The 57,671-nt window shown below is 49.7% G+C and carries 54 protein-coding genes (1 of these 54 running past the window's edge); 44 read left to right on the top strand and 10 right to left on the bottom strand.

Features of this window, described 5'->3' with window-relative positions; translation table 11 throughout:
• From bcsZ to C0068_RS12440, 13 genes are all read left to right on the top strand, one after another.
• On the top strand, positions 1-845 hold the 3' portion of the coding sequence (bcsZ, locus tag C0068_RS12500) for a cellulose synthase complex periplasmic endoglucanase BcsZ (protein ID WP_103684811.1). Its footprint begins 298 nt before the window's first position; the window shows 845 of its 1,143 coding nt (coding positions 299-1,143); its start codon lies beyond the left edge, outside the window; it ends in the stop codon at positions 843-845.
• Positions 836-4,573 carry a cellulose synthase subunit BcsC-related outer membrane protein gene (locus C0068_RS12495; RefSeq protein ID WP_146047892.1) on the top strand — a complete coding sequence of 1,246 codons (3,738 nt, stop codon included), beginning with the start codon at positions 836-838 and terminating at the stop codon, positions 4,571-4,573. Before bcsZ ends, C0068_RS12495 begins: the two co-directional genes overlap by 10 nt.
• A 113-nt stretch (positions 4,574-4,686) precedes the next feature.
• Complete coding sequence (locus C0068_RS12490; RefSeq protein ID WP_103684809.1) at positions 4,687-5,961, top strand: glycosyltransferase family 4 protein; 1,275 nt, start codon at positions 4,687-4,689, stop codon at positions 5,959-5,961.
• Positions 5,962-6,082: 121 nt separating this feature from the next.
• Positions 6,083-6,838 carry an amidohydrolase family protein gene (locus tag C0068_RS12485; RefSeq protein ID WP_103684808.1) on the top strand — a complete coding sequence of 252 codons (756 nt, stop codon included), beginning with the start codon at positions 6,083-6,085 and terminating at the stop codon, positions 6,836-6,838.
• 240 nt (positions 6,839-7,078) lie between these two features.
• Positions 7,079-8,017 (top strand): adenosylcobinamide-phosphate synthase CbiB, encoded by a 939-nt coding sequence (cbiB, locus tag C0068_RS12480; protein ID WP_199176167.1) that lies wholly within the window; start codon positions 7,079-7,081, stop codon positions 8,015-8,017.
• Positions 8,014-9,057 (top strand): aminotransferase class I/II-fold pyridoxal phosphate-dependent enzyme, encoded by a 1,044-nt coding sequence (locus tag C0068_RS12475; RefSeq protein ID WP_103684806.1) that lies wholly within the window; start codon positions 8,014-8,016, stop codon positions 9,055-9,057. Before cbiB ends, C0068_RS12475 begins: the two co-directional genes overlap by 4 nt.
• A gap of 11 nt (positions 9,058-9,068) precedes the next feature.
• On the top strand, positions 9,069-9,431 hold the full coding sequence (locus C0068_RS12470; RefSeq protein ID WP_103684805.1) for a TfoX/Sxy family protein: 363 nt from the start codon (positions 9,069-9,071) through the stop codon (positions 9,429-9,431).
• Between the two features lie 33 nt (positions 9,432-9,464).
• A complete protein-coding gene (locus C0068_RS12465) occupies positions 9,465-9,791 on the top strand; it encodes a BolA family protein (RefSeq protein WP_103684804.1) in 327 nt (108 codons plus the stop codon).
• A gap of 5 nt (positions 9,792-9,796) precedes the next feature.
• Positions 9,797-10,750 carry an oxygen-dependent tRNA uridine(34) hydroxylase TrhO gene (trhO, locus tag C0068_RS12460; RefSeq protein ID WP_103684803.1) on the top strand — a complete coding sequence of 318 codons (954 nt, stop codon included), beginning with the start codon at positions 9,797-9,799 and terminating at the stop codon, positions 10,748-10,750.
• A 185-nt stretch (positions 10,751-10,935) separates the two neighbouring features.
• Positions 10,936-12,624 (top strand): WS/DGAT/MGAT family O-acyltransferase, encoded by a 1,689-nt coding sequence (locus C0068_RS12455; RefSeq protein ID WP_103684802.1) that lies wholly within the window; start codon positions 10,936-10,938, stop codon positions 12,622-12,624.
• Between the two features lie 501 nt (positions 12,625-13,125).
• A complete protein-coding gene (locus C0068_RS12450) occupies positions 13,126-13,404 on the top strand; it encodes a type II toxin-antitoxin system RelE/ParE family toxin (RefSeq protein ID WP_103684801.1) in 279 nt (92 codons plus the stop codon).
• The gene (locus tag C0068_RS12445) at positions 13,404-13,703 is read left to right on the top strand and encodes a HigA family addiction module antitoxin (RefSeq protein WP_103684800.1); all 300 of its coding nucleotides are present in this window, start codon (positions 13,404-13,406) and stop codon (positions 13,701-13,703) included. Before C0068_RS12450 ends, C0068_RS12445 begins: the two co-directional genes overlap by 1 nt.
• A gap of 74 nt (positions 13,704-13,777) precedes the next feature.
• On the top strand, positions 13,778-14,242 hold the full coding sequence (locus tag C0068_RS12440) for a GNAT family N-acetyltransferase (protein WP_103684799.1): 465 nt from the start codon (positions 13,778-13,780) through the stop codon (positions 14,240-14,242).
• Between the two features lie 322 nt (positions 14,243-14,564).
• Here the strand turns inward: C0068_RS12440 and C0068_RS12435 are convergent, their stop codons facing one another.
• From C0068_RS12435 to C0068_RS12415, 5 genes are read right to left on the bottom strand one after another with little or no spacing between them, the layout of a single operon-like run.
• On the bottom strand, positions 14,565-15,953 hold the full coding sequence (locus C0068_RS12435; protein ID WP_103684798.1) for a multicopper oxidase family protein: 1,389 nt from the start codon (positions 15,951-15,953) through the stop codon (positions 14,565-14,567).
• Positions 15,954-15,979: 26 nt separating this feature from the next.
• The gene (locus C0068_RS12430; protein ID WP_103684797.1) at positions 15,980-17,089 is read right to left on the bottom strand and encodes a DUF1513 domain-containing protein; all 1,110 of its coding nucleotides are present in this window, start codon (positions 17,087-17,089) and stop codon (positions 15,980-15,982) included.
• A 19-nt stretch (positions 17,090-17,108) separates the two neighbouring features.
• Positions 17,109-18,254 carry an imelysin family protein gene (locus tag C0068_RS12425; RefSeq protein ID WP_158249990.1) on the bottom strand — a complete coding sequence of 382 codons (1,146 nt, stop codon included), beginning with the start codon at positions 18,252-18,254 and terminating at the stop codon, positions 17,109-17,111.
• A gap of 14 nt (positions 18,255-18,268) precedes the next feature.
• On the bottom strand, positions 18,269-19,675 hold the full coding sequence (locus C0068_RS12420) for a di-heme oxidoreductase family protein (RefSeq protein ID WP_103684795.1): 1,407 nt from the start codon (positions 19,673-19,675) through the stop codon (positions 18,269-18,271).
• A 12-nt stretch (positions 19,676-19,687) separates the two neighbouring features.
• Positions 19,688-20,953 carry an imelysin family protein gene (locus C0068_RS12415; protein ID WP_103684794.1) on the bottom strand — a complete coding sequence of 422 codons (1,266 nt, stop codon included), beginning with the start codon at positions 20,951-20,953 and terminating at the stop codon, positions 19,688-19,690.
• Between the two features lie 180 nt (positions 20,954-21,133).
• Here C0068_RS12415 and C0068_RS12410 point away from each other — a divergent pair, with 180 nt between their 5' ends.
• On the top strand, positions 21,134-22,006 hold the full coding sequence (locus C0068_RS12410; protein WP_103684793.1) for an HpcH/HpaI aldolase/citrate lyase family protein: 873 nt from the start codon (positions 21,134-21,136) through the stop codon (positions 22,004-22,006).
• A 123-nt stretch (positions 22,007-22,129) separates the two neighbouring features.
• Here C0068_RS12410 and C0068_RS12405 read toward each other — a convergent pair whose 3' ends face one another.
• A complete protein-coding gene (locus C0068_RS12405) occupies positions 22,130-23,143 on the bottom strand; it encodes a YheT family hydrolase (RefSeq protein ID WP_103684792.1) in 1,014 nt (337 codons plus the stop codon).
• A 220-nt stretch (positions 23,144-23,363) separates the two neighbouring features.
• On the opposite strand from C0068_RS12405, the gene C0068_RS12400 reads away from it, so the two are divergent.
• The 4 genes from C0068_RS12400 (at position 23,364) to C0068_RS12385 (ending at position 29,355) form a co-directional block, all read left to right on the top strand.
• Positions 23,364-25,514, top strand: coding sequence for a TonB-dependent receptor (locus C0068_RS12400; protein WP_158249989.1), 2,151 nt, complete (start codon positions 23,364-23,366; stop codon positions 25,512-25,514).
• Positions 25,515-25,892: 378 nt separating this feature from the next.
• Entirely contained in the window at positions 25,893-26,297 is a 405-nt protein-coding gene (locus tag C0068_RS12395) for a nuclear transport factor 2 family protein (protein WP_103684790.1), read from the top strand.
• Positions 26,298-26,624: 327 nt separating this feature from the next.
• The gene (locus C0068_RS12390) at positions 26,625-27,599 is read left to right on the top strand and encodes an OmpA family protein (protein WP_103684789.1); all 975 of its coding nucleotides are present in this window, start codon (positions 26,625-26,627) and stop codon (positions 27,597-27,599) included.
• A gap of 34 nt (positions 27,600-27,633) precedes the next feature.
• Complete coding sequence (locus C0068_RS12385) at positions 27,634-29,355, top strand: ShlB/FhaC/HecB family protein (protein ID WP_103684788.1); 1,722 nt, start codon at positions 27,634-27,636, stop codon at positions 29,353-29,355.
• A gap of 64 nt (positions 29,356-29,419) precedes the next feature.
• On the opposite strand, the gene C0068_RS12380 is transcribed toward C0068_RS12385, so the two are convergent.
• Positions 29,420-30,568, bottom strand: a complete 1,149-nt coding sequence (locus C0068_RS12380) for an acyl-CoA dehydrogenase family protein (protein ID WP_103684787.1) — start codon at positions 30,566-30,568, stop codon at positions 29,420-29,422.
• A 155-nt stretch (positions 30,569-30,723) separates the two neighbouring features.
• Between C0068_RS12380 and C0068_RS12375 the strand changes: the two genes are divergently transcribed.
• The 5 genes from C0068_RS12375 to C0068_RS12355 all read left to right on the top strand — a co-directional run bounded on the left by C0068_RS12375 (position 30,724) and on the right by C0068_RS12355 (position 35,390).
• Complete coding sequence (locus tag C0068_RS12375; protein ID WP_103684786.1) at positions 30,724-31,146, top strand: hotdog fold thioesterase; 423 nt, start codon at positions 30,724-30,726, stop codon at positions 31,144-31,146.
• Positions 31,147-31,220: 74 nt separating this feature from the next.
• Positions 31,221-31,922, top strand: coding sequence for a tRNA (guanosine(18)-2'-O)-methyltransferase TrmH (trmH, locus tag C0068_RS12370; protein ID WP_103684843.1), 702 nt, complete (start codon positions 31,221-31,223; stop codon positions 31,920-31,922).
• A 97-nt stretch (positions 31,923-32,019) separates the two neighbouring features.
• Positions 32,020-33,141 carry a DUF1214 domain-containing protein gene (locus C0068_RS12365; RefSeq protein WP_103684785.1) on the top strand — a complete coding sequence of 374 codons (1,122 nt, stop codon included), beginning with the start codon at positions 32,020-32,022 and terminating at the stop codon, positions 33,139-33,141.
• Positions 33,142-33,159: 18 nt separating this feature from the next.
• Complete coding sequence (locus C0068_RS12360; RefSeq protein ID WP_233208808.1) at positions 33,160-34,350, top strand: sulfotransferase family protein; 1,191 nt, start codon at positions 33,160-33,162, stop codon at positions 34,348-34,350.
• 59 nt (positions 34,351-34,409) lie between these two features.
• A complete protein-coding gene (locus tag C0068_RS12355) occupies positions 34,410-35,390 on the top strand; it encodes a DNA-3-methyladenine glycosylase family protein (RefSeq protein WP_103684784.1) in 981 nt (326 codons plus the stop codon).
• A 106-nt stretch (positions 35,391-35,496) separates the two neighbouring features.
• Here the strand turns inward: C0068_RS12355 and C0068_RS12350 are convergent, their stop codons facing one another.
• Both C0068_RS12350 and C0068_RS12345 read right to left on the bottom strand, forming a co-directional pair.
• Positions 35,497-36,858 carry a cytochrome P450 gene (locus tag C0068_RS12350; protein WP_103684783.1) on the bottom strand — a complete coding sequence of 454 codons (1,362 nt, stop codon included), beginning with the start codon at positions 36,856-36,858 and terminating at the stop codon, positions 35,497-35,499.
• Between the two features lie 15 nt (positions 36,859-36,873).
• On the bottom strand, positions 36,874-37,527 hold the full coding sequence (locus C0068_RS12345) for a TetR/AcrR family transcriptional regulator (RefSeq protein WP_103684782.1): 654 nt from the start codon (positions 37,525-37,527) through the stop codon (positions 36,874-36,876).
• Positions 37,528-37,799: 272 nt separating this feature from the next.
• Here C0068_RS12345 and C0068_RS12340 point away from each other — a divergent pair, with 272 nt between their 5' ends.
• From C0068_RS12340 to C0068_RS12320, 5 genes are all read left to right on the top strand, one after another.
• Positions 37,800-39,095 carry a serine hydrolase domain-containing protein gene (locus C0068_RS12340; RefSeq protein WP_158249988.1) on the top strand — a complete coding sequence of 432 codons (1,296 nt, stop codon included), beginning with the start codon at positions 37,800-37,802 and terminating at the stop codon, positions 39,093-39,095.
• A gap of 143 nt (positions 39,096-39,238) precedes the next feature.
• Positions 39,239-40,729, top strand: coding sequence for a DUF3336 domain-containing protein (locus C0068_RS12335; protein WP_103684780.1), 1,491 nt, complete (start codon positions 39,239-39,241; stop codon positions 40,727-40,729).
• 242 nt (positions 40,730-40,971) lie between these two features.
• Complete coding sequence (locus C0068_RS12330; RefSeq protein ID WP_103684779.1) at positions 40,972-41,412, top strand: YeeE/YedE family protein; 441 nt, start codon at positions 40,972-40,974, stop codon at positions 41,410-41,412.
• Positions 41,409-41,819 (top strand): DUF6691 family protein, encoded by a 411-nt coding sequence (locus C0068_RS12325; RefSeq protein ID WP_103684778.1) that lies wholly within the window; start codon positions 41,409-41,411, stop codon positions 41,817-41,819. Before C0068_RS12330 ends, C0068_RS12325 begins: the two co-directional genes overlap by 4 nt.
• A 105-nt stretch (positions 41,820-41,924) precedes the next feature.
• Entirely contained in the window at positions 41,925-42,398 is a 474-nt protein-coding gene (locus tag C0068_RS12320) for a DUF2505 domain-containing protein (RefSeq protein ID WP_103684777.1), read from the top strand.
• 22 nt (positions 42,399-42,420) lie between these two features.
• Here C0068_RS12320 and C0068_RS12315 read toward each other — a convergent pair whose 3' ends face one another.
• Positions 42,421-43,392, bottom strand: coding sequence for a tRNA-dihydrouridine synthase (locus C0068_RS12315; RefSeq protein ID WP_103684776.1), 972 nt, complete (start codon positions 43,390-43,392; stop codon positions 42,421-42,423).
• 113 nt (positions 43,393-43,505) lie between these two features.
• Between C0068_RS12315 and C0068_RS12310 the strand changes: the two genes are divergently transcribed.
• The 16 genes from C0068_RS12310 to C0068_RS12235 all read left to right on the top strand — a co-directional run bounded on the left by C0068_RS12310 (position 43,506) and on the right by C0068_RS12235 (position 57,501).
• Positions 43,506-44,297, top strand: coding sequence for a hypothetical protein (locus tag C0068_RS12310; protein ID WP_103684775.1), 792 nt, complete (start codon positions 43,506-43,508; stop codon positions 44,295-44,297).
• 128 nt (positions 44,298-44,425) lie between these two features.
• Positions 44,426-44,599, top strand: a complete 174-nt coding sequence (locus C0068_RS12305; RefSeq protein WP_103684774.1) for a rubredoxin — start codon at positions 44,426-44,428, stop codon at positions 44,597-44,599.
• Positions 44,600-44,723: 124 nt separating this feature from the next.
• On the top strand, positions 44,724-44,894 hold the full coding sequence (locus C0068_RS12300; protein WP_233208807.1) for a DUF3012 domain-containing protein: 171 nt from the start codon (positions 44,724-44,726) through the stop codon (positions 44,892-44,894).
• Between the two features lie 223 nt (positions 44,895-45,117).
• Positions 45,118-45,954: a type II secretion system protein N gene (locus C0068_RS12295; protein WP_158249987.1), complete on the top strand. Its 837-nt coding sequence runs from the start codon at positions 45,118-45,120 to the stop codon at positions 45,952-45,954.
• Positions 45,951-47,996: a type II secretion system secretin GspD gene (gene gspD, locus C0068_RS12290; protein WP_103684772.1), complete on the top strand. Its 2,046-nt coding sequence runs from the start codon at positions 45,951-45,953 to the stop codon at positions 47,994-47,996. Before C0068_RS12295 ends, gspD begins: the two co-directional genes overlap by 4 nt.
• 1 nt (position 47,997) lies before the next feature.
• Entirely contained in the window at positions 47,998-49,482 is a 1,485-nt protein-coding gene (gene gspE / locus C0068_RS12285; RefSeq protein ID WP_103684771.1) for a type II secretion system ATPase GspE, read from the top strand.
• Positions 49,469-50,689, top strand: coding sequence for a type II secretion system inner membrane protein GspF (gene gspF / locus C0068_RS12280; protein WP_103684770.1), 1,221 nt, complete (start codon positions 49,469-49,471; stop codon positions 50,687-50,689). The genes gspE and gspF overlap by 14 nt, the downstream gene beginning before the upstream one ends.
• A gap of 14 nt (positions 50,690-50,703) precedes the next feature.
• Complete coding sequence (gene gspG / locus C0068_RS12275; RefSeq protein ID WP_103684769.1) at positions 50,704-51,183, top strand: type II secretion system major pseudopilin GspG; 480 nt, start codon at positions 50,704-50,706, stop codon at positions 51,181-51,183.
• Positions 51,143-51,676 (top strand): type II secretion system minor pseudopilin GspH, encoded by a 534-nt coding sequence (gspH, locus tag C0068_RS12270; RefSeq protein WP_146047890.1) that lies wholly within the window; start codon positions 51,143-51,145, stop codon positions 51,674-51,676. Before gspG ends, gspH begins: the two co-directional genes overlap by 41 nt.
• Complete coding sequence (gene gspI / locus C0068_RS12265) at positions 51,676-52,062, top strand: type II secretion system minor pseudopilin GspI (protein WP_103684767.1); 387 nt, start codon at positions 51,676-51,678, stop codon at positions 52,060-52,062. Before gspH ends, gspI begins: the two co-directional genes overlap by 1 nt.
• The gene (gene gspJ, locus C0068_RS12260; RefSeq protein WP_103684766.1) at positions 52,059-52,685 is read left to right on the top strand and encodes a type II secretion system minor pseudopilin GspJ; all 627 of its coding nucleotides are present in this window, start codon (positions 52,059-52,061) and stop codon (positions 52,683-52,685) included. Before gspI ends, gspJ begins: the two co-directional genes overlap by 4 nt.
• The gene (gene gspK, locus C0068_RS12255; protein ID WP_158249986.1) at positions 52,682-53,665 is read left to right on the top strand and encodes a type II secretion system minor pseudopilin GspK; all 984 of its coding nucleotides are present in this window, start codon (positions 52,682-52,684) and stop codon (positions 53,663-53,665) included. Before gspJ ends, gspK begins: the two co-directional genes overlap by 4 nt.
• Positions 53,662-54,858 carry a type II secretion system protein GspL gene (gene gspL / locus C0068_RS12250; RefSeq protein ID WP_103684764.1) on the top strand — a complete coding sequence of 399 codons (1,197 nt, stop codon included), beginning with the start codon at positions 53,662-53,664 and terminating at the stop codon, positions 54,856-54,858. The genes gspK and gspL overlap by 4 nt, the downstream gene beginning before the upstream one ends.
• Complete coding sequence (locus C0068_RS12245) at positions 54,855-55,337, top strand: type II secretion system protein M (protein ID WP_103684763.1); 483 nt, start codon at positions 54,855-54,857, stop codon at positions 55,335-55,337. Before gspL ends, C0068_RS12245 begins: the two co-directional genes overlap by 4 nt.
• On the top strand, positions 55,334-56,056 hold the full coding sequence (gene gspN, locus C0068_RS12240) for a type II secretion system protein N (RefSeq protein WP_103684762.1): 723 nt from the start codon (positions 55,334-55,336) through the stop codon (positions 56,054-56,056). The genes C0068_RS12245 and gspN overlap by 4 nt, the downstream gene beginning before the upstream one ends.
• A gap of 101 nt (positions 56,057-56,157) precedes the next feature.
• Entirely contained in the window at positions 56,158-57,501 is a 1,344-nt protein-coding gene (locus C0068_RS12235; protein ID WP_103682823.1) for an IS1182 family transposase, read from the top strand.
• Positions 57,502-57,671 lie beyond the last annotated feature (170 nt).

Here is a 57,671-nt window from a genome sequence, read left to right as displayed (position 1 = left end):
TGAACGAGAATGGCAAGAGCGGGGTGTTAGATAGCAATGCGGCCTCCGACGCCGATTTGTGGATAGCCTACACCTTGAGTGAAGCTGGAAGACTGTGGAACTCCCATTATTACGCCAGTCTCAGTTATTTGTTGGCGCGTCAAATCATACAAAAAGAGACGGCGATAATACCGACTATAGGCCGCGTGTTATTGCCAGCACCGCATGGCTTTGTATCGGTCGGAACAAGCAAAAGCGAAAAAGTATATCGTTTAAATCCTAGCTATAGTCCCCTGCAGTTGCTTGATCGGCTCGCGACGGTGTTTCCTAGTCAACATTGGGATGAGCTGTCAAAGAGTAGCGCGCTAATTATTGAAAAGGCTTCTCCAAAAGGCTTTGTGCCCGACTGGGTGCTGGTTTCAGAATCCGGGGTGCGAGCAGATGCAAAAACTTCAGGTAAGGGTAGTTACGATGCGATCCGCAATTATTTGTGGCTAGGGATGTTGGCCGATAAACATCCACACAAGGCGCCATTGTTAAATACTGTGAAGCCCATGTTAGAGAAAACCGCCGAACAGAATACACCACCAGAAACCGCAGATAGCCGCAGCGGTCAAACTTTTGGCAGTGGGCCAGTTGGGTTTTTAGCAGCGGTATTACCCGCGCTTCAATCATCCGTCGAGCAGCAAAGCAAGACCCCAGAATTACTGAGCCAAGTTGCGAATGCGAAAGCTAAAATCGCGCCGGGGCAGCGTTATTACGATAGCGTACTTAGCTTGTTTGGCAGTGGCTGGATGGAAAAGCGGTATCGCTTTGCCCTAAACGGACAACTTCTACCCGTGTGGGAGGCAGACACTTGCAAATAAGTTGGATGTCTCTGCTACGGGCTCTGCCATTTCTGCTGGTTGCCTTCCTTGTGTGGTTTTTCTTTGTCCGTAATGATGCGGTGGACACGGCACCTGACTATGACAATGTAGGGGTAGTATTACAGCCGGTTAAAGGCACGCAGACTTCGCCCGCAAGCGGTGAAGACATAGAGGCTGCATCTACCTTAATTAAGCAATTACAGCTTGCTGAGGCAATGAATCGGCGAGACTTAATTGATAATGCCCTAGCGCGTTTAAGGGCGATCACGCCGAATTCTCCCATTGTTCAATTTTATTCTGCCTACCAATTTATTGCCGACGAGAATATCGACGAGGCCCGTGCAATATTGCAGGGGATGCAAAAAAATTACTCGGGCCACAAGCAAACGCTATACCTCCAACAGTATTTACAGGCGATGACTGAGGGTAAGGATCAGTTGTCCCGCGCCCAGTTATTGGCTACGGCGGGCCGGCATCAAGATGCCTTAGATATGTTTAAGGAGTTGTTTCCGGATGGTATGCCTACGCTAGGTTTGCAGCTGCGCAAATTGGAGATCAGAGGGCGTATCAGTGAGAATTGGACTGAGGTTAGAGATAGTCTGGAAGCGCTTAATCATCAGTACGAGCGTTTTCCCTTAATTGAAGTCATGCTGGCTGAGCACCTTACTCGGCGTAATTCACAAGACCCGCGGGCTGCTGAAATTTTTGAACGATTAGCAAATGGTGCAGGCATCGGACGGCGAGCTGCGGCGTCGTGGTTGTTGATGTTAGGAGCCCGGCCTATTAATAATACGGTCGTTGCGGATTACGCAGAACTTGCATCGCGCTATCCCTCAGATATTAGTATTCAAGATAGCTATCGTCACGCCATTGAGCGTTTAGACATTGAGCAAGAGCAGCTAAAAAATCCTTATTATCGAGCTCGTAAGCAGGGCTTGGCAGCACTGGATGCTAATCGCAATAGCGAAGCCAAATCACGGTTACTTTTCGCTGTTAAAGGTCGGCCAGATGACGAGCAGGTGTTGGGTGGCCTAGGTGTAGCATATTTACGCACAGGCAATGCAGCTGCGGCGGAACGCTATTTCAAACAGGCCTTACAGTACAATGAGAATCCTGATTTGAGAGGTAAGTGGACACGTCTAATTGACACTGCACATTACTGGAGTTTGCTGCAAAAAAGTGATCAGTTTTTGTCCCAAGGAAAATACGACGGCGCCGAGGGCGCGCTTGCTGAGGCGCAGGCGCTGCGCCCTGATTCTATTCATGTGTACATTGCAATTGCCGAATTGGCCGAAGTTCAAAAGCAATATGCGCGGGCTGAAACTGCATATCAACGTGCTTTAAGATTGACTCCGCAAAATGGACAGGCTCTGCGCGGTCTATTTTCACTGCGCGAACAGCGCCATGGTCGTCGTGCTGCGCTGCAATTTGCAGGGCAACTTAGTGCGGCTCAGCAGCAGGTGCTTCGCCAGCAGATAAATACCCTCAAGCAGGAGATAGGCGCCGCTCAAGTTGAATTGGCGATGCAAAGTGGCGATCCAGATCGGGCGTTGGCTGCAGTTGAGCAGGCGCTGCTCCTGCAACCCACTTCCCCTTGGCAGCGCAGTGATTTGGCAAAAATGCTCGTTAAATTGGGTCAGGCGCAGCGGGCTGATCAGCTAATGGCCGATTGGCGGCGTACCTCGCCGACGGCGGAGATGATTTTTGCCTATGCTCTGTATTTGTCTTCGCGTGAGCAGGAGCGCGCCGCATTGTCGCAGCTGCAAAGTATTCCCGCCTCGCAACGCAGCGATGCAATGCGGCAAAACTTATTGCGCTTGGAGCTGAATCAGGCCTTTGTGGGACTAGATATAGATAGCCCAAACGCACAGGCAAATTTGAATGCGCTCAGCCGTCGTTATCAGGGCGACCTTGACGCGCAGATTCGACTGGCAAAGGCCTGGATAGAGCTAGAGCAGATGCCTCGCGCGATTAAAATTGCGCAGGATTTAAAACCGACGCGAGATTGGCCGGTAAATCGCCAGCTTGGCTACGGTAATTTATTGTTGAGCCTGGATCAGATTAGGGATTTTTCTAGCTGGTATGCCGGTTTAAACCTGTCTGATTTAGCGGCTGCCGAGCAGAGAGAGTTCGCCGAATTAAACACCCGTTTTCAGCTAAAAAAGGCGGCGCAAGCCGAGGAAGAGGGTAAGCATATATTGGCTTATTCTCTGTATCACCGCGCTGCGCAGTCATGGGGGCCTTATCAAAACGAGGCAAGCCTAGGCATTTTACGAAGCAGCGCGGCAATTAACGAAGATGATGTTTATCAGCAGCAAGCCGCTAGTTTACTTAGCAACTCTGCCATGTTGTCGCCCAAGGAATTGATGCAGCTATTATCGGTGTTTAGCGACAATCAAGACCGCAAGGCTGAGCGACAGTTAATTGCAAAAATACGCCAGCGCGATGACATTAGTGCCATGCAGATGCGTGAGATCATGCTGTTAAGTGCAGAGCAGGGCCAGTCTGCATTAACCGAGGAACTGGCCTACGACGTTTTATTGCGCGCCAATGGCAAGCCGACAAATACGCCATTGCGAAAGCAGTGGCAGAAAAGAAAATTGTATCAATCTGGCGTTGATAACTGGTTGACCCGCAGCGCGCGGCAGCAAATTGATAAACTTCGCGCGCGCAATGACGGTCACGTCATCGTCGGCGTGGATTTTAAAAAGCGCGACGGCCGCGATCAAACCAGCCAAGTGCCTATTGAGGTGAAATGGCCGGTACCAAGCCTTGATGGCCATATCATTGCGCGGGCTGATTTTGTCAGTGTCGATTCAGGGAATATCAATTACCTTGATCCAGTTGCTGGTGGAATTAATCGAATTCCCTTTAAGGGCAGCGCGGAGGGCGTGGCTTTAGGCATAGGCTGGCTAAGCGAACGCTGGTGGGCAGATATTGGCACTACCCCGATGGGGTTTCAGAATTCTAGCGTGGTTGGCGGTATTGGTATGAACGGCAAGCTGTCCCAGGTGGGATGGAGCTTGGCGCTGTCACGTCGGCCAGAAATTGGAACAACATTGTCCTATGCCGGTTTAAAGGTTCCGGCGGGCGCTAGCAATGCGGGTACAGAGTGGGGCGGTGTTATTCGCAGCGGCGCTAAGTTGGGTTTAAGTTATGACCGCGGTGGAGCTAACGGCTATTGGGCTAGTATTCAATACCACGGTATGACCGGCGAACACGTTGCCGATAACACCCGATTTGGTCTACTTGGTGGGGTATATCACCGCCTGCTTGATCAGGACGACCGACAGTTTCGAATTGGCTTGAATGTTTTACATTTTCAATATGATAAAAACTTGAGTGAATTTACCCTGCAGCACGGTGCTTATTTTAGCCCTCAGAATTATCTGTCGCTCTCTATTCCGGTAAGGTATTACGGCCGTAGCGAGAGCGAGTGGTCTTATCTTATCGGTGCCTCAATTTCTAATTCTTGGTCTAGCGAAGATGCGCCTTACCAATTGGGCGGACGTAGCTCGTCTGGTGGTGGATTTGGGTATGCACTTGAAGCGGCGGTGGAAAAACGAGTGAGCGATCGCTGGTATTTAGGTGTTGCGGCAGACGTTCAACGCGCTGACTTCTATGAACCGAACCACATCATTATGTACGCAAAATATACGTTTAGTGATCGTTGGCAGCCGATTTGGACGCCGCCGGAGCCACCGATTCCCTACAGTAGTTTTGATTAGGCGACTTATTCTTTGTTGCCTTCGGTTTCTTTACTGCGAGCAATGTTCGCTAGACCTAGTTTGATGTCTTTATACTGGCAGCTTTTTCCTGAACGCTATTTCAGAGTAAGACTATGCAGGTTCTAATTATTGGCTATGTCTGGCCGGAACCAAATTCATCCGCTGCAGGGCGGCGCATGATGGATTTGATTGAAGTTTTTCAACGTCGCGGTGCTGCGGTGACATTTGCTAGCGCTGCGCAACGTGGCGAACACAGTGTAGATCTGGAGGCGCAGGGCGTCGCTAGCAAAGATATAGCATTAAACTGTTCCAGCTTTGATCGTTTTGTCAGTGATTTAAATCCGAGTGTTGTTGTTTTTGATCGTTTTTTTACCGAGGAGCAGTTTGCTTGGCGGGTAGAGCGCAGTTGTGAATCGGCGTTGCGTATTCTCGATACCGAAGACCTGCACTGCTTGCGTCACGCTCGTCATCAGGCTTTAAAACAAGGTCGAGAAGTGCAGCGCAGCGATTTATTTAGTGACATCGCGCAGCGGGAGATCGCGGCTATTTGGCGCTGCGATATTAGCCTGATTATTTCTGAGTACGAAATAAATCTTTTGCAAGAGTGCTATGGCGTGGCGCCCGATGTATTGCATTATCTGCCGCTACTTTCGACTCTGCGAGACGAAGATTCGCAGCAATGGTCTAGTTTTGCAGAGCGCGAACACTGCGTGGTTATTGGTAATTTTCGCCATGCGCCAAACTGGGATGCCGTACAGTATTTGCGAGCTTATATTTGGCCAAAAATTCGCAAAACACTTCCGAATGTTGAATGCCATGTCTACGGTGCCTATCCTCCGCCAAAGGCTCTGCAGCTTCACAATGAAAAACTGGGTTTTTTAATTAAAGGTTGGGCAAAAAGCGCTGTTGATGTGGTGAGTTCGGCGCGTCTGTGTTTGGCGCCGCTGCGGTTTGGCGCTGGACAAAAAGGCAAATTATTAGAAGCTATGGAATGTGGCACGCCGTCTGTGACTAGCGATATTGGCGCTGAGGCAATGAGCGGCAACATGCCGTGGAGTGGCGCGGTGATAAATGGCGCTCCCTTGTTTTCTACGCAGTTTGCGGAGGAGTTTGCTTCGGCGGCACTGCGACTTTATCAAAATGAAAATGACTGGCAGTTAGCGCAGGCCAAGGGTAAAAATTTAATTTCTTCACGTTATGTTCGCGATGTGTATTTGCCTAGGTTTATGTCTCGCGTAGACACCTTGCTTGAGGATTTAAGTGCCCATCGGCAAAGCCATTTTAATAGTATTATGCTGCGTCAGCAGACGCTAAAAAGTCATCAATATATGTCACAGTGGATCGAGGCCAAGGCTCGCCTGTCGGCGCTCGATGGCGATGTTTCTTGAGCATTGCTTTTCCTGTTTAAATCTGCGAATGTTGATGAGCTTCACAGAGTATCGACATAATTAATAATAAACCTTGCTGATACGCAGGCGGTAAAACAAAGCTGGCGGAGGTGAGAGCGGTATGCAGCACATGATTTTTGATGCCCATTTACACATCATTGACCCCGTCTTTCCCTTGGTGAGCAATGACGGTTTTTTGCCAGATGCCTTTACAGTAGATGACTATGTTGGCCAAACCGCGTCTTTGGGTGTGGGTGGCGGCGCTGTTGTCTCAGGCTCGTTTCAGAGCTTTGATCAAAGTTATTTAATTACCGCCTTAGCGGCCTTGGGGCCTACTTTTGTGGGTGTAACCCAATTGCCATTTTCTGTAAGCGATGAAGATTTATTGATGCTAGGTAGTCACGGTGTGCGTGCGGTGCGATTTAATTTGCGTCGTGGCGGCTCAGAAACCAGCGAGTATCTTTGTGAATTTGCCCATCGAGTTTACGATTTGCTTGGCTGGCATATTGAAATTTATGCCGATTGTAAATCGCTAAGCGAACTAGCCGATAAACTGTGCCGCCTTCCTGCGATTAGTATTGATCATCTCGGCTTATCTAAAGAGGGCTTACCGCTGCTGTATCAATTGGCAGAAAGCGGTGCCAGAGTGAAGGCAACAGGGTTTGGGCGAGTGGATTTTGCGGTTAGTCAGGCGATAAAGCGCTTGTTTGAAATTAACCCCGATGCCCTAATGTTTGGTACCGATCTACCTTCAACTCGCTCGCCGCGGGCCTTTAATCCGGTAGATATAGAAATTATCGGCAATGCCCTCGGCGATGCCGCCGCTAAAAAAGTGCTGTGGGACAATGCCGCCGCATTTTATCGGCTAGGGGTGTAATAGTGGCTCGCTAAGCGAGTTGACCGCACTTCACGAGTTCTTTACAGTCCACAACACCCATTTTTCTGACGTAAGCAAAGCCACTGTTCGCGAGTTTTTTGTGTATTCGCCCTGCGGTTTAAGCCTTGTTATTGCCGAGTTAGCCATGTGTTTCCCTGCTATAGATGTCATCAATTTCCGTTTGCTTTGGAACACATCGACGCCTGAATGCCTAAGAGCTTTTATTATGGGGGCTAAGTAATGCTTGGAACGGCGATGTATATCGCCCTAGTTTGGGTCTGCGCCGTGCTGCTGGATCGGGTATTTGGTGAAGCGACTCGCTGGCATCCCTTGGTAGGCTTTGGGAATATCGCTAAGCGCATTGAGAACACGCTTAATACCGGCGATGCTAAATTGCTGCGCCTGCGTGGCGTCATTGCTTGGAGTGTGGCGGTCTTGCCTTGGATCATTTTAGTCTGGGTGCTTGGTCATTATTTATCCTCGTATGCTGAGTTTGTGCGCTTTGTCTTCGATTGCGGGGTGCTTTACTGGGCAATCGGTTGGCGCAGCTTATGTGAACATATTCGGCCTATTGGATCAGCGTTGGCTGAGGGAAATATAGAACAGGCACGCTTGAAAATTAGTTATATCGTGAGTCGCGATACCACCGAGCTAGACGCAGACCAGGTACTCGCCGCCGGGCTGGAAACCACATTGGAAAACAGCAGCGACGCCTTATTTGCTTCGCTGATTTGGTTTGCCCTAGCTGGTCCTACGGGGGTGGTGTTGCACCGTTTAGCAAATACCTTGGACGCTATGTGGGGATATAAAAACCACCGTTATCGCTATTTTGGTTGGTGGGCCGCCCGCAGTGACGATGTGCTCAATTTTATTCCCGCTCAGCTCACAGCCTTGGGTTTTAGCGTGTTTGGCCTATCTGCACGGGGTTTTCGCTGCTGGTTTGGGCAGGGCTGGCGCTGGAAAAGCATCAATGCCGGCTCAGTTATGGCCAGCGGTGCGGGGGCTTTAAATATTACCTTGGGAGGAGCGGCAAGTTATCATGGCGAAACGGTATTGCGCGCGCCATTGGGTGGCGGCGCAAAACCTAGGGCTGAGGATTTGGAACGGAGTATTACCTTGATTAACCGTCTATTGGTGGTGTGGATTGTCATCGCTGTAATTATTGGGGGCCTACTTTGAGTGATAGCCACTATCGGCCGCCAATGCACGGCGGTGATCCCCGTCAGTTACCAGCAGAGAACTCAACGCTACCGATGCTGGACTTGGCCACAGGGATAAATCCCTGGCCGTGGCCGCTAGTAAACCCGCCAAACGACTGCTATACCACGCTGCCGTATTTTAATGCCGAGTTACAATCCGCAGCAGCGTCGTATTACGGCGTGGCACCGGAGTTGATTTTAGCGACGGCGGGAAGCCAGCCAGTGATTCAGCAACTGCCCTATATAGCACCGAAAGGGCGGGTATTACTGCCGGCGGTGGGCTATGAGGAGCATCGCTATCGCTGGCAGCGCGCGGGTCACGACATCGTGCTGTTTGAACGCTATGACCGCGAGGAAATCGCGCGCCAAATTGCCACCGAAAATATTCTGCACATGGTGCTGATTAGCCCCAATAATCCAAGTGCTGATCAATTGGCGATTGAGGATCTTCGTTACTGGCGAAGCGTGTTACCGGCACAGGGGCTCTTAGTGGTTGATCAGGCCTTTGCCGATGCAAACCCTGAAAGTGATGTGTCGGCCTTGGCGGGGGAGCCGGGGATTGTCTTGTTGCGCTCGGTGGGTAAGTTTTTTGGTCTGCCAGGTCTGCGCTTGGGCTTTGTTTTGGCGGAACCATCGCTATTGGCTGAACTAGATTGTTGCCTTGGGCCGTGGACGGTAAGTGGTGCTGCCCAGTGGATTGGCCAGCAGGCCTTGTTGGACAGAGCTTGGCAGCGGCAGACCCGTGAAAAATTGTTTGCCGCGTCAAGTGCTCAGGCGGCTTTGCTCGCCAAGGTGTTTGCTGGCGAGGACATCCGCTGCGTGAATTCCGCCTTGTTTGTTACGCTAATTATGCCCTTGGCGCAGGCCGAGGCCTTGCAGTCAGCCAGCTATCAGGTCGGTTTGTCGGTACGGGTCTATCATTGTGGTGAGAGCGGCTATATGCGTTGGGGTTTGGCCGGAGATCTCACCGTTCTGGCTGAACGACTTAGCCAGCTAGATATACGCGCCTTGGCAGCGTAGCGGAGCGCTAAATGGCATCAGATTCGGCATTTATCGATTATTTAATGGATCAGCTGCAATGGCTTGGTCCGGTGACGGGCCGAAGAATGTTTGGCGGTTACGGCGTATTTTTAGAGGGCTTAGTGTTTGGCGTGGTTTTTGGAAATACCTTGTACTTAAAGGTAGATAAAGACAGCCAAGCAGATTTTGAAGCCTTAGGTTTGCCACCATTTACCTACCCGCGGGGCAATAAAGAGATCGCCCTGTCTTATTACCAAACCCCAGACGAAGCCTTGGATGATACTGATATGCTGGTAACGTGGGCAAATCGCGCCTATGCAGCGGCAATACGCTGTGCGGCGGAAAAGTCAAAGAAGCCCGCGAGGCGTGTATAATGTACGCCGATTTGCGGTAGCGGAGTTCATATTATGTCAGTCATACAAGAGAGTATTACCAGCAAGCTGGCGGCGGCTTTAAACCCCCTGCATCTTGAAGTGCTTAACGAAAGCCACATGCACAGCGTGCCGGCGAATTCTGAAACCCATTTTAAACTTGTTATAGTTGCTGAAGCCTTTAATGCCAAACGCAAGGTTGCACGTCAGCAAAGTGTGTATCAGCTCTTGGCAGAGGAATTGGCCGGCCCAGTTCACGCGCTTGCCATGCATACCTACACCCCAGAAGAATGGCAAAACAGAGCTGCCCCCGCACCGGCGTCGCCAAACTGCTTAGGCGGTAGCAAAAAGGAGCAGGGTTAAAGAAAATGGATCAGTTTGTCGTTGCGGCCTTGTATAAATTTGTCAGCCTTCCTGATTATCATGAATTGCGCGAGCCCTTATTAGAGGTTTGTCTCGCTGCCAGCGTAAAAGGCACCTTGCTACTGGCGGCTGAAGGGGTGAATGGCACTATTGCGGGTTCTCGCGAAGGCGTTAATACCGTGCTGAATTATTTGCGGGCAGACAAGCGCCTAGCGGATTTGAGCCACAAAGAATCCTTTGATAAAGAACAGCCGTTTTACCGCATGAAGGTAAAACTCAAAAAAGAAATAGTCACAATGGGTGTCGACGGTATTGATCCCAATGAGGTGGTTGGCAGCTATGTAAAACCGGCAGATTGGAATGCGTTAATTTCTGATCCGGAGGTCTTGCTGATAGATACCCGCAATGACTACGAAGTTGAAATTGGCAGTTTTCGCGGTGCAATCGATCCCAAAACTACTAGTTTTAGAGAATTTCCAGAATACGTTCGCGAGCATTACGATCCCCAAAAACATAAAAAAGTAGCGATGTTTTGCACCGGAGGTATTCGCTGCGAAAAAGCCTCTGCGTTTATGAAGCACGAAGGCTTCGACGAGGTTTATCACCTAGAAGGCGGCATCTTAAAGTATTTAGAGGAAGTCCCTGAGCAAGAGAGTTTGTGGCAGGGCGAGTGCTTTGTGTTTGATAACCGCGTATCGGTAACGCACGGCTTGGCGACGGGGCAACACGATTTGTGCCACGGCTGTCGTCGGCCCATCAATGCCCTAGATAAACAGAGCGAATTCTACGAGGAGGGGGTGACCTGTCCGGCCTGCTTTGATGTAGTGACTGATGATCAAAAGAAGCGCTTTCGCGATCGCCAAAAACAGGTTGAACTTGCGCGCCTGCGCAATGAAGAACATGTTGGCGCGCCGCCGCCAGCTCGCCAGCGTAAATCCCGCACAGAAAATCCCCAATAGTCAGTATTGCGTCACAAGAGGTTCTAGGGCGTATTAACCCTAATACCCAGAATCTCTTTGCCGCGCCTATTACATTTGAATTACTTTGATCCGTCGCGAATTGATGTACTATGCTTAATGTGCCCGTCCGCTGGGCCGTTCGGCCTGAACGGCGCAGGGGTGATGATAATAAGAGGAATTATTGCATGAAGCAGCTAGGCGTTCTGGATACCGCATTTATTAACCTAGAGCATCCGAATACTCCCCAACATGTTGGCGGTTTAGGTATTTATGATCCGTCGACAGCACCCGGAGGCTTTGTCCGCTTCAAGGGTGTTATCGCCAATTTTGAGCGTCGCCTGCTAAAGCACACTATTTTTCGCTCCAGATTGCTTAAAGTTCCAGGCAATGTAGATCGACCCTATTGGGTAGAAGACGCCAATTTCGACGTTGAATTTCATATTCGGCATATTGCACTGCCGCAGCCAGGTGACTGGCGTCAGCTTTGTATATTGGTTGCTCGTCTTCACGCGCGACCTTTAGATATGAATCGCCCTTTGTGGGAGGCCTATATCATTGAGGGCTTAGACAATATCCCCGGCGTGCCCAAAGGCGGTTTTGCGATCTACACCAAAATGCATCATTCCCTTGTGGATGGGGCCGGCGGCTCTTCGATTATGTCGGTTATCCACGATTTAGAGCCAGACCCAGCCGCAGTGCCGCAGGCGCCAGAAGTGGTAACCGTGGATGTAGCCCCGGGGACGATGTATTTAGCCGGTTCTGCGGCGGTAAATAATATTAAAAACAGCGTTAAAATGTTGACCGGCGGTGTTAGCGTGTTGCGTGATTTAGGCAAAATGGCGGTGGGAATGGCGCAGAAGAAAATCCCCATTCCGTCTATTAAATCGCCTCGAACCCGTTTTAACACCCCAGTCGGCCCTTACCGCGTTTTTGAAGCTGCTGAATTTGAACTGGCCGATGTTAAGTTTTTAAAAGATGCCTCCAAGGTTAAAATTAATGACGTGGTGCTAAGTGTGATAGCCGGTGGTTTGCGGCGCTACTTGGAACATCACAATGAACTGCCCGACGAAAGCCTGTCGGTTTCTATTCCGCTGGATATGCGCACCCGCCGTGGTTTGACCGACGAAAACAATCAGGTGGGCTCCGTTTTTGTCGAATTGCACACCAATATTGCCGATCCTTTAGAGCGCCTTGCCGCCGTGTATAAAAGCTCTCAAGAAGCCAAAATATACGGCGAGAACTCGCCGCTAGTGGACGTGCTGCGTTTGGCGGGGGTGATGTCGCCAGCCATTACTACCTCATTAGTTAGTAGCTATGTGAACAATGGTTTAACTCGTCATTTGCCGCTGGGAATCAGTTCTGTTGTATCAAATGTCGCGGGGCCAAACTTCCCGCTGTATTCCGCTGGCGCGCAAATGGTGCGTTACTACGGTTTGGGCTTGCTTACGCCAGGCGTGGGTTTATTCCACCTGATATTCAGTTCCAACGGTATTATGACCATGTCGATTCTTGGTGATCGCAACGCCATGCCTGATCCCGCGTTTTACCGAGAGTGCATAGAACAGTCTTTTGATGAATTACTTGCGGCGGCAAAAAATATCGCTAATACAGGCAGCGCTGCCAAGTCGAATTCGACTCCTGCTCCTGCTCCTGCAAAACGCAGTGCGGCTAAATCTAGCGTTGCAAAAAAAGCCGCCTCGTCATCGGCTAGCTCGGCAAGCGCAAAAAAGCCGGCGGTGACCCAAGCCGTTAAGAAGCCTGTTGCAAGAAAGGCCAAAAGCGCCTCATCGGCAAAGGCCTCAGCAAGCGCTAGCGTAAATGGTGCGGTAGCGGACGACACCAAGGTTGTACCGATAAAAAATACCGTTTCGTAAAGCGATATGTTTGCGCGCTAATCGACATTGAGTAATGCACACAGCCTCGCCATCGCGGGGCTTTTTTATGGGCAAGATGTTTTTTTCAGCGGTATAGATTAGATTATCCCAGCGCATAACATGGCCACAAGTTCACTTATATCATGGCTGAAGCGCCATAATTGCTCAGTCACTGTTTCTGCGTCGTCAAGACAAGTGACCGAGAGTAGCTCCCATTAACACATTGGCAAAACACTTAACTCGTTGTAATTTCAAAGTAGCGCGATATGATCAAGAGAAAGGAATGCTTGGCAGAAATAAAGGGAATTAGTCTTCGTTTGATCAGCGCTCGTCAATAACGAGATCGCTACCTCATTGAACTCCCTAGAAATTTCTAATCAAGGTAAAAACCCGTTCCGTGATAAGGGGGCTAAAGTGATGTGTGGCCTGAGTAGTTTGATTAAATTGATAAGCTTCAAAATCAATATTTGATTCTGTAACCACAAAGGTTACAATACCTGCATGATTATTAGCTTCATACACAAAGGGCTTGAACGGTTCTACCGTTCCGGTAAAGCATCGGGAATTCAGGCAAAGCACGCCAAACGTTTGAAGCTAATTCTTACCAACCTTGATCAAGCGGAAAGCCCAGATGATATGGATTTGCCAGGTCTTGGTTTGCACGAGCTGAAAGGAAACCGGAAAGGTATTTGGTCTGTATCAGTCAGTGGAAACTGGAGGGTTACTTTTCGCTTTACCGGCAAAGATGCCGAAATTGTTAATTATGAGGATTATCACTAATGAGTATGCATAATCCGGCTCATCCGGGTGAAATTCTTAAAGAATTAGTAATTGAGCCAACTGGTGTAACAATTACTGATGTCTCTGAGCACCTAAATATAAGCCGTAAAACACTATCCAAAGTTTTAAATGGACGCGGCTCTATTACTCCCGAGATGGCCTTACGACTAGAGTTGGCTTTTAAAAAGCCATCCGCTGATCACTGGCTTAGGCTGCAAAGTGCCTACGACCTTTGGGTAGTTCGTCAACACCAGTCCATGTTGCACGTTCGTCCTTACGAATTTGTATCGCAAGCTTAACAAGCGCATGTTGTCGGACTGGTATTCCGCTGTGTTCCAAACCAACCGTTAATGCGGACGTTCGATATTGAGATATGAGTGAAATAGAATTTTTGTGTTTTAATCAAGTGAATCCAGAAGACTTTCTAGGCGTCGTCAATGAGGATTCTCTGAGAACACATTTAATCGATCATCCATATTTTGATGTCGCCAGCCTTCAAGCGTGGATGGAAGACAAAATTAAAATGGATGCGGTACAGGGCTGTCGTATTCGAGCAGTTTATATAGGTGGGGTATTGGCCGGTTGGTGTGGCATTCAGCCAGATGATAATGGCTTTGAATTAGCTATTGTTATATCACAAAAATTCTGGGGTTTTGGCATACCCATTTTCAAAGTTCTCATGTGCTGGGCTAACGAGATGGGGCATAAAGAAATACTATTTCATTTGCTCGAAAGTAGGCCTGAGTACAAGGCGCTAAATAGAATATCCACTAAAGTTCATAAAACTGAGCAATTAGGTCGGTGTTTTACAAGCTACCATGTTCCAGTAGGTAATTAGTGCGCGCAAAAACTTCTACAAGCCGCTCCAGCGAATTGTGTAGTTCCCACTTTGGTGGATACCTGATATTTCAGAAGGTAAAGAAGTGCCTCTTTCGTCAAGACGCTGAGCTGGGCGTTTGAGGCTGTAGCGAAACCTAGCTATTTTTGCCTGATTTTCGATTTCTGAGCGTGCGGTTTTTACCAAAAGCGAATTAAGTTGAGCTGCGGTAAAAGCGGCTTTGTAGCATAAACTGGTATAGCAGCTGTGTTTTAGATGACAGCTTGCAGCAGCAAATTTCTAGCAAAAATAGGCGCCAATACCGGCGCCGTGCCATGAAGATTTAGGCGATGGTGATATAGCCCATTAGGCCGGTTTTCATATGTTCGATGACGTGGCAGTGAAACATCCACTTGCCAGGGTTGTCGGCGACGAAGGCAATTTTTGCGCGCTCATTTTTTTCCAGCAAAATTGTGTCGGTGTGGAAGGGAGTAATGGTCTTTTTGTCTGACTCCAATACGGTGAAGATCAGCCCGTGCAGGTGGATGGGGTGGTGATGCGGTGTGGCGTTGTGGAGTTCGAAAATATACGTCTTGCCAAGGCTTAAGACCGCCAGTGGTTCAGGTAAATGTTGGTGGCTGTGGTCGCTCCATGCGCGGCGGTTTATCAACCAGAAGTTGTGGTCGACTTGGCCTTGGGCATCGCTGGGTGACAATGCACCGGCCCACTCAAAAACAAAGCTTAGCGATTCCGCCGAGGCTAATTGAGGGGCGGGGATAGGGTTGATTGGCAGGGCGGGAATGCCGGGCTTTTTACTGATTTTTTTCGCCGGCGCGACGGTTTTTAGTCGGCAAATTTCAACGCCAAAGCGTCCCTTCATATCGTAAATCGGAATTTCTTTTGCGATTTCGCTTGGGCATATAAAGCCTACATCAAGACGCATACCTGCCCCAGTGGGGTGAACATCCAGTGGTACAGGTTTATCAATCGGGCTGCCGTCTATGGCAATAATTTGGGCAGCGCTATCTCGCATGCTCAGGTTAAATACCCGAGTGTTGTCCATATTTAAAAAACGCAGACGCAGGCGCTCGCCAGCGGGTACTTCTATGGTGGGCTTTTGTAGGCCGTTGACGGTGGCGATGGTGCCGAGGGTTCCATCGCGAAAGGCTTCGCGGGGAATGGATAGGGGTAGATAGCTGCCATCATTTTTTAGCCGCCAATCTTTTAAACCGATTACAACGTCGTGATAGTCCTGCGGTGTTTCTTCTTCAACAATCAGTGCGCCGACCAGCCCTTTGCCGAGTTGCTCCACGCTATTCATGTGGGGGTGATACCAGAAGGTCCCCGCGTCGGGGCAGGTAAATTCATAGAGGAAGCTTTCGCCCGCTTCTACAGGCGGCTGAGTTAGGTGGGGTACGCCGTCCATGCTGTTTTCGATACGGATGCCATGCCAGTGAACGGTGGTGGCTTCATCCAATTTATTAATGAATAAAACACGCAGTAGTTTGCCCTGTTTGGCGCGAATAACCGGTGCCGGAAACTGGCCGTTAAAACCGAGAATGTCGCTGTCGCCGCCCTTGGCGATACGCGCTTTTGCCGGTTCTGCGGTAAGAATGTAGTCGTACTCTGCCTTGCTTACTTTGTCTGCCGAGCCCATCGCCAAGCTCAGGGTGGGAAAGCAGGCGCCGGCAAAACCTGCGGCACCCGTTTTTAACAGTGTTCTGCGTTTCATATATTCTCCAGCTATCTTGTCGGGGCTTAAACGAGCAGGCTAAGATGGTTGTCCCATTGGGTGCCGGCACTATAGGCAAGTAGCTTTAATTTGCTACTGCCGGGTTTTAGCGCAAGCAGTTGACCGTCGCCATTACTTAAAATGAACTGCTGATAGGCGGCATCATAAATGGCGCCGGCGCAGTCACGGAGCGACCATACCTGTGACAGTGATTGGTTTTGCATATTCCATAGGCAGACTAAATTGTCGCGGGGGCAGCTTGTTACCGCCCATTTACTGTGGTCATCAATACAGACGCTGGCAATATAGTCGTGTTTAAAGCGCAAAGGCAGTTCATCGGTGTTCATTGCCTTTAATGTTTCGCCGCGGCGGTGGAAATAGACCAGCGCTTGTTCGGAAGGTAGGCGGCCTTGAAACTGGGCGCCAATCAAAACACTGCCGTCGCTACCCACGTCTAAATGGCGCAGGCTGAGTTGGAAGTGGGGCGCAGCTACTTTTTCTACAATCCGCTGCGATTCTAAGTCGAGGTAGTGCAGGCCCGGCGCCAAGGTGTCGGGATTTAATGTTTTACGTCCGCTGGCTGGCAGCGTTTTTATACCGCCGATGGCGATGGCCAGAGTTTTGCCGTCGGGCATTAAGGCCAGTTCGTGGGGGCCGATTCCCTCGCAATCCATATGTCCAAGGCAGCGGTAATTGTCTTCGCAGTCGTAGATTCCAATGCAGCCCGCGCCATCATTATCAGCATGATTTTCCGTGGTATAAAGATAGCGGCCGTCTGCGCTTAGGCAGCCGTGACCGTAATAGTGGTAGCCGTTTTCACTGATTATTGTTTGTAGTATTTCGCCGGTTTCGGTGCTGACAATATAGAGTTCGCGACCGGGGCGTCGGGAGAAAAAGAGTAATTCTTTCCGCCGGCGATGATAGAGGCTGTCGTGGCCGCGATGGGGAATCGGCTGGGAATATTGCCATCCGGAATCTTGCCAAACACCAATACGGTTGCCGCTTGGTTCGGTGGCCGCAGACAGCACGGGGCTAAACTCGGCACTTGCTTGCTCATTCGCTGGGGAGCTTGCAAATAGAGAACTCGGCGCGCAGAGCAGGGCGCCGGAGCTTATTAAAAATTGACGTCTTTGCATACCAATACCGCCGTTGCTGCTAGTCGCCGTCTTTGGAATTAAAGCCTAAGCTGACACCTAGCGCAGTGGGTAAATCATTTCTTAATAGGGCGAGTAGCTGGCTGAGTTCGCGGTGAAAATCGAGAATTACTTGGCGATGCTCGGGCTTGTTTGCAATATCAAACAAGCTGCCATCAATGGCCGATGCCGCCACGATGCAGCGTTTAAATCCCTCATTAATTTTGTCACTGAGGGCGTCTTGCTGTTTGTCTTCCCGCAAATAATCGTCCAGACCGTAGCCTGTATTGGCATTAAATATATCTTCGAGGGCACTCAAGTTTGCGATGATCGCCTCTTTAGAATATTGGCTACGCCACCATTCAAGTTGGTATACCTGCGTTTGTGGCGCGCTGCCTTGGGCCTCGTTATTTGCGCTACTGCTTATTGCGAGGGGCCGTTCTAATTTGTCCCGTTTGATTAATTCAATACCGGAGACAAGCGTGTCTAGTAGATAGCCGATGGCGAGATTATCGTCTGAAAACTCGGGGTTGTTTTCGCCGGTCTCGCTAAATGTTGCAAGATAGTTGCCGCCATCTTTACGCCAGCTGTTATACAAACCCTCAGCGACGTTTTGCAAATGAGTGCTAACGGCAGTTAATAACTCGCAGCGACGTACGCCCGCTTCGCCGGTGTAGCGCTGTTGAGATCCCGCTTTGCTGTCAAATAATTGGTACTCCAGCGACGACAATCCCTGTACTACGACGCTGGCCTCGTCTACACGTTGCAAGGTGATGGGCTTGCCGTCTTTAAGTAAGGTTTCGACTTTGCGGGCAATGAGGTTTTTCTTGTCTGGCCAGAATTGAATTTTCCACGCTTGGTTGTCGACCATTAGCGGGCCAAACTGAATGTTTTGAATGGCGGCCCAATCAATGGTGGCCTGTTTCCATTTGGTGCGCAGGGTATCAAATTTCGCCGCTTGATCTGGTGTTTGGCAAAAGTCTGCACTGGCGTCTGCGAGTTGTTGGCTACTCACGCTGAAGTCTTGATAGTTGCTGATAAAACTTAGCTCGCCGGTTTCTTTAAGTAGTTTGGCACTGGGTGGCGGTGGGCTGCATGCGGTGATAGCCGCGAAGCTGCAGACCATTATTAATGTGCGGCTAGTGTGACCGCGGCGGATTAAATTCATCACTGCAGAAATCATTAAAGTGCCTTTAAAAAATATAGGAGCGTAGTGCGCTCTTGATGTGAAAGTTGAGTAAAGCGGATTTTGCTGTGTTCGGCTTCGCCACCGTGCCAAAGGATTGCTTCGGTGATCGACCGTGCCCGACCGTCGTGAAGTAGCCGAGTATTGTCGGGATTTCTAGCGCGAATGCCAAGCCCCCAAAGTGGCGCGGTACGCCATTCATTGGCGGGGGTTTCATCTGTCGGGTTTTGGTCTGCCAAGGCCGCACCCATATCGTGTAAAAGTAGATCGCTAAAGGGGAAAATGGTTTCGGTATGCCGTGTTGCCGTATTCGATTTTTTTGCGCTGTCAGTGCTAACTAATTGAATAGACGGCAGCCTTGTTTGAAACCTTGGGGTATGGCAAGCCGCGCAAGCGAGTTGTTCAAAAATCTTAAATCCCTGCTGGCTTTGTGCATCGTGTGCTGCGGCAGGCACGGCTAAATTGGCAATATAATCTGTTACTGCGTTAAGTAATTTGTCGCTAATTTCTAAATCAGTATTTGCCGTGGAATAAGCTTGGCAATTGTCGCCAATGCAGTTTTCTGGCAAGTGAAGGCTGGAGCTTATGCCCATGTCTTGATGAAAGGCGAGGGCAATTTGTTCGTGCAAGCTGCTCTGACTCGCCTTCCAGCCAAAGCGGCCAATGCGCATTGTGCCGTCTTGCGTCGAGCTGCGGATATTGGCGCGACCAGAGATGCCGTCGCGATTTTTATCGTCGGGGTCACTGTTCGCAAGAATGTCTTCGTCACTGATATTGTCTAGCAAGCCCATGCCGATCAAGGCGGGCGCCAGCCTTGCCGAGGTCGAGACGGCGGTATTGTCGACGCTAAATTGGCGGCGCTGCAGTTGGTATTCGTTTCCCTGTGCATCTGTGTGGCTGCTGTTAATTGTCTGCCACGTAATTTGTCCCTCGGGTCTAAAACCTGGAACGGCCATGTCTTGCAGTTGCTCGCCATAAAGTGGGGAGGGGGCTGGGAACCGCAATATGGTGCCGAGGCCTTTTTCAGGTAGTTCACCTTGCCGGTTGCGAACATGGCAGCCCGTGCAGCTATTCGCATTGAACAAGGGGCCGAGGCCGTCTCGGGCGGTGGTGCTGGAAGGCGACGTTACCCAAGCCTGTGTGGCAAAGCTTTTTCCTACCGCCCAGGCTAATTGCTGTTCGCCGCTAAGTTTTGGCTGGGGCGCTTGCAAGCTCCCTTGGTTGCGATTTGAAATAGTGAACGCGCCGCCGGATTGATTGCTAAGAATTAGCGGCGGTGAATCACTTGCCTTATGAAGGCTGGCGCTGTCGATTGGTTTAGCTTCACACGCGCTGAGCAACACCATCAGCGCGGCGAGTAGTGGGCTCAGCAAACGCAGAGGTTTGCCATGCTGAGTGCCCACTAAATACAAGGTTTATAGGCCAGTTGCGGTTGGGTCGATATTGAGCGCGGCGGCGGCCTGTTCAATACTGCGGGTTTGCACAACCAGTGCACTCAAGATGTTACTCAGAATCGCTTCGCCACGCTTATTGCCTTCGGCAATCATCATGTCGAATTTCATGGGCTTGTCTTTTGCTTCAGCGGTTTTGGTTAATACCGTTAGCGCAGTCATGGTTTTGTCTAGTGACTGACGGGTTTGTTTGTCTGTGTCGGCATTGGCTTTGGCGACGAGGGCGCTAAGCGATGGGCCGGAGAGCACGCTACCGTCAAGGCGGCGATATTTGCCTAAGTAAATATTTTGGATACCGAGGCCATTGTAGTAATGAGACCAGTGGGTGTTGTCGCTAAAGCAGTCGTGTTCGTCTTCTGTTGAATTCGCTTCAAGCGCGACCTTGATGCGCTCGCCGCCGAGTTCCCCCAATGAAAGAGAACCAATGCCGTAGAACATGCGGGCTAAAATGACATCGTCGTTTAATGCGAGTAGTTCGGCACGGTAGTTGTTGTCGACGTTAGGCGCCCACTGCTTCGTCATATATTGCAGGTCTTGGACTAAGACCTCGGTGGCGGCGCGCAGATAGTCGGCCCGTCGATCGCAGTTTTCATGGGTGCATTTATCGTTTGTTAAATAATCTGTGTAGGGGCGTTCGCCTGCGCCAAGCTGCTGGCCGTTTAGGTCTTGTCCCCATAGCAAAAATTCAATGGCGTGGTAGCCGGTAGTGACGTTGGCGGCGGAGCCACCAAGCTCGTGTAAGCTGCGAAGTAGTTCGGCGTTAATCGTACTGGTGTCGACCACTTCGGTGCCGAGGTTGATACTGGGATTGGCAATAATATTAATATCGCCGCCAATATTACCGAGGGCGAAGAAGTAATCGTCGGAGACGTAGTCGATCAAACCTTCGTCTAGGGGCCAGTTGTTAAGCTGTCCTTCCCAGTCGTCCACAATGGAATTACCAAAGCGGAAAACTTCACTTTGCTGGTAGGCTTTGCGTGCAGTTTTCCATGCTTCTTGTGCCGCGATGAGTCCTTCTGCACTTGGAGCATTTAAAAAATCATTTATCTTTGCCTGCAAGGCGAGTGCGCTTTTTTCTGCGTCACTGAAAATAGCGTGAGCCATGTCGGTATAGTGAACGGCTACTGCGTGTTTGTCGCTGCTACTAGACGTTTGCGGTGCGGCAAAACTAGTAAATGCCAAAGCGAGCAGGCTCAAAGCGAGTAGGAACTGACGTGACAGAACTGACATGAAAAATCTCCGCAGATCGATAGCGTTGCGGGCATAAAGCCGGGGTCGGTATTCTACCCGTTATTGATAATGATTCGCAATTAATCGCGGGCGAAAAACGCAATATAAGATGTTCCAGTGGGCCCCACTCGCCACGACCCGCTGTGTTAGACTTTCGCTTTTATCTAGGAGAAGCCATAGATGGCCGCAAATCCTCGCCGCTCAGTACTGTATATGCCTGGTTCCAATGCCCGTGCTTTGGAAAAAGCGCGGAGTTTAGACGCCGACGTGCTGATTCTTGATTTGGAAGACGCCGTATCCCCAGCCCAAAAGCAACTTGCCCGTGAGCAGGTGTTGGCGGCAGTGAATGCCGGTGGCTATGGACGCCGCGAATTAGTGGTGCGGGTAAATGGCTTTGATACCGAATGGGGTCGAAAAGATATCGAGGCCTTTGCCAATGCGCCAATATCAGCACTGTGTTTGCCAAAGGTGGAGTCGGCAGCGGAAATTCATGCGGTTGTGCAGGTGTTACAGCAGGCCGGTGCAAGTGCCGATTTAAAACTTTGGGCAATGGCGGAAACACCGCGCGGTATTTTAGCCGTGAATGAGATTGCCGGTGCGCATCCGCGAATGGATGGCATTGTGTTGGGTACATCAGATTTGGCCAAGGATCTGCGAGTACCGCATACGCCGCAGCGTTTGGGTATGCTGACCTCGCTGGGTATGTGTGTATTGGCGGCACGGGCCCACGGTATAGATGTGTTTGACGGTGTCCATTTAGATTTAGATGACGAGGCGGGCTTATTGTTGGCCTGTGAGCAGGGCGTTGAACTCGGTTTTGACGGCAAAACCCTTATCCATCCCAAGCAAATTGCAGCAACCAATACCGCTTTTTCACCCTCTAGCGAAGCCTTGGCCCGCGCCGAGAAAATTCAAGCGGCATGGCAGGAAGCCGAGGCCGAAGGGAAGGGCGTGGTGTTGGTCGATGGCCGTTTAGTAGAAGCGCTGCACGTAGAAGAAGCAGTAAGACTATTGGCTATTGCACAGCAAATCGCTGCTAAAGATGCTGGGTAGCCGCCCTTGGTGTAAGAAGTCTGAAAGTAGCGGGAAGCACTTCGCAATGTAGGGGTGCGGCGTTAGCGTTCCTGGTTGCGTTAAAAGCGGGTGCCTTATCGGTGAATTGGCGAGCGCCTCCACTTATTGCGAATGCGCACCTTTTGCTGGGTCACCGCTGGGGTAGCGGTTTAGATTGATAAGCTCTGCAAGGCGCTCGTCTAACCAACTTTCTAGCTGATAGTTTTTCACAAAGCCGCAGTGGCCGCCGTATTGTTTGGTTTCAATGTGCAGGTGTTCATTTGTGGCCAGCCGCGAGAAATCTTCAGCAAGAATAATCGGGTCATCTTGCGTTGCAATGATGTGGGTGGGGGAGCTTAGGGTTTCTAAGGCCGCGCCCGCGATATTGTAAGCCTTAAAATAGTCCTCAATGCTTGTAAACGGGGTGTGGTTTGGAATGAAGTAGCTGTTCATTTCCCGCAGCGTTTTGAGTTTGAGTAGATTGTCTTTGTAGCCTAATTCAGGATACAGGCGGATTTTTTTCTGCAATGATTTTTGCCATTTCCGCACAAAGTATTTTTCGTAAACCCACCAGCCACTTTCTAGTGCCATCATTGTTTTTGCCGGATCGACTACGGGGCATATGCCCACGGTTTTGCGTATCGACAAGCCGGCCTCGTCAGCCTTGGCTGCAACCCGCAGGGCGAAATTGCCGCCTAGGGAAAAGCCCGCAAGAAACTGCCATTCATGTGGATAGGTTTGGTGGATGGTTTTTATGGCGCCGACGACTTCGTCGAGTCGCGCGGAGTTAAAGAGTTCGCGGTTTAAGTGGTGGCTGGGGCCGTGGTCGCGAAGGTTCAGGCGAAATACATCGTAACCGGCGTGGAAAAGTGTTCCCCCCGCAGACAGCATATAACTAGATTGAGAGCTGCCTTCCCAGCCGTGAATTAAGGTGACTAGTCCCTTGCTGCGTTTGCTTTGAGCGGCGTATTCACCGAGCAGTTGGTGGCCGTCGCCGCAGTCGAGGATGACGGTTTTGCTGGCATTGATCATCGCCCGAGCTTTAGGGTAAATGCGCAGGCGTCGCAGGCCGGTAGAGGCGAGAATGGATTGCGCGTGGGGGTTTTGTAAAAGCCCAGTGGGGGCAAAGTCACTCATGTGGGTAGTGATGTCCTGTACGTAGAATGAGGCTCTACTTATAGCCTTTGTTTACTGGCTTATGACCTACGTCGTATGGGTGATGTTCCCTAGGCCCGCTTCGCTGCGATTATCTACTGAGCGTTTTCGAACTTCAAATCGTAGATTCGCTGTACAAATATAAGGCCTGTCATAGGCCCAAAATAACAATAATCGCGTCAGTATGACACGGGAGATAAAAATGACCAATTTAGGAAAAACCGCCTTGGCGCTGGCCATTGCGGCCTCATGTTCAGCATCTATCACGTATGCGCAGGGTGTAGAGGGCAAGGCGCTGAGTCTTGAGGAAGTGCTGGTCACGGCTGAAAAGCGTGAAGAATCTTTGCAAGAAACACCTATTTCCATTTTGGCATTTTCTGCAGAAAAATTGGCGCGGTTTGGGGTGACGGATTTAGGTGATATCAGTGGCTTGGCGCCAAACGTAGAGATTACTCCGTTCCCGATTAGCCGCAGTTCTCTCATTGTATTTATGCGTGGGGTTGGGAATAACGACAGTCAATCGACACAGGACCCTGCGGTGGGTGTGTATATTGACGGAATCTATATGGCGCGCAGTATTGGTCTTACTAGCGACGTAGCCGACCTTGAGCGCATTGAAGTCTTGCGCGGACCACAGGGTACACTTTACGGCCGCAATACAACCGGCGGTGCGATCAATTTGATAACCGCCAAGCCCTCTGACGAGGCCGGTATTAGCCAGACGGTGAGTCGCGGTAATCGCGGTTATTGGAAATCCCTCACTAAACTCGAATCCGGCAAAATTGGCGATGTGGCGGCAAAACTGACTTTTATGCGCTCAGCCCACGACGGCTGGGTTAAGAATACTGGCCCGGGTAGAAACTTTGGTGAAGAAGATAAAACGGCGGGCCGCTTTGCCCTGCGCTGGGATGTAAACGATGCGGTGTCGGTGGATTACGCCTACGATTTTTCGGAGATAGATGGTCCACAACATTTTTATCAGCCAATTTCGGGAACCTCGCCTAATCCAGCGGTGCCGGCAAATAGTAGTCGCAATGGCAGTGGTCAGTGGTTTGGCGGGGTAGAGCCGAGCGAAACCGAAATTAGCGGACACAGTTTAATTATAAGCGCTGAAACCTCGCTGGGTGTGCTGAAGTCTATTACCGCTTATCGCGAATTAAACGAAGTCACAGTGCAGGACTACGATGCCGGTACTCCGGGTTTTCGTGTCAATGTTGATGTAGACCAAGAGCAGATTTCTCAGGAGTTCCAGTTGGTTGGCGATTACGGCTCGGACATTAATTATGTAGCGGGGCTGTATTACTTTAGAGAAACCGGTAATGAGATGGAAAGTGACACCTTTGGTGGCTTCCCATTAGAAAATAGACAGATTATCTCTGAGAGTGAAGCGCAGGCAATTTATGGCCAAATAACGTGGTCGCCAGAGTCGCTGGATCATCGTCTAGACCTGACTCTTGGCGGTCGTTATACCGCTGACGACCGTTCGGCTGACAAAAGTAGTATTACCTTTGTTGGTGGGCCGCAGTCGGCAAGCGAAAGTTGGAGTAACTTTAATCCGAGTATTACCCTTGATTACGCGTGGACGGATTCCATAAGCACTTACGGAAAAATTGTTAGTGCTTATAAATCTGGCGGTTTTAATGTGCGCAGCACCGAGGCCGGTTTTCAGCCACCGTTTGATGAAGAAAATATTATGTCCTACGAGCTGGGGCTGAAATCGACTTGGCTGGATCGCCGGATTAGCTTTAATGCCGCGGCCTTCCACGCCGAATACAAAGATATGCAGCTACAGCAGATTACCAACAACGCCACTATCTTTCTAACCGATGTATTCAATGTGGGTGAGGCGGAGATAGACGGCTTTGAATTTGACCTGATGGCTGTGCTGGTAGAAGGCTTAACCCTGCAGGCATCCTACGGTTATACCGATGCCGATTTTGTTGAATACATAGATCAGCGCCCTAGTCAGCCCACCTTCGGCCAAGACGTTTCCGATGGGGCGGTCATGCCCTATGCGCCTGAGCAGTCTTTTACGGTTGGTTTGGATTACGAGAAATCATTACGCATTGGTGTATTGCAAGCCTCGGTTGATTATAGCTGGCGAGATGAGCGTTACGGAACGGCGTTTAACGACGATTTAGAGGGCTTCTTCTTGGATGATAACGGCATTGTGAATGCGCGCTTGGCACTGAGTGAAATTGACTTGGGCGGCGTTAATCTTGAAGTGGCGGCATGGGGCAGAAACCTAGATAGCGAAGAGTATAAGGTGCATTCGATTAGCTTGGGCACATATCGAAGCGCCTATTTTGGCGAGCCGAAAAGTTACGGTATAGATCTTACTTTACGATTTTAAGGTCGAGCGAGTCGCATTGGCTAAACGCGAGTGCGGGTTTTAAAAACTACAACGCCGGTGCTTGCGCCGGCGTTTTTATGTGTTTGGTACTAGGGCCTGTTAATACTAATTGGATTATTACTGCTGGCGGTCATTTTTGCCTCCAGCTAGGCAACAGACACGCCGTTTAGTCATTCTAAACAAGTGGCTGGCAACAACGCTGGGGGCAAAAATGGCCCCAGCCCTGCGGGTTGAGGCTAAAAAAGCGCCACTCTGTGTTGCTCGTCGTTTATTTGGAATGACCAAACTGCTCTCCTCGCGCCGAGATTGACGCTTTTTTAGCCACAACAGTGACAATCCAATTAGTATTAACAGGCCCTAACGTAAATAGGTATGAATATGGGATATTCGCAGTTAGCTTTAGCCGCCAGTAAATTGTCTGGACAGTATGTGGAGCAGGGTAATAAAGAGGCCTGGTTAGACTTGTTTGCTGAGGATGCCTGTGTCCAAGATCCCGTCGGTGAGTCGCCCTTGGACCCCACCGGTAAGGGGCATATTGGCAAAGCTGCTATTGCTGGCTTTTGGGATATGGTGATAGCCGCAGGGAAAATTGATTTCACCATTGTCTCCTCACACCCAGCGGGTGATGAATGTGCAAATGTGGTGAAAATGGTCAATACGCTGCCCGGAGACGTGAAGATGGCACTCGATATGGTGGTGGTTTACTCCGCAAATGCGGCGGGCAAAATCACCTCCTTAAAAGCCTATTGGGATTTTGATGCAGTTCAGCGGCAGCTGCAGTGATTAGCAGTAAATATGGCTTGCTCAAGCGGCAGGCGGAGAGGGCCAAAAAGGCTTATTAAATGGGCATTGTGCCAAGAAATTCGGCGGTTTGAGATGAGTACTTGTGTAAAATAGCAAAAAGCCAGTCTAAAACGACTGGCTTTTTGCTATTTGCTAAAGCCCCGCGCCTGTCACACTGCTACTATAGGGAGTAATAGCGGTGTAATGAGGCTAGCTGCAAACTGCGTTTGTATTGGGGTTGTGGGAATTCGGCTTTTAGGGCTCTAACGAATTATATTTGTTACGGTCTATACTAGTTATAACGTGAATTTATGAGTATTTAGCTTGGTGTTTTTGGCGCGCTTAATAAGTATTGCTCTTGCGGTCATCGCCTTGGTGGTGTCACCGGTCTTGCGCGCGCAATTAATAAACATAGAGCTCTTAGGCGCCTCACTTACTGCGCCGGTCAACGATGTGTTGGCCGATATCAATTTACTCAGTGGCGGCAATGAATTACTAGGGGTGGAGGTATTGGGCTCTAGTAGCCTGCTCGGGGTGAGCGTTAGCGGCCAAGACATATTGCTGCTTGGTGCGCCTGTTGCTGGAGGTGGCGGTGGACTTGGCGATCTTTCTAGTCTGACGGCAACGATCGATAATTCCCAGGGCGCTGTGCTCGAATTTTTGCAGGATACCGCGATGGGAGATATTAATCCCACCGTATTGACGCTTTCACTACCTGGTTCCGGTGGTGGGCAGAACCGCGCAGAATTTGATAATAGTAAAGACAAGAAGCCGGTATCTTCCAGTGATCCTCTCGCAACGACCCTATATGGAAAACCTGGAAGCTGTATCGATGAGGATCGAGACAGCGTCTGCGATAGCCATGATCAATGCTTGAATTCTCCGGCCGGTGCCATGGTGTTGCCGTCGGGCTGTCATTTTGACAATACTCAAGGGCTTGCCCTGCAGGGGGTAACCTTTGCGGTGGGAACTGCAGACCTTGTGGCCTCATCCGCTGCCACGCTGCAAAAAGCGGCGCAAATGCTGAAGTTGGTGCCGAGTGTTTATATTGAAGTGGCGGGCTATACCGACGATGTGGGCGCTGCCGCAGACAACCAAGTATTGTCAGAAAAGCGGGCCTTGGCGGTAAAACAATATTTAGTTGCGGCTGGGGTGCCTGAAAAGCAATTAGTGGCTAAGGGTTACGGCGAAACACAGCCCATGATGTCAATTGATGGCTTGTCAGGTAAGTCACTAAGTGACGCCCGATCTCGCAATCGGCGGGTGGAGTTGCGCGTACTTGGTGAGCGTCCGTCACTTTGAGCGGGGCTGGCTGATTTGAAATTTTGGAGCACATATGGCGATTGATCTACCTCCCATAATTCCGCCGCAGGCGTCGAGCGCAGAGCGCATTGAGCAGTATGCCGCTTTGCAATCAGACTCGATCGTTGACGTAAAAATTGGCGAATACAATCTGCGTATCTCCGGTAATCGCTATCTCAGTCAAGAGCAGATTGATCTGATTATGGGGCTTGCTAAAACGCCGGCCCAGGCAGTTAATGCTTTAAATCAAGCCTACTACCAGCTTGGGCATTTGCTGGTTACGGTGTACTTTGCCCACCGCGACAATACGATATTCGCCCATGTTATTAACGGCCATTTAGCGGATGTAAAAGCGCCAGAAAACATGTATCCCTATTTCTCGGGTTTAATTGGCGATCAAGATTTACAGCGTTCTGAATTTGAAACCAAGCGGGTTTTGGCGAACCTCAAAAGTGAGCGCACGGGTTTAAATTACGCAGTTACCTACCAGCTTTCTGAAGACCCTACGGCGTTTACCATTGTTCTTAGTGAGTCCGAAAAAGCAGACCACGACGCTACCGATTTAAGCTTTAGTGTTAATAATTTCGGCAATCGGTTTTTAGGGCGTTATTTTGCCAATGCCACACTTAAACATGATTTCAGTACCGGCGTAGAAGCCTCTTTCTCTTATGATCGCGCTCTTACAGAATTGGGAGAAGTAAACGGCGGAGATTACTACGACGGTTATAGCTTTCGTCTTAACTACCCAAGCAGTTTTGGTCTTTATGGTTTAGAAGCTCGCTATATTGAATACGCGCGCGACGCAGAAGGTTTGATTGCGACGGGTGGTGATGCTGGGGGCGGTACAAATAGTAATATTTTGTGTTCAGTGCCTTTGGTTTGTGAGCTTACCGGCGCATTAGGCTTAAATCTTGGTGGCACTGAAATGGTCGCCGCAGAGCCGACAATGCAAGCGATACGTTTGAACTTGCTGTCTGAAACCAGCAGCCTCGCCCTTACTGGGGAGCAGGTCATTAGCAGCGACTCGTTTCACCGCTTGACTGTTTCGGAGCGCTTGGAAACAGTAGATAGCGTTATTGAAGTTAAGGGCTTTGGTAAGGCGCTTGATGAACCCCAAACGACTCTTGAGCTGGGTGTAAAGTATCACAAATTATTGCGTTTATTTGGTGTTGGTACCCAAGTCACGGCGCAGGGGTTTGTTGAGGCGGGTTTGGAATCTGATTCCGGTACGCTGGGAACCGATACCCGAGAAGGTGAGGTCGCGACGGGGCGTAGAAGCGCTGAATTTTTCTTATTCAAGCCGCGTTTTGGCTTAAAAATGGCTGTTAGCGATTGGGCGACCTTCAAAACCGATGTGATAGCGCAGTTTTCGAATGACAAACAATTACCGCTTCAACAGCAGTTTTTTCTCGGTGGCGCGGCAGGTTTAAATGCTTATTTGCCTGGCGTGTTAGTTGGGGATTCCGGCAGTTATTCAAAAATGGCCTTAGAGAGTAATGGTGTTCCCCTGTTTGGTTTTACGTTTAAACCAGCCGTTTTCCTTGAACATGGCCAAGCTTGGCACGAAGATGCTGCCGGCGAGGCAGGTGATACACGTAGTTTGGCGGATGCTGGGTTTAGTTTAAGAGCGGAATACGGCAAGCATTTTGTTACCGAGCTGCTCGCTGCCACACCGGTTTACGACAACAATATCAATGAAGATGTCTTAGAGCAGGTTGAGGTCGACTTTTTTTGGCGGTTATCGTTAACGTTTTAATGAATTGCGTCGGCTGAAAGTGAAAGCTGGGACTGCGCACTGGCAGTCCCTTAGAATTGGCCTGTTACTTGAGTAAATCGCGGCCAATAATCAGTTTCATTACCTCATTGGTTCCCGCATAGATACGCTGTACCCGCGAGTCTGCAAAGGCGCGCGCCACTGGGTATTCCCACATATAGCCGTAACCGCCGTGTAATTGCAGGCATTCGTCAATCACTTTGCACTGTAGGTCGGTTGTCATCAATTTGGCTTTTGCGGCCATGACCGAATCAAATTTATGTTCTATGTGCAGTTCTAGGCAGCGGTCTAAAAATACGCGTGCCACGCTGACTTGGGTTTCTAGTTCAGCTAATTTGAACTGGGTGTTTTGCAGGGTAGCGATTGGCTTACCAAAGGCGTTGCGCTCTTTTACATAGGCAATGGTTTGCTCAAGAATCGCTTCCGCATTGGCGATGGCGATAATTGACACATTCAAACGCTCTTGGGGGAGATCTTGCATCATGTAGATGAAGCCCATGCCTTCTTCGCCCAGTAATTGGTCTTTTGATAAGCGAACGTCTTGGAAGAACAGCTCCGAGGTATCTTGCGCTTTTAAACCAATTTTCTCGAGATTTTTGCCTTTGCTAAAGCCTGGCGTGCCGGCTTCCATCAAAAACAGACTGATGCCCTTAGCACCAGCAGCGGGATCGGTTTTTGCCACCACAATGACCAAGTCGGCATGTTGGCCGTTGGTGATGAAGGTTTTGGAACCGTTGATGATGTAGTCGTCGCCATCTTTGACGGCGGTTGTTTTAATCCCTTGTAGGTCAGAGCCGGCGGCGGGTTCGGTCATTGCAATAGCCATGACGATCTCGCCGGAAACACACTTGGGCAAGTACTTTTGCTTTTGTTCTTCGCTGCCGTAGCGTTCTACATAGGGCACGGCAATGTCGGAATGCAAACCCCAGCCTATACCGGTAAACCCGGAGCGACCGCACTCTTCGTCAACGATCGCGTTATAGCGAAAATCTACGCCAACGCCGCCGTATTCTTCTTTAACGCTGGGGGAGAGAAAACCCTGCTCGCCTGCTTTGAGCCACAGTTGGCGATCGACTTGACCGTCTTTTTCCCACTGGGCGTGATAGGGCGCCGCTTCGGTTTCTAGGAATTTTCGTACTGAGCTACGAAATAGCTCGTGTTCTTCTTCGTAGACGGTTCTTGGGATCGCAGCCATGGGGGATTTCCTCCAGATGTGTTAGTCGCTATTATCTGCACCATGTTAGCAGAGTAAACTTTTATTTCCAGTGGATCTTTGCGCTGAGGTAGGTAAGCTTCTGCGCTAGCCTATTTAACACTATGTCACACACTCTAGCAGCGGGAAATTACGCTATGACAATTTGGAAACAAGCTTTAGATTTAGTCCAAGCAAACGACATGATGAAAAACACCATCGGCGAGACATTGGGCTTGATGATTACCGAAATTGGTGCGGATTATGTGGTTGGCACCATGCCGGTAGACAAGCGTACCCATCAGCCAATGGGTATATTGCATGGCGGCGCCTCGGTGGTATTGGCTGAGAGCTTAGGTAGCTTTGCAGCGAATTTGGCCTGTGATATTGGTACGGCCTGCGTAGGTTTAGATATCAATGCCAATCATATTCGCTCTGTTCGCTCAGGTTTGGTGACGGGGGTGGCGCGGGCTGTTCACGTTGGGCGCCGCACTCAGGTTTGGGAAATACGCATCGCCGATGAGGCAGATAAAACCGTGTGCGTGTCGCGTCTGACCATGGCGGTAATCGACGCTGTATAAGGTTGTAGTCTAGGTTTTGTCTGGACGCATCTCTGCAGTAAACTATGCGGCTTTTTTATTCAGAGAGCGCCGCCATGACCGCAGCACGCTTCCAACGCCTGCGTCAGGTACTTGAGTACCGACAACCAGATCTGACGATTGTGACGGATAATGTTCACAAGGGCCGGAATTTATCGGCGATTGTGCGGACCGCAGATGCTGCGGGTATTGGCACAATGTACTGCTCAATGCCGGATAAAGACTATAAGGCCTTTCGCGGCACCGCGATGGGTTCCCACAGCTGGGTGTCGGTGCGGCGCCAAGCTGATGTCAGTGCCGCGCTGACGCCATTAAAGGCGCAGGGTTACCAAGTTTTGGCGGCCCATTTGGCCAGCGATTCGGTAGATTTTCGTGAAGCTGATTACACTCGTCCCACTGTTATTTTACTGGGCGCAGAAAAGCAGGGGGTGAGTGCGCGGGGGTGTGAGCTTGCCGATATGCACATTACTATTCCTATGCGCGGTATGGTGCAGTCGTTTAATGTTTCGGTAGCTGCCGGTATTATTTTGGCAGAGGCCGAGCGTCAGCGGCACTTGGCGGGTATGTACTCCCAGCGTCGAATTGACGAACAAAGCTTTAGGCAAACCCTGTTTGAGTGGGCCCAGCCCAAGCTCGGTGAATATTGTCGCGAACATGGTTTGGCTTATCCGCCGCTTGATGACGAGGGTGAATTGGCAGACGGCTTGGCTTGGCAGCAAGCTGTAAGAGCTGGTACGGCTCCTCAATATACTTGGTAGTTATTTAGCGCGCTGAGTGGGTGTGTCATCTGTCTGGGTGATGTGTGGATCTTCTTATTACTGTCAGAATCTGATCAATAATAATAGGAGGAACACAATGGCAGCAGACACGCCAAGCACCATCGTCGATATTGACGCATGGGAGGCCTTTTGCGACGAGCTTAAAGCGGCCGGACAGCAAATTATTCGACCAGAAGCGCCACGTGATGAGCTTAGCCGAGCCGAAGGTTGGCGCTATCTCACCCGCCTAACGCGCATTGCCCTCGATATGTTTATGGAGTGCAGTGACCGCGACTTTCCCAGTTTTTATCGCCCATCCCATGAAACTGCAAAAATTGGTGCGGACAATCCCGACAACCACTATTTGCGCGCCGAAATAAACGGCAAACATGATTATCGCATCAGCGGCAGTCGTGGCACTGTTGCCTATTTAGGATTTATTGCGATTGCAGGTGGCTATGAGGAGGCCGACGGCAATATGCGTTCGGTAGGTGCAATAGATACTCATAGTGGCTTGGAGGTGAATCCGGATGGCAGCATCGATGTTATTTTGTCGCAAACACCACAAGCGGGGAATTGGCTAAAGATCACCGACGATACCGTGGCGGTCTTGGTGCGGGAAACCTATTTGGACCGCAGTACAGAAATTTTTGCGGATTTAAAAATATCGCGTTTAGAAACCGGCAGTGCTAAACCAGCACCGCTCAGTGGCCAGAAATTAAAAACCGATTTAGCCAGCACAGCGGCCTTTGTAAAAGGTACTGCAAGCTTGTTTGCCGACTGGGCAAAAGGCTTTAAAGAACACCCCAATACCTTGCCTCCCGCTGATCAAGCTTACTGCCAAAAACTCGGTGGCGATCCCAATATTTTTTATTATCACAGCTACTTTAATTTGGCTGATGACGAAGCCTTACTGATTGAAGTTGATGATGTTCCTGAATGCGATAATTGGAATTTTCAGCTTAATAATTATTGGATGGAGTCTTTGGAATATCGCTATGTGCAAATCCATGTCAATAAACACACGGCGAAGTATCGTGCTGATGGCGGCGTAAGTATTGTGGTATCTGGCAGCGATCCTAAATGTAAAAATTGGCTCGATACTACTGGTCACCGCGAGGGGACAATGGCATTCCGTTGGATTGGTGCAAACCGTATTGTGCATCCGCGCTGCAAAGTGGTGAAGCTGACGGAATTGGCAAAAGAATTAACACAATAATAATTTGGAGATTGAATTTTGAGCACAGATCAAAGCCAAGAGTTTGCCATTCCAGAGGTGGATTTAAGCCCAGAAGCCTTGCTGGCTGCGGCAATGGATGCCACCGGTTTGCAGGACTTTGGTGACGAGTCTTTTCGTGAGCCTTTAAATGTTCTTGTTAAATCCTTAAATGACGAAGCGAATTTAAATCCTGGTGGTCGCTTTGGTCAGTATCAGCGTATTTTAAATATTCTTATTAATCGCTTACGCGTAGAGGCGTGGATAGAAAAGCATCCAGAAATTTTGGATGAAGAGATAAAATCGCCGGTAGTCATTATTGGATTACAGCGCACAGGTTCAACTTTTTTCCATCGCATACTTGCCGCCGATAAGCGCTTTTATGCGCCGTTGTGGTATGAGGTGCGTAATCCCGCGCCGGAGCTGGATTGGGATTTCAAGAGTAAGGATGCCCGTATAACTTCTGCAGAGGCGGAAGTGGCCGCGATGCTAGAAGCAAACCCAGAATTAGCGGCGATTCACCCCATGGATCCAGTGGCGGCAGATGAAGATATATTGCTACTCGAGCACAGTTTTTACAGTACCGTACCGGACGCTTTTTGCAATGTGCCAAGCTATGGTAAGTGGAATGATGAGCACGACAACACACCGGCTTATGAATACCTAAAGCGTCTACTGCAATGTTTGCAGTGGCAGAAGAAACAAACCGGCCAGGTGGCAGAGCGCTGGCTCTTAAAAACGCCGCATCATATTCATCACATTGCGACCTTATTAAAGGTATTCCCCGACGCTAAAATTGTGCAGACTCACCGTGATCCGCTACAAACCATTCCCTCGGCAGCCAGCATGAATTACAACCTGTGGATTATGTGCAGCGATAATGTCGACGGTAAAGTGGTGGGTGAACAATGGGCGGCCAAGTACGCGCGCGGCACCTTGCACACTCTTAAAACCAGAGAGGAGCAGCCGCAGGCATTTTTAGATGTGTGGTACAAAGATACCGTGGTGGATCCGCTGTCATCAGTTAAAAAAGTCTACGACTTTATTGATATGGAGTTGACTGATACCGCCCGCGCTGCGATGGAAAAGCACCAAGAAGAAAATCGTCGGGATAGTCGCCCCAGTCATGAATATACACTGGAGCAATTTGGCCTAACTGAGGACGGGCTGAAACAGCAGTTTTCCGAATATCGCAAACGCTTTGTTGAATAGGTTTTAGTCAGGGATATTGTTACGATCGCTGTTCCGCCCCGCTGAAGACTGATTTAACAATGGCCGTGAATCCAAAAGGCGTCGTCCTTGACATAGAAGTTCCGCTTCCGGCGGGTTTTCGATTTAAGGACGTACTTGCCTTTCATGACCGGGATAAAGAGCAGGTTTCCGAGCGCGTTTACACCTATGCCGAATTTTCATCGTCCCCTCAATTAGTAAATAGCTTAGATAAGGCCATGCTGTGGGATGGCTTCGCCGCCTGTTTACGAATTCATTTTATTTCTAATATTGCGAAGGTGAGTTTACATATCGACACCGAGAAGCCTCGCATTAGTGCTGCAACTCGCGAGGGTTGGAGCCTGCGCCTTGAGGGGCTGAGCCGGCGTATGCTGGGTTTGGATCAAGATGTAGAGGAATTTGAAAAAGCAGTCGCCGGCCATCGCGAGTTGGCTAGTTTAGTTTACCGCCGCAGCGGCTTGCGGGTGCCGCAATCCGCGAGCCCATTTGAGGCCTTATGTTGGGCGGTTACTGGCCAACAAATTAGCGTCAACGCAGCGATATCTATTCGGCGCCGTTTTATTCAAAGCCTCGGTGTTGCGCATTCGCAGGGACTATTGTGCCACCCCGATCCCGCTAGTCTTGCCGCGAGTAAGGTCGAACAATTGCGCAGTTTAGGCCTGTCTATTGGCAAGGCGAACACCCTGCTGGCACTGGCAGCGGCGATAGAGAGCAAGGAACTAGCGATACTGGATAATAAGGAAAAATTAGGGGATGAATCAGCTGATGCTATTCGTGCAGCATTATTGGCAATTCGTGGCATTGGTCCGTGGACGGTCAATTATGTGTTGTTGCGGGGGCTTGGCTATTTAGATGGATCCTTACATGGCGATGTTGCGGTAAGGCGAAACTTACAGCTCTTACTTGGCCGTGAAGTAAAAATCACTGCGGAAGAAACGCAGGTTTGGCTCGCGCAATTTTCACCCTGGCGGGCGTTGGTCGCCGCACACCTATGGGCGATGCAGTCTGGTGATGGATTTTAGTTATTTACGGCTCTTTGAAGTTTTTTCGCCGGGTTGTTAACAAATGAGTTGGTTTAAGCCGAGCTTAGTACGACAAAAGTGACTAAGCTCGGCATATTAAAATGGCTTATTTCCGTGCCGTGATGGTGACTGGCAGTCCGTCGGTTGGGAATGAAATAGGCACCGCGTTGTATTTCATTTCATAGCCTGGTTTCACGCTGATGGTGTAATTGCGCAGCAGGTGGAACATAAATAATTTTACCTGCATTTCGGCAAAGTTAAGGCCGATGCATTTATGACCACCGCCGCCAAACGGCACCCATTGATACAGATGGCGCTTGTGTTCAGCGCGTTCGGTGGAGAACCGCTCAGGGTCGAATTTGGTGGGTTCCGTCCACCATTCTTCCATATAGTGGGTGAACAGGGGCGATATGCCGATGCCGGTATTTGCCGGTAGACGGTAGCCCATAATTTCAGTTTCTTTTATTAAGCGGCGGGGAATAGCTGGCACTGGTGGGAACATGCGCAGTGCTTCCTTCATGACCAGGGCAGCCTTGTCGAGTTTTGGTAAGTCGTCGTAGTTGAGGTGGTCGCCGTCGATTAGTTTGCATTCCTCGTACAAAATATCCTGCCACTCTGGGTTTTTTGCTAGCGCATAAATAATTGAGCAAAGCGTACTGGTGGTCGTGTCGTGGGCGGCAAACAATAAAAATATGGTGTGATCGCGCACGGCTTCGTTACTGAGGGTATTGCCGTCTTCGTCTTTGGCGTGACAGAACTGCGAGAAAAAATCACTGCTTTCGGTGCTACGCTTTGCCTCAATATGTTTTTCAATAAAGGCCTTTAGGGTTTTGCGGCCGTTTAAGCCTTTTTGCCAGGTTGTGCCGGGTATCGGCAATTTTACAACGGCCATTGAGGCTTCCATTGCGTGCAAAAAGCCTTTGTTGATAGCGTCGGCTTCTTCGCCCATTTTAACGCCCATAAAAATTTGGGCGGCAACATCTAAAAGTAGCGATTTAATACTGTCTTTAAATCCGAACTCCGCATTTTTTGGGAAGTCCGCTACGCCTTCACGCATGCGCGGGTTCATATCGTCGAGATAGCCTTGTAGGGCATCTTTTTTAAACGCGGCTTGCAGAATACGGCGGTGAAAGCGGTGTTCGTCAAAATCCCGCAGCATGAGCCCATCTGGGAATAGTTTGTCGAGCAGTGGGTCCCAAGCCATTTTGTTAGAAAATATTTTGTCACTGTCTTTTAACACGAGCTCGTTCGCTTCTGGCCCAAGTAGCGCGACGGTTTTTTGCAGCAATGCGTTGTTGCGGAAGATAGGACCGTAGAGCTTATGCTTCCGAGAAACCAGACCTAGATAATCTGTTAAAAATTCGACGGTATCGCCAAGAATCGGCAAGGCACCACTGTCACCGGGCAGGTGTTGGAGTTTGCTGGTAGATTTGCGGGGTAGGTCTAAATACTCAGTTGATGTCTTCATGTGGGCTTCCGTTTTTTATTTGTGCCAGCCGTGAAACAGCAGGTCTATGGATTGTTGAATATGGGTTTCTACAAATTCAGGATCTAACTCCGCTTTGCCGGTGAGGCGCTGGTAAAACGGTAGCTGCACCACCGGCGCGGTGGCGGACTGAACCACAAAAAATAGGGTTTCGGTGGGGATGTTTTTGATTAGGCCGAGACTATCTACCCTTTCGACCATGCTGCCAATGAGCTGCCAGGCGGGTTCAAAATAATGTTTGTGAATGTAGCTGAGGCGAGGGCCTTCCCGCAGCGATTCCTGCTGGCATATATGGTAAAGCGCGGGGTGCTCAAAGGCGCTGCGAATGTATACCGCGATCCCTTCTTTTAGCGCGTCTAGCTCGTTGTGGTCGTCATCAATGTGTTGTAGTGCTGCTAATACTTTGGCCGTAGTTGCGCCACATAGGCGGTCAACCACCGCCTGCCAAAGCTGTTCTTTTGAGCTGAAGTAGTGGTGGAAAAAGGTGTAGCTGACGTCCAGCTCATCTTGCAGTTTGCGCAGAGAGACACCGTCATAGCCATCTCTGGCAAATATCACCGCAGAGGCATCTAGCAGTTGTTCGATAGAGAGTGCGGGGGCTTCACTCTTTTTCGGGCGACCCCGCTTGCGCGGGCTTGTTGTTAGGTTCACGGCGCTAACTCAATATTAAACACGTGTTTAATATTGAGTTAGCTGGCGCTCGGCGTCAAGTTAAATTCATAGTCGCGTTTATGAACTGGTGGATTTCGTGCATCTTGTGCTACATGGTTCGGAGTTGCAGCTTTGATTAAACATGAGGAATTTTAGGGGCTTGCAAGCTGGATGTGGCCGATATTGCTAGTGGTGAATGTCATTTGCGTCATAGAGTAGCCTTGTTAGACATGCTATAAACTTCGGCTGATTTTTCTATGAAGAGCAATAATATGTGGTTATCAGACCAGTATCGCAGTTACCGTAATTTAGTGTTTCGCGGTATTTCTGTTCCGAACGATGTGTCTGGCTTGCTAGATATTGATCCCCAAGAGGTTGCCGGTATTGAGCACGGTATTGCCCAGCAAGATATTGAGGCGCTTTGGGGGCATGCGGAGTCGCTGTTTCAGTCGGGAATGCATCCGATGGTCAGCTTATGTCTGCGCCGGGGTGGGGATGTCTTATTAAACCGCTCTATTGGTTATGCGGATGGTGCGAACCACACCCAAGCCCGTGTTGCCTCATTGCAGACCCCAGTGTGTTTGTTTTCTGCCTCAAAAGCTGTGTCGGCAATGCTAATACATAAATTGGCGGAAGATGGCCTGATCGACTTACTCAATCCTGTTAGTCACTATATTCCCGCATTTGCTGCGGAGGGTAAGGCGCAAATCACGGTGTATCAACTACTTGCGCACCGCGCTGGGGTGCCGGGTATACCGGATGATGTAGATATTGATCTGCTGTTTAATCAGGCTGCAGCGGTTGAGCAAATTTGCAAGCAACCGGGCTTGCATAGCGATGGCCGCGTGTTGGCTTATCACGCTATTACTGGAGGCTTTATACAGGCTGAGCTGATTCGTGTTGTCACCGGTAAAACCCTAAATGAATACCTTGATGAGATTGTTCGCAAGCCAATGGGGATGAGGTATTTCCGATTTGGTTTGGAGGCAAAGGATCAGGCCTTGGTCGCGCGAAATTACGCTACCGGTTTGCCAAATTTAGGGGTGGTGGAGCGTCAGCTGGCAAAAATACTTGGGGTTGGTGTGTCTGATGTGGTTGATATTTCCAATAGCGAGGCATTTTTAAGTGCCGAAATTGCCTCGGCTAATTTGTACGCGACCGCAGAGGAGGCGGGGCGTTTCTTTCAAATGTTGTTGCAGGGAGGGCAGTGGGAAGGCAAGCGTATATTTACGCCGCTGACAGTGAATCGCGCAACGCGTGAAATGGGTAAGCCACAGTTTGACCACTCTCTGATTGTTTTACCAATGCGCTATAGCGCCGGCATGATGCTGGGTATGAACCCGCTTGGCCTATACGGGCCGAAGACCCATTATGCCTACGGGCATTTAGGTTTTTCGAATATTCTGTGCTGGGCAGATCCTGAGCGCGATATCGCCGTGTCATTGCTTACCTCTGGAAAGCCAGTGATTGGAAATCACCTTCCGAGTTTACTGAAATTACTCAATGGAATTAGCAAAACTTGCAAACCTTGTGTCGATATGGATTATATTTACACACAAGTTCTGTGATCTTCTCAAAAATTGGTGGTCATCGCTGGCTTTCTAAAAATTAATGATAAATGCCTATAGTCAGCGTCATAGCTATTCGTTAGAGTGGTGTAAAGCTTTAGAAACAAGCGCAAATATTGTCGATACGACGAGTAGGTTGAATTGTGAAAAAACTGGAAAATAAACTGCGACTTGCGAGTAGCTATGAAGAGTGGAACGAGCTAGCCAAAGAGCACGACCGCTGTTCTGGCCGAGAACATTGGAAGAAAATAGATAAAACCAGCCTTTACGATTACGCGTCAATACGGTCGCGTTTGGAGCGTTTGCGCTACTTTCGTGAAAATAACGACAATATTGGTTTGTTATTTACACTTAATGAAGGCATTCACGGCAATATGGGCGGCATGGGCAAGCCAGTGCTGTATGCGCGGGCAAAGTTTGGTACCAAACAGCTTATCCATGACTACGTTGATGCAATTCGCGATGCGCTAGAGCATCTGGCACAGTTAGACTCTGAATCCCCCAATTTTATAGAGCGGTTAGACTTTTTCCGGCGCGCCAATAAGTGTTATGGCAAATCGGCCTTGATGCTAAGCGGTGGCGCGGTGCTGGGTAATTTCCATATCGGGGTGGTGAAAGCGCTTGTTGAGCAAAATTTATTGCCAGATATTATTTCTGGTTCTAGTGCCGGCTCGCTTATCGCAGCAGTCTTAGGAACGCGCACGGATGAGGAGCTGCAGACCTTTTTAGAAACCGAGAATCTTGGAAAATTGCTGCTTGCCGAAGTCGAGCTTGCAAACGGTCGCATGTCTAAGTCTTCACCGCGTATCAATCATCAAGTCTTAAAAGAGAAGATCGCGAAGCTGATTCCCGATATTACTTTTCAAGAAGCATTTGAGCGTACTGGGCGGCATATTAATATTTCAATTTCGCCATCTGACGTGCATCAAACCTCGCGTCTGTTGAATGCTATTGCCTCTCCCAATGTTTATATTCGCAAGGCGGTTTTGGCGTCCTGCGCGGTACCTGGCATTTACCCGCCGGTCATGTTGGAAGCTAAAAATGTTCATGGCCATCCGCAGCCGTATTTGGCTACCCGACGCTGGATTGATGGCTCGGTGAGTGATGATCTCCCCGCAAAACGATTGAGCCGGCTCTATGGTGTGAATCACTTTATTGTTAGTCAGACTAATCCCATCGTGCTGTGGGCGGTGCGCGATACTCAAATTGAAAACAGCGGCTTGTTCAACGCCCTGCGCCAGCTCGGTGGGCGGAGCATTAAGGAGTTTTCTAAGGTCGGTAGCAGTGTGGCGCGCAAGTATTTTAAAAACTCTCCCCGTGTGCGCCGCGTGACTAACATTGTGTATTCGGTGATCAATCAAGAGTACACAGGTGATATTAATATTATTCCGCGATATCGCTTTTTTGATCCTCGTAAATTGCTTACCGAATTAACACCCGATGAACTGCAGTTTTTTATTGCCGAAGGCGAGCGGGCGACATGGCCTAAAATCGAGATGATTCGGGCTAGTACAACCATTAGCCGCAAGCTCGCTGAAATTTTGGCGGTGTATGAGGCCGAAGAGTTGAATAGGCTGTCGAAGAGTCATCATCACCTCGGCGCTGAAATGCCGAGAAATTCACGCCGAGCCTAAGCGTCCTGCTTTGTGGCGCTGACGCCCGTATCATTTCTTATGCGGGCGTCAGCGTAAAATTGCAGCGTATTCTGCTGCGAGATCCCTTTTTTTAGTTTTTAGGCGCTCATTTTTGCTTGCGCAATTTTATGCTTGAATTAAATATACCCTAGGGGGTATATTTTGTGTGGGTAAAGGATTATTCTTGCTGCAAAATGTGATTCGAAATACGGTGTGAGTTATCAATTAGAGGTGTCACAGCAATGGTGATAGAAACGGCGTTTACCCCTATTTCAGCGATAGTGGGCGGTGCCCTCATAGGGCTCTCTGCGGTATTACTTATGTGGTCGGTTGGCAGAATCGCGGGGATTTCGGGGATTGTTGCCGGCGCCATGCTTGAGCATGGTGACGAGAGAAATTGGCGTCTTATTTTTTTAGGGGGCTTATTTTTGGGTGCGCTGCTGGCGGCGTTATCCAGCGGTGCATTAGAGTCTGTTAGCAGTGTTGCGAGTACGCCGATGCTCGTGCTCGCAGGTTTGTTAGTGGGTGTTGGGACGCGAATGGGGGGCGGTTGCACCTCAGGGCACGGGGTGTGTGGAATTTCGCGTTTCTCGATGCGCTCTGTAGTTGCCACGCTGGTATTTATGACTAGCGGTGCAGCGACGGTATTTGTAATTCGTCATCTACTGGGAGAGGGCGTATGAATCGCTGGTTTATTGTTCTGGCCGGTGCTTTATTCGGCGCGGGCATTACGGTGTCGGGAATGGCAAATCCAGCCAAGGTTCAAAATTTTTTGGATATTGCTGGCGCGTGGGACCCGAGTTTGGCCTTGGTGATGGGCACGGCATTACTTATTGCGACGCCGGGGTTCTTCTTTGTATTTAAAATGGCCACACCAAAATACGCTGAGCAATTTTCGTTGCCTACCCGTAAAGATATAGACGCTAAATTAATATTGGGCGCTTTGTTATTCGGTATCGGTTGGGCTTTGAGTGGCTTGTGTCCCGCCCCAGCTTTAGTGGCGATTTTGAGCGGCGTGCCAAGTTTCTTTATTTTTCTTATGGCCATGTTTGCGGGCATGTTTTTGCACCGTTTTGTATTTGAGCCCTAAGTTTGTAGCTCCGCGGACATAGAGCGACAGCATTTTATGGGCTAATATTTGCCGAGCGTCTGCGCAATAATGCATTCGCGATAACAATAATGATGAGGCGACAAAATGACGGTTACCTGCAAGTTTGCAAATAGTCTTGATGAAGTGTGGGCAGTATTGTGCGACCCCGATTTTCGCGTTGAGCGCAGCATTGCTCTTGGTGAGTTAAGTGCGGAATGTGATATTGAAGAAGACGATAATGCTGCCAAAGTTCATATGGTCCGAGAAGTAGTGCGCGAACTACCCTCCGTATTGGCAAAAATCTTTAGTTCTAAACAAACTTTAGAATTTGAAGAGTCGTGGCAGCGCAGTAAAAAAGGCTGGGAAGGCACGCTAGTCATTGATGTTAGAAATCAGCCGGTGGAGTTGACGGCTAAAATCTCTCTGTTAGAAACGTCGGATGGCTGTGAATACAGTGTCTCGCATCGCTGCAAAGCAAAAATTCCCCTAGTGGGCGGGAAGGTTGAAAAATTCATTCTCTCCCAGACCGACACCGGAGCCTTGGACGAATTGAATTATCTTAAGAAAAAGCTGGCTTAATTTTACGTCGGCGAAATGGCAATCACGCTGCGGCTACTGTCTGGTAGCCGCGATGATCTTCTAGTGCGGCGCTAATATCTGCCGGTGTATTAAGTCGTTTAATCTGCTCGAACAACTGCTGTGCTTGAGGGTACTCACGTCGCAAATAGCCTAGCCACTGCTTTATCGGCCCTCCGACATGGCGTGGCGCGCAGTTTGCTACGCTATCTGCATATAAAGCCTCAAGTAAATTAAGGATATGCGGCCATTGCTGGCGCTCATATGCATTTCCTTTTACAAGCGATTTTATTTCTAAGGCGAGATCGGGGCGGGCGAGTAGGCCGCGTCCCAGCATGACATCGCTGCAGCCACTTTGTTGCTGGCAGGCTAGAAAATCCTTAGGGCTCCATACTTCGCCATTGGCAATCACGGGTACGTCGATATAAGAATGTACTTTTGCCAGCTGGTGCCAGTGCGCCGGCGGTTTATAGCCGTCGGTTTTGGTTCTGGCGTGGATAGTGAGGCCATCTGCTCCCGCTTCGCTGATGGCGCTAACAATATCGATGAGTTTGCTGTCGTCGTTAAATCCAAGTCTGATTTTGGCCGTAACAGGTATTGATTTAGGAACGGCGCTGCGCATGGATTTAATGATCTGGTAGAGTAGCTCCGGTTCATCGAGCAGTACCGAGCCGCCGCGGTGGCGATTGACGCATTTTGCTGGGCAGCCAAAATTTGTGTCTATACCAATAGCGCCTAGGCTGGCAGCTCTGGCTGCATTTTCCGCCATAGGATTTGGTTCGCCACCCAATAGCTGGATATAAACGGGGGTACCTGAGGGAGTTTTGCAGCCGTGTTCTAGCTCTGGGCACAGGCGATGAAATACTCTGGCGGGCAGCAGCTGGTCAGTTATTCGCACAAACTCGGTAATACAGCGGTCTATGCCGCCAATGGCGGTTAGCATCGCTCGCATACGAGCGTTTACAACGCCTTCCATCGGCGCGAGATGTAATTGCATAAATGAGGTCAACGAAACAAAAGAGCTATTGTAACGCAGCTCTCGCTGTGTGATTAGCTTATCTATTAGTTGGGTCGGTATAGACGGTTAAATTTATCAGATAGGGGTGAGGGGTGGCTTTAAAGGTTTTGCGGGCTGCGGCATATGCTGTTTTAACTTTTGGGGTGATATTAGCCTTGGCAGATCGCTTTCCGGTGATGCGTGCGGCGACCGAAGAGGCGCGTATTTTTAATGCTGAGAACGCTGATTCATTTGGCGAAGATCCCTATGTGTATACCGAGCTTAGCCTACAGAAAATAGTTGCAGCGGGCGCAGATGATTACGCCCTCATGAGTATTGACGGTGAAGAGAGGCAATTTCTGGCGGGCGATTTAGTGGCGGAGCCGTGCTTAAAGCTAAGTCGGATCTTGCTTGATGCGGTATTGCTGGACCACTGCGGAAGCTATATTTTGCTGTGGCAGCGGAGGGGCTTGGATCAGCCCGCAACGATGAGTTTGCGCCTAGACATTAGTCAAAAAGGGCAATCTCAAGAAATTAAACCACGTGTTGTTGATTTAAGGGCGGATGTTGATGTACGGCACATGGTGTCTGATTATCGCCGCAGATTGTATGATCGACCGCTTTCTTTGCTTGGGGCGATAGATGTAAAAGTCGTCGATGGTGTAAGTGGTCGTGAATATATTATCTCCGAGGGACGAGATAAGCAGATTTTTGCCGCACTTGGCCTTAAATCGGGTGATCGGGTTTTGGCTTTTAATGGTGTTGACCTGTCGCGTTATGATGCACCTACCCAAATCTACGAAGATTTAGATGATGTAAATTATTTGGCAATAAGTTTGGCCCGTGGTCAGGAGCGTAGAGTTGTGTTGCTCGACCTTGAGCCGCTGACAACAGCTTTAGATTAAAAGCCATATCATTGAATTTACTTAATATTTCCGTAGCGAAATCGGTAGTATACTTGGGCCTTTAAGCGGGGTGCCATCTTGTGGTGGGCATTCAATATCATTAATGGGTACGGAAGTGGGGGCAGTTTGTGAGCGAGTTTAATAAGTGGGAATGCGTTATTTGCGGCTTTATCTATGACGAAGCTGAAGGTTTGCCAGACGACGGAATTCCAGCAGGCACCTTGTGGGCTGATGTTCCCGAGGACTGGGAGTGCCCTGATTGCGGTATAAGCAAGTTTGATTTTGACATGGTTCCTGCCTGAATTGGCCTAAAATATGGGGCGAGTGCCGAGTAAATCGCTTTTTTACAGAAAAGTGTAGCGACACTGTGCCTCATTCTGCGGCCCTCTGTTACACTTCGGAGATTGATTAATTGCTGGGGTTAACATGATGAAAACAATAAAATTGTTTGGGCTGCTGAGTTTGGTTTTGATGGTCTCGGCATGCGCGCCCGAAGTGGGTAGTGAGGCGTGGTGCGCAGGCTTGGATAAAAAAGATATGGGTGATTGGTCTGCCAACGAATCACTGGATTATGCAAAGCACTGTGTATTTAAGTAAAACGCTTGCGATTCCGGCGCTGGATTGGGGCAGTACGGGTAATTCGATACGACAAAATTGTGACCACAAAAGTGGATTTTGGCCTCTGGTCACGATTTTGGTAAGAAAAATGTCATACTGTTCGTCTACCATTCGGCGCTTCGCGGTATTTTTGGGGTAAATCTGAGACGTGGATCGCTCTGTCATCTTAATTAAGTTTTTCCCTCCTCGCGTAGTGAATCTCGTGAACGTGCTGCTGTGGGCGGCACTATTAGCGTGTTTGGCGGGTTTGTGCTGGCAAATATCAGCATGGCTTCGCGATCCGGCTTTACCTTCCGCGGTGGTGAAGGACGACCGTCAGAGTATTTCCTCAACGGGAAATAGTGGCTCATCTTATGATGTTCAAAGCTTGCTTGGAGTGCCTTTATTTGGAGTGCCACCAGTGGGTGAGGTGGCAGCCACAGAGTCCGAAAAGGAAGTTCGCCGCAGCACCCTGAAAATTACGGTCATCGGTTTAGTGGCCGGCAATGATGAAAAAGGTGTGGCGGTACTGCGTCATGCGAATAAAACCAAGGCTTATAGCGTTGGTGAAAAAATTGAAGTGCCCGGTTCGGTGCGCCTGTTAGCGGTACTTCCCGAATACATCATTATTGAAAATAACCGTAAAAGAGAAAAAATAGAACTCGATAAGAAGGCAGGGCTCGCAGGTATTAGCAGTGCTGCTTCACCGAGTGTTGATGACAATAGTACCGTTAATTTGAATACCCCGGAGATTCGCTCTCTGATTGGCGATGCCCGTGACACTGTGCAAAATAGTCCGTTGATGCTGGCTAGATTTTTTTCGGCCAACCCGGTTAACGAAGGCGGTCGATTACTAGGTTATGAGATTAAACCGGGGCGTGATAAACGGCTGTTTGAGCAGTTGTCACTGGAGCCCGGCGATGTTGTTTTGTCTGTAAATGGTCAGTCCGTTGCCGATTTGCAGCCGCAGGAATTATTTAAACTGATGCAAAATACCACCTCGTTTGAACTGCTGGTTCAACGTGCCGACACCATACTCACCAAAAGATTTGATATATGAAATTCTTATTGCGTAAATCCTGTCTTGCCTTTGGGCTTTTCGTCGTTTTGTCCGGCAGCGTATTCGCGGAACGTTTTGACCTAGACATGCAGAATGTCGACATTGGTGAGTTTATAAACACCGTCGCTAAATTGACGGGTAAAACCATAGTGGTAGACAGTCGAGTTAAGGGCAAAATTAGTGTCGAAAGTCACCGCAAGCTAGATGCCGACGAGCTATACCAAATATTCTTGCTTCAATTAGGGGTTGAAGGCTATTCAGCCATTGAAGTAGGGGATGGCATATTAAAAGTTATCCCCAACCAAGCGGCAAAAATTGAGGGTATTAGCGTTCAGTCTGATCGCTCCTCAATGGGTCGCAGCGAGTCAATTATTACCCGTATTGCTCAATTGCAAAACGCAGATGCCGATGAATTGGTAAAGTCATTAAGGCCCTTGGTAGACAATAAGGTTGGTGTGATTACCAGCTATGCGGATTCAAATATTATTTTGATCACCGATCGCGAGTCGAATGTGCGGCGGCTTATGTCTATTGTAAATGCAGTAAACGCAGTTGATACCCAGCTGATGGAAACCGTTGTACTTGAGCATTCTTCAGCTGAAGAAGTCGAGCGCATACTCACCAAGGTCTTGTCTCAGCAAACCCGTAAACGTGGTGCGGCTAAGCCGGTGGTGGCAGCAGATCCTCGCACCAATACCCTGATTTTGTTTGGCGATGACGACGCTCGCTCTTATCTGCGGCGCTTGGTGAAAGATCTCGACAGCGAAGTTAGCAATCAGTCGAATATTCGCGTGCGCTATTTAAAATACGCTAAGGCGGCGGATATTGCGCCGGTACTAAAAAGTATTAGCGATACCTTGGTGAAGGGCGAAGAGGCCGGTAAGGCGGTCAGCAATTCCACCAGTTCTTCACTGATTAATATTGAGGCCCACGATCAAACCAACTCGATAGTGATGTCTGGTAGCCCGCACATTATTGACAATTTAGAGTCGGTCATCGGTGATCTAGATATACGCCGCGCGCAGGTCTTGGTTGAAGCTATTATTATTGAAGTGTCGGACAACCGCGCCAAGGAGCTTGGTGTTCAGTGGTTGTTTAAGGGTGATTCTTCGGGGAACACGCCGGCCGGCGGTATCAATTTTGGTGGTGGCGCATCCGGTAGCGGCAGCACACCAGGTGTTGTCAGCCTACTCGCTGGTGAAGAGGCGGCTGCGGCGGCGCTGAGTGGGGTTCGCGGTGCAGCCTTTGGCCTTGGTAAGCTCAAAGAGGGTGCCTTTAGTTTTGCCGCCTTATTGACGGCGCTTTCCAGCGATACCGAATCAAATATTCTTTCAACACCAAGTCTGCTAACCCTCGACAACGAAGAGGCGTCGATATTGGTGGGGCAGGAAATACCTGTGGTGACGGGTTCTACCGCTAGCTCAACGAATGCCAACCCCTTCCAAACGATTAGCCGCCAAGAGGTCGGTATCAAGCTGCTATTTACACCGCAAATCAATGAGGGTGATGCGGTGCAGTTGAATATAGAGCAAGAGGTGTCTTCGTTAAGTCCGTCTACCGATGCTGCGGATGTCATCACGAATAAACGAACTATTAAAACCGCCGTGCTGGTAAACGACGGTGCAACCATTGTGTTAGGTGGTTTGATTGACGATCAGGTGACCGAGCAATCTGCAAAAGTACCTTTGCTGGGCGATATTCCCTTGCTGGGTCGTTTGTTCCGCTCAGATAGCACCAGCAAAGTGAAACGGAATTTGATGGTGTTTATTCGTCCGACGATAGTTCGAGATCAGAGTACCTTGTCTGAGCTAAGCGCGCGTAAATACAATTATATTCGCGCTGAGCAGCTGGTTAAGGCTGAGCAGGGCATAAATTTATTCCCCTTCACCGACATGGCGGTGCTGCCTGAATGGGCCGGTATGGACCCATCACCTCCGGGGATTTTACCGAGTAAGCCTGTGCCGCCGCCGATGACGCCAGCTGAAGAGGCAGTGGAAAAGAAATTACTAAAAGCGCCAGCATCGGCACCGGCCGCACCATAATATGAGTCAGCCGCTAAGTTATGCATTTGCGCGTAGTAATCGCGTTTTAGTCGAAGACCGCAGCGATGGGTCTTTCGATGTTTTGTGCTGCAAAGAAACGCCTCCTTCTGCGGTAGCCGAGGTTCAGCGGGTGCTTGCGGGGCAGGTGAATTTAAAACTCTGCGATGAAAAGACCCTGCAGGACAAGATCAATGAAACCTTTCAGCGCCAACAGGGCGACGCGATGTCGGCAATGGGGGATATTTCCAGCGAAGTTGATCTTGATCGCCTAGCGGAAGAAATTCCCGAATCGCAAGACTTGCTAGATGCCCAGGACGACGCGCCGGTTATTCGTTTGATCAACGCCTTGTTCGGTGAAGCTCTGAAGCGGGATGCCTCGGATATTCATATCGAAACCTATGAAAAAACCATGTCGGTGCGTTTGCGTGTTGACGGGATTTTGCAAGAGGTATTAACCCCCAGTCGGCGTTTGGCGCCGTTGTTGGTGTCGCGGATTAAGGTTATGTCGCGACTGGATATCGCCGAAAAGCGGGTGCCGCAAGATGGTCGCGTGTCGCTGCGCATAGCCGGACGCTCGGTGGATGTGCGGGTGTCGACGATTCCATCGAATTACGGCGAGCGTGTCGTTATGCGCTTGCTCGACAAGCAAGCGGCGCGCATTGATATAAATCAGCTTGGCATGCCGGAAAAAACCCTCGCAACGCTGAAAGATTTATTGCAACAGCCCAATGGAATTTTGCTGGTAACTGGGCCAACAGGCTCGGGTAAAACCACAACGCTTTACGCCGGCTTGATGTCATTGAATGACCGTCGCCGCAATATTCTAACTGTTGAAGATCCGGTGGAATACGATATCGACGGCATTGGTCAGACCCAGGTTCACACCAAAGTGGGAATGACCTTTGCGCGGGGTTTGCGTGCTATTCTCCGTCAAGATCCAGATGTCGTTATGCTGGGTGAGGTTCGTGACCAAGAGACAGCGGAGATTGCTGTGCAAGCCTCTCTAACTGGCCATATGGTTCTTTCGACATTGCATACCAATACCGCTGTTGGCGCGGTAACGCGTTTGGTCGACATCGGTGTAGAGCCGTATTTGATTGCGTCAAGTTTAAAGGGAGTGGTCGCGCAACGATTGGTTCGTAAGCTGTGCCAGCACTGTCGTCACGAAATTACCCTAGATAAAACCGAAGCCCGTTTACTTGGCGATCCGAGCTTAGAAGGCCAAAAAGCCTACAATGCGGCGGGTTGCGATGAGTGCCAGCATACTGGTTACAAGGGGCGTCAAGGGGTTTACGAACTATTGGTTGTGGATCGCGAAGTGGCGGAGCTGATTCATAATCGCGCCAGCGAACAGGATATTCTACGTAAGGTTGGCAATGATATGCCCTCATTAATGGGTGAGGGGCGGCGCTTGGTACTAGCCGGTCAAACAAGTCTTGATGAACTGTTGAGAAGTGTACGAGAGGGCGGTGATGCCGGCCTTTGAATATCGCGCACTCGATGCCAGCGGCGCCAATAAGAAAGGTATTATTGAAGCTGACTCTGGGCGCCAAGCTCGTCAATTATTGCGCGATCAGCAGTTATTTCCATTAGATGTAAAACAAACCCGCGAAAAAACCAAGGCGGCAAATGCCCGCCGCAGCTTTGGCGGCTCCCGCGTTAGCATTGCCGATTTGGCCTTGTTTGTTCGCCATTTGGCGACGCTTATCCAATCGGGTATTCCCCTGGAAGAGGCCTTGGCCGCCACCGCGAAACACACCCGCAAAGCCTATTTAAAGAGGGTGATACTAGACCTGCGCGCGAGGGTCTTAGAGGGGCATTCCCTAGCGGATGGCTTGAACGAGCACCCCCAAGTATTTAATCCCGTGTTTAGAGCATTGGTGAGTTCTGGTGAAAAGTCTGGGGATCTCGGTTTAATTCTCGACCAACTTGCCGATTACACCGAAGACAGTCAGAAGCTGCGCGGTGTTATTGTGCAGGCGGCGATGTATCCAATAGTGTTGTGTTTTGTGGCGCTGTCCGTTATCGCCGCGCTGATGACCTATGTTGTACCCAAAGTCACCGCCCAGTTCGCCCACTATGATCAAGCCCTGCCACTGCTAACCCGTATTCTTATTACCCTGAGTGATGGTCTGGCGGAGAACTGGCATTACATGGCGATGATTATTGTCGCTTTAGTCTTTGCAGTTAAATGGTGGTTGAGTTCGCCGGAGCGGCGTTTGAGAGCCGACAAAGCGATTTTAAAAGTCCCGCTTTGGGGGCTGCTAATGTTGGAACTAGATTCATCGCGAATGCTCAGAACATTGTCGATTTTAATGTCTTCTGGCGTCCCGTTTTTAGAAACATTAAAAGTTGCCTGCGACACCTTGGCCAACCAACATTTGAAAAAAAGTATGGCGACGGTGCGGGAGCAGGTGCGCGAGGGCAAGAGTTTTAGTCGCTGCCTACAAGACGAAGCTGAGTTACCGCCATTGGCGATTTATATGATTGCCAGCGGCGAAGCCAGTGGCGAAATGGAAGCAATGACCCAGCGCGCGGCGAGTAATTTAGAGCGGGAATTGCAGGCGCGAGTGCAAATGTTTGTCAGTTTGTTTGAGCCCTTGTTGATTGTGGTGTTGGGGGGCGTTGTGTTGTCTATTGTATTGGCAATCATGTTGCCAATACTGCAGTTGAATAATCTCACCCAGTTTTAGGAGGTTTTGTCAGTATGTTGCTTAATAAATTTAATAGAAAATCCCAGAGTGTCGCTGCCCCCGCTTGGCAGGCAAAAAAGCAGCGTGGTTTTAGCTTGTTAGAAATCATGGTGGTGATTGTCATCATGGGTTTGCTGGTTGCCGTGGTTGCGCCAAACGTACTGCAAAACCAGGATCGCGCTATGGTTGAAAAAGCCCGTGCAGACATTTCTGTGTTAGAACAAGCCCTAGATATGTACAAGCTAGACAACCACGTTTACCCAACAACGGATCAGGGTTTGCAAGCTCTGGTAAAGCGTCCTGATACAGGGCCAACGCCAAAAAATTATCGTAGCAATGGTTATATAAAGCGTCTGCCAGAAGATCCGTGGGGCAACCCTTACGTATTTATTCAGCCTGGTGAGCACGGTGCTTTTGATTTGTACTCAACCGGCGCAGACGGGGAAGAAGGCGGTGAAGAACTTGCCAGCGACATCGTTAACTGGCAGGAATAATCGAGGCTTTTCACTTCTAGAGTTAATGGTCGTGGTGTTTATTATCGGCCTGCTCAGTGGTGTTGCTGCGCTAACACTGCCATCGAAAGATGGCGGTGCATTGTTGTATGAGCAGCGTTATAAATTAATAGGCAATCTTCGCAGTGCGCGGGCCGAGGCGGTATTTAGTGGCCGCAGTTTAGGTTTGGCGTGGGAACAGCAACGCGGACGTTTTTATGTGCTCACCGCCCAAGGCTGGCAAACGATTCAGCAGGGGGGGTTGGCCAAGGAAGTTGTCTTGGATGAACGCGTGGATTCAGTTATTACCGTTGGTGGCGAGCCGATAAAAAGCGCATCAGAAGATAGTGGCGCTAGCGAAGACAGCGAAGGCCAAGAAACAACGCCGCAAATAATGTTTCTTGGTGATGGGCAGATTTCTCCCTTTGAATGGCGCTTGTCATCGGCGGGAGCGGAGTCTTTGGTGTTAGACGAACAGTTAATGGTTGAGCCCTAATGCGCGTGCTGTCTAACTCTTGTTCTCAACGCCGAGCTTGCCGTAGCAGAGGTTTTACCCTCTTAGAAATTATGGTGGCCTTGGTTATTTTTGCAACTGCGGCGGTGGCGCTAAGTAAAAGTTTAACGGAAAGCGCGGGCAGCGTGGGTGCGATAGAACAACGTCAGTTTGCCGACTTGGTTGCCCATAACGTTTTGGTTGAGATTTTGCGCGACGGTTACGGCAATGATAATAGCGGCAAAGTGAGCTTGGCTGGTTTTGATTTCCGCTGGCAGCGCAGTGTGGAACAAACCCCTCATCCCGATATTCGTCGGGTCGATATTGAGGTGTTTTTGAGCTCAAGTAATGACACGCTTGCCACACGCTCGGCGTTTCTTGGGAAATGAATAAGCGAATGCGCAGCGGGCGCCATCAAGGTTTTACCCTCGTAGAATTGTTGATTGCCGTCGGCATTATGGCTTTGTTGGGCACCGTTGGTGCGCTATTGCTAAATTCTTCGCTGGAGAACCAAGCAGCAATAGAAAAGCGGCAACAGGCACTTGAGCGAGTTGCCTTGGCCTTAACGGTGTTTAGGCGCGATGTGGAGCAATTGATTCCTCGTATTCCTCGCGACGAGCAAGGCGATCCTATGCCGGCAAATATTGTTGCGGAGCAAGTCGGCGAAGACAGTGAATTGGAATTTGTACACGGCGGTAGACGAGTATTACCGGGGCGGAGTTTGGGGAGCACGCTTGAGCGCGTGCGCTATGTGCGTGAAGAGAAAGAGTTAATTCGCTATAGCGCAGCGGTTGCTGATCCAGCGGGGAATACCACTTGGCAGCGTCAGGTCGTATTAAATGATGTCAGCGAGTTTGTAGTGGAGTTGTATGATGGCAATCGCTGGTCGGTGTTTTGGCCGCCCAGCACGCAGGTAAACGCGACGCAACCGCGCTCACTGCGGATGACGGTGTCTACCGGCGTATGGCCGGATGTTCAGCTAAACGTGCTGCTGCCGGAGTTATCGCAATGAAGGGGCGATATACCCAGCGCGGCGCAGCCTTAATGATGGTTTTGCTGATAGTCGCTATTATGGTGATATTGGCGGTGGGCTTAACCGACGGTGTGCGGTACAGCAGTCAGAGGCTGTTAAATCAACGCCTGATGGATCAGGGGTATTGGTATGCCCTAGGCGGTGAGCGGATAGCAGTATTTGCCCTAGAGGATAGCTCGGGTGATCCAGTCAGCGCTTTAAATCAGGACTGGGCTAGAAAAGATATTGTGTTTCCCATTGAAGGTGGCTCTATTGCGGGCCTCATCACTGATGAGCAGGCATGTTTTAATTTGAATTCGCTGTATCGGGCGGAGCCCGCAACGGGGGCAGCTGACGATGTGACTGCGGCGGAGCAAGTGTTTACGGCACTGTTAGAAAATTTGGAGATTTCTCCGCAGCGAGCCGAATTTATTATAGGCCGCACACAGGATTGGATAGACGAGGATTTTTCGCCTGAAGGCATTTACGGTGCAGAGGATTTAACCTACACCGCCTTGGATTATCCGTATTTGCCGCCAAATGGCTTGCTCGATTCCACGAGTGAAATGGGATTGTACGCAGAGTTTGAAGAGGACGAGCAGAAGCGTATCGCGCCCTATGTTTGCGCGCTGCCAGAAGTGAATACCGCCATAAATGTAAACACCTTGGCGCTTGATAAGGCGGCACTACTCGCGGCGGCGATAGGCAATATCATCTCGGTAGAGCAGGCTAGCGCGGTATTAGAAAGTCGCCCTGAAAATGGTTGGGCAGATGTGGCAAGTTTTGTAACGGCTCTAAATTTGGCGTCCGAAGAGACTATGCCAACCACGCTGCTACAGGGAATTGGGGTGAAGTCACATTATTTTAGAGGCTTGGCGGATGTATTTTACGAACAGCGTCAAATGCGTTTGTTCAGCCGCTTAGTCGTGAAAAACGGTAAAGCAATTGTGTACGCCCGCGAGTATGGAGAAATTTTTTGACTGCGTTGTTGCTAATAGATTTACCTTTGACACCTGATGCGCCGGTTGCTTGGTTGCACTGGGACAAAGAGCGCGCCAGCGTCATTGCTGAAGGTGTACTGGCGAATGTGGGTGAGCTTGCCAGTTTGGCAGATCGGGCCGAGGGTCAAGCCTGCTATGTGCTGATATCTGGCGAAGTCGTGAGTGCACATCGCGTGGTGCTGCCAAAGGGTGGTCGCGTTGGTTTGTCGGCCTTGCCCTTTCAGCTTGAAGACAAGCTGTGCAGCGACTTAGACAGTGTTCATATTGCCACGGGCACGATTAAAGCAAATCAAGCTGCAGATGTGCTTATTCTTAGCCGAGATTTGGCTGCATATTGCTTAGACGTGCTGCGCAATAGTGGGCTGCGCATAAAAGCTTTATTACCGGACTATGCGGTGCTGCCAGAAAATGCGGTGGTGGTAGCCGAACATCAAGTGGCGGCAAATTTTCACGCCAAGATTGCCGGCATGAATACGGCAAATTTTTCGGTTTGGCAGCAACTGGCAACGGCGGGTGAACAGGCAGATCAAGATGTTCAATGGTATTTCGGCGGTGATTGCCAAGCTGAGCTAGTCGAGCAAGCTCCCGCAAACGCTATTCGCTGCAAGACCCGCTTACAAGCTTTGGCACGCAACTTTACACCGTGGTCGCTGTCTTTGCTGAGCGGTGATTATTTATTGAAAGACGAGAGTGGCGAAGCATTTTCTCGTCTGCGCTGGCCGCTAATTTTGCTAGCCAGTTTGTTACTTGTGCATTGGTTAGGTTTGGTGGTGCAGACCCGCACCATGACTCGTGAAGCAGAACTTCTCGATAAAGGCATGGTTGAGATCTATCAGCAGGCTTTTCCTGGCGCAAGGGTCGTGAATGCCCGCAGCCAAATGCGCAGTCAGTTGAATGCATTAGAAAGTGTTGGTAGTAGCGGCGCTATGATGCCGTGGTTAGATAAAGTGGCGGCTGCGACCCGTGGTCGCAGCGATATTAGCCTTAGCCAACTTAATTATGAAAATGATCCACCGGTAATGAAACTATTAGTGAAAGCCTCGTCGTATGCTCAGATCGATCAATGGTTGGCCGCGTTAAAGGCGCAGGGCCTGGATGTCGATCGCGGCGCCTTCGGACAAGAAGGTAATGGCATTGCTGGACAGATAAGTATTCGGGGAGCAGCGCAATGAAATTAATTGATCGCCTCCTAGAAGGACGAAATGAGCGCGAGCGCCAAATTTTAATTATCGGTGGCATTTTAGCGATTCCACTTATTATTTGGATGCTGATTTGGCAGCCTTTGTTGAAAGCTAACTCTGCCGCCGAGACCAAGCTCGAGCAGCGCCGTAACGCCTACGCGTGGATGCAGCAAGCCGCCTCACAAATTCAGTCGATGCGCGGTTCTGTTCCCCAGTCGGCGGCGCTGTCTGGTTCACCTCAGCAGCAAATAACTGGCGCGGCTGCGGCGTTGTCAGTCAATATCAATCGCATAGAACCTCAGTCTTCGGGGCGATATAGCGTGTGGGTGGCTAAGACCGACTACAGCAGTGCTGTGCAATTTATTGAAACATTATCAGTGGCGGGTATGACCTTATATTCAGCAAATATTACCTTATTGGACAGCCCAGGTAGCGTGTCGCTTAGAGCATCATTAGGTGTGGCCGAATGAAGCGCAGTGTATGGATTATTTTAGGAATTGCATTTTTTCTGGTTTGTTTAGTGGTTGCCACACCCGCTTGGATTGTGCGCGATATTATCGTTAAACAGCAACCGGCAATGGCGGTAGGTAATGTTAGCGGGCGAGTCTGGCGGGGCGAGTTAGATGTGGTTCAGTACCAAGGAATCACCCTTAGCGGAATTCGTTGGACCTTGAATCCTATAGGCCTTATTAGCGGCGTACCACTGGCTATTGCCGTGAACGAGCCGGTGCAAGGCGAGGGCGATGTTGGTATAGGCCGCGAACAGACCTTGCAGCTTCGCAATGTGAATGTAGAAGGGCAGCTCGCAAGACTATTAAATGCGATGAATTTCCCTAGCATGGGGTTTGATGGTGGTATTTCGCTGGCCTTGCAAGAGGCAAAAATTAATGCGACCGGTTGTATATCAATTGCGGGAACGATGACTCTAAACGCCTTGTCTGGCGATATTGAGGGGGTTGATAGTATTGCCCCGGTCACGGCAAGTTTGAGCTGTGAAAATAAGCGAATTGTTTTGGCTATAGACGAAAATAATTCTGCCAAGGTGCGTGGCACAGTGAGAATTTCGGTTAATGGGCAAATGAACGGACAGCTGATGCTGTCGCCTGCACCCGCTACGCCATTATTTAATAGTTTGACTCAGTTCATGGGGCGTCCTGCAAACGGTAAGGATTTTATACTGCGTTTGTAAGCGTGCGAGAATAGGTTCAAAAAAAAGCCCCGCAAATTTTTGCGGGGCTCAGACTGCTGACAAAGTCCTCGCCAAAGCGCGAGGATTTTTTATAATGGGGCATGCTAAATACTCGACCGCAAACCCAATCCTCGATGGAGTTCGTCTGTATTGACGAGCTAGTCCCCTCAGACCACCTGCTGCGCAAAGTCGATAAACATATCGATTTCAGCTTTATTCATGATCTCGTCAAAGATCTCTACTGTGCTGATAACGGGCGACCAGCTTTAGATCCAACACTACTCTTTAAGATGTTGTTAGTTGGCTACTTATTCGGTGTTCGCAGTGAGCGCCAGCTGGTTCGCGAAGTGCAAGTGAACGTCGCTTATCGTTGGTTTTTAGGTTTAAACTTAACGGACAAAATCCCAGATGCCTCTACATTTAGTCAAAATCGTCGCAGGCGGTTTAATGAGTCAGGTGTATACCAACAAATCTTTGATGAAATCGTTTTGCAGGCAATATCAAAACGACTGGTATCAGGAAAGCACCTCTTCACCGACTCGACCCACCTAAAAGCCAACGCCAATAAACACAAGAAAACCAAAGTTCAGGTCGCCGCCTCTCGTCAAGATTACATGGATGCGCTTGATAGCGCTGTAGAGGAGGACAGATTACGCCACGGAAAAAAGCCGTTAGCGCCGACAACGAAAGCGCCAGTCACCAGAGAAATAAATAAAAGCACTACCGACCCCGACAGTGGCTACATGGTACGAGATGAAAAGCCTAAAGGGTTCTTTTACTTAGATCATCGAACAGTCGATGGTAAATGCAACATCGTTACCGATGTTCACGTTACGCCGGGGAATATCCATGACAGTGTGCCTTACCTGAAGCGGCTAGACCGGCAAATTAAGCGCTTTGACCTACCAGTAGAAGCAGTAGGACTAGATGCGGGATACTTCACCTCAGCCGTTTGTAAAGGCATTGAAGATCGAGGACTGTACGGTGTAATGGGCTATCGCCGCCCCACGCATAAGAAAGGTTATTTCTACAAACGTGAATATCAATACGATGCCGATAGCGATACCTACAAGTGCCCAGCGGGTCAACAGCTCATCTATAAAACCACTAATCGGGAAGGTTACCGCCACTACCAGTCAGATCCACGTATTTGCCAACACTGTGAGCATCTATCACGCTGTACCAGGAACGCAAAGCAGGTAAAAACGGTTACCCGCCATGTTTGGGAAGCGAGCAAGGAGCGGATTAATCAGCACAGGCTAACATCAGAAGGGAAAGTTATTTATAAGAGGCGAAAAGAAACCGTTGAGCGAAGTTTTGCAGATGCAAAACAGCTTCATGGTTACCGCTATGCACGTTATAAAGGATTAAACCGTGTTCAAGGCCAATGTTTATTGGTAGCTGCCGCCCAAAACATTAAAAAGATAGCACTGATGGCAGCGTAGGCCATTTTGTCGTTTAAAACCTCTGAATTAGCACCCTAAAAGCCGACTAGAAGGCGATTTAAGCACCTTGGTGATTAATTTGGGGAATCGCCTAAATTCTATGCCTGTGTGAGAACGAGCCGTAGAAACGACAAACCCCAGTAAAAATACGGGGGTTTGTCAGGGATCTG

This window comes from Zhongshania marina, assembly GCF_002915595.1.
Taxonomy (GTDB): Bacteria; Pseudomonadota; Gammaproteobacteria; order Pseudomonadales; family Spongiibacteraceae; genus Spongiibacter; species Spongiibacter marinus_B.
This window is presented reverse-complemented; position numbering and strand designations above follow the sequence as displayed.

What these genes read in the sequence shown, in the direction of transcription:
- C0068_RS12490 (WP_103684809.1), top strand. Translation starts at nt 4,687, where the DNA reads ATGCAGGTTCTAATTATTGGCTATGTCTGGCCGGAACCAAATTCATCC.
- C0068_RS12325 (WP_103684778.1), top strand. Translation starts at nt 41,409, where the DNA reads ATGAATCGCTGGTTTATTGTTCTGGCCGGTGCTTTATTCGGCGCGGGC.
- trmH (WP_103684843.1), top strand. Translation starts at nt 31,221, where the DNA reads ATGACCGCAGCACGCTTCCAACGCCTGCGTCAGGTACTTGAGTACCGA.
- C0068_RS12380 (WP_103684787.1), bottom strand. Translation starts at nt 30,568, where the DNA reads ATGGCTGCGATCCCAAGAACCGTCTACGAAGAAGAACACGAGCTATTT.
- C0068_RS12365 (WP_103684785.1), top strand. Translation starts at nt 32,020, where the DNA reads ATGGCAGCAGACACGCCAAGCACCATCGTCGATATTGACGCATGGGAG.
- C0068_RS12315 (WP_103684776.1), bottom strand. Translation starts at nt 43,392, where the DNA reads ATGCAATTACATCTCGCGCCGATGGAAGGCGTTGTAAACGCTCGTATG.
- C0068_RS12430 (WP_103684797.1), bottom strand. Translation starts at nt 17,089, where the DNA reads ATGCAAAGACGTCAATTTTTAATAAGCTCCGGCGCCCTGCTCTGCGCG.
- gspN (WP_103684762.1), top strand. Translation starts at nt 55,334, where the DNA reads ATGAAGCGCAGTGTATGGATTATTTTAGGAATTGCATTTTTTCTGGTT.
- gspK (WP_158249986.1), top strand. Translation starts at nt 52,682, where the DNA reads ATGAAGGGGCGATATACCCAGCGCGGCGCAGCCTTAATGATGGTTTTG.
- C0068_RS12330 (WP_103684779.1), top strand. Translation starts at nt 40,972, where the DNA reads ATGGTGATAGAAACGGCGTTTACCCCTATTTCAGCGATAGTGGGCGGT.
- cbiB (WP_199176167.1), top strand. Translation starts at nt 7,079, where the DNA reads ATGCTTGGAACGGCGATGTATATCGCCCTAGTTTGGGTCTGCGCCGTG.
- C0068_RS12455 (WP_103684802.1), top strand. Translation starts at nt 10,936, where the DNA reads ATGAAGCAGCTAGGCGTTCTGGATACCGCATTTATTAACCTAGAGCAT.
- C0068_RS12410 (WP_103684793.1), top strand. Translation starts at nt 21,134, where the DNA reads ATGGCCGCAAATCCTCGCCGCTCAGTACTGTATATGCCTGGTTCCAAT.
- gspF (WP_103684770.1), top strand. Translation starts at nt 49,469, where the DNA reads ATGCCGGCCTTTGAATATCGCGCACTCGATGCCAGCGGCGCCAATAAG.
- C0068_RS12355 (WP_103684784.1), top strand. Translation starts at nt 34,410, where the DNA reads ATGGCCGTGAATCCAAAAGGCGTCGTCCTTGACATAGAAGTTCCGCTT.
- C0068_RS12245 (WP_103684763.1), top strand. Translation starts at nt 54,855, where the DNA reads ATGAAATTAATTGATCGCCTCCTAGAAGGACGAAATGAGCGCGAGCGC.
- C0068_RS12415 (WP_103684794.1), bottom strand. Translation starts at nt 20,953, where the DNA reads ATGTCAGTTCTGTCACGTCAGTTCCTACTCGCTTTGAGCCTGCTCGCT.
- C0068_RS12470 (WP_103684805.1), top strand. Translation starts at nt 9,069, where the DNA reads ATGGCATCAGATTCGGCATTTATCGATTATTTAATGGATCAGCTGCAA.
- C0068_RS12395 (WP_103684790.1), top strand. Translation starts at nt 25,893, where the DNA reads ATGGGATATTCGCAGTTAGCTTTAGCCGCCAGTAAATTGTCTGGACAG.
- gspD (WP_103684772.1), top strand. Translation starts at nt 45,951, where the DNA reads ATGAAATTCTTATTGCGTAAATCCTGTCTTGCCTTTGGGCTTTTCGTC.
- C0068_RS12235 (WP_103682823.1), top strand. Translation starts at nt 56,158, where the DNA reads ATGCTAAATACTCGACCGCAAACCCAATCCTCGATGGAGTTCGTCTGT.
- trhO (WP_103684803.1), top strand. Translation starts at nt 9,797, where the DNA reads ATGGATCAGTTTGTCGTTGCGGCCTTGTATAAATTTGTCAGCCTTCCT.
- gspE (WP_103684771.1), top strand. Translation starts at nt 47,998, where the DNA reads ATGAGTCAGCCGCTAAGTTATGCATTTGCGCGTAGTAATCGCGTTTTA.
- gspI (WP_103684767.1), top strand. Translation starts at nt 51,676, where the DNA reads ATGCGCGTGCTGTCTAACTCTTGTTCTCAACGCCGAGCTTGCCGTAGC.
- gspJ (WP_103684766.1), top strand. Translation starts at nt 52,059, where the DNA reads ATGAATAAGCGAATGCGCAGCGGGCGCCATCAAGGTTTTACCCTCGTA.
- C0068_RS12340 (WP_158249988.1), top strand. Translation starts at nt 37,800, where the DNA reads ATGTGGTTATCAGACCAGTATCGCAGTTACCGTAATTTAGTGTTTCGC.
- gspG (WP_103684769.1), top strand. Translation starts at nt 50,704, where the DNA reads ATGTTGCTTAATAAATTTAATAGAAAATCCCAGAGTGTCGCTGCCCCC.
- C0068_RS12350 (WP_103684783.1), bottom strand. Translation starts at nt 36,858, where the DNA reads ATGAAGACATCAACTGAGTATTTAGACCTACCCCGCAAATCTACCAGC.
- C0068_RS12400 (WP_158249989.1), top strand. Translation starts at nt 23,364, where the DNA reads ATGACCAATTTAGGAAAAACCGCCTTGGCGCTGGCCATTGCGGCCTCA.
- C0068_RS12405 (WP_103684792.1), bottom strand. Translation starts at nt 23,143, where the DNA reads ATGAGTGACTTTGCCCCCACTGGGCTTTTACAAAACCCCCACGCGCAA.
- C0068_RS12425 (WP_158249990.1), bottom strand. Translation starts at nt 18,254, where the DNA reads ATGAATTTAATCCGCCGCGGTCACACTAGCCGCACATTAATAATGGTC.
- C0068_RS12465 (WP_103684804.1), top strand. Translation starts at nt 9,465, where the DNA reads ATGTCAGTCATACAAGAGAGTATTACCAGCAAGCTGGCGGCGGCTTTA.
- C0068_RS12435 (WP_103684798.1), bottom strand. Translation starts at nt 15,953, where the DNA reads ATGAAACGCAGAACACTGTTAAAAACGGGTGCCGCAGGTTTTGCCGGC.
- C0068_RS12445 (WP_103684800.1), top strand. Translation starts at nt 13,404, where the DNA reads ATGAGTATGCATAATCCGGCTCATCCGGGTGAAATTCTTAAAGAATTA.
- C0068_RS12450 (WP_103684801.1), top strand. Translation starts at nt 13,126, where the DNA reads ATGATTATTAGCTTCATACACAAAGGGCTTGAACGGTTCTACCGTTCC.
- C0068_RS12440 (WP_103684799.1), top strand. Translation starts at nt 13,778, where the DNA reads ATGAGTGAAATAGAATTTTTGTGTTTTAATCAAGTGAATCCAGAAGAC.
- C0068_RS12320 (WP_103684777.1), top strand. Translation starts at nt 41,925, where the DNA reads ATGACGGTTACCTGCAAGTTTGCAAATAGTCTTGATGAAGTGTGGGCA.
- C0068_RS12385 (WP_103684788.1), top strand. Translation starts at nt 27,634, where the DNA reads ATGGCGATTGATCTACCTCCCATAATTCCGCCGCAGGCGTCGAGCGCA.
- C0068_RS12300 (WP_233208807.1), top strand. Translation starts at nt 44,724, where the DNA reads ATGATGAAAACAATAAAATTGTTTGGGCTGCTGAGTTTGGTTTTGATG.
- C0068_RS12375 (WP_103684786.1), top strand. Translation starts at nt 30,724, where the DNA reads ATGACAATTTGGAAACAAGCTTTAGATTTAGTCCAAGCAAACGACATG.
- C0068_RS12485 (WP_103684808.1), top strand. Translation starts at nt 6,083, where the DNA reads ATGCAGCACATGATTTTTGATGCCCATTTACACATCATTGACCCCGTC.